This is a genomic window from Acinetobacter lwoffii, assembly GCF_022967985.1.
Lineage (GTDB): Bacteria > Pseudomonadota > Gammaproteobacteria > Pseudomonadales > Moraxellaceae > Acinetobacter.
In genome coordinates this window covers 1-41,573 of record NZ_JALJVC010000029.1, presented here as the reverse complement: position 1 = coordinate 41,573, position 41,573 = coordinate 1, and the positions used below count along the sequence as shown (strand labels likewise).

The following is a 41,573-nucleotide window of genomic DNA, read 5'->3' as shown; positions in this document are numbered from 1 at the left end:
TTTAACAATAAAATTTTCTAAATTTTTAATTAATTATTTTAAATATTCAAACCAAAAAATAAGCCAAATACAATTGTATTTGGCTTATTCTAAGACTTTCCGAAGCAGCGGTTTTGTAATGAAAAAAATGGATTTAGCAAACTAACAATTGGACAAACTTCAGATAGAAATTAATATTGAATAGGCTCTAAAAAAGCAAAGGCCGAGCTAAAAAAACTTGCCAATTTTAAAAACAAAAGTGAAAGTGAAATGCTTGAAGAATTGATTGATGAATCGTATTTACTTGAAATGTGTGATGATAAAGGCAAGGCTCTTTACTGAGCCATCCACCCTTTCACTTGCTCTCCGTACCACTCCATCAACCTTACCCTTTCATCCCAGTACTGTGCTCGGTTATAGGCCGAGCGAATTCTATTCTGGGGCACATGAGCAAGCTGGCGCTCAATGGCATCTGGATTAAACTGATTCGATTCATTTACGACAGTACTGAATAGAGATCTAAAGCCATGTGTGGTCATTCGTCCCGCATAGCCTGAACGTTTGATCACAGCCAAAATAGACTCACTACGCATTGATTCTTTGTTATTCAAACGATGTGGAAATAACAGCTCCTGATTATGAGTAAGCCTCAAAGCCTTTAGCTCAGCAATCATCATGTCCGTCAACGGTACACGATGCGGAAGACGGTTCTTCATACGCTCTTCAGGGATATCCCACTTACGCCCTTCCAGATCAAATTCTTCCCAGCGTGCTTGTAGCAACTCACTAACCCGAACGCCTGTCAGCATGATCAGAATAATGGCATGATGTGTCTGAGCATCACTTGGGTATGCTCTTACCTTTCTTAAAAATTCAGGCATTTCAGAGGCAGTAAGCGAAGCCAGGTTTTTAACTCTTTTGTTCTTGAGAGCATAAACTAGATCACCTGCCGGATTATCATAACGATAATCATGCGCAATTGCATACTTCATGACCATGCCGCAACGAGATAAGGTACGTTTTGCAATTTCAAGCGAACCTCTTGCCTCAATCTTCTTAATGATTTGCAGAATCTCAGGAGCCTGAATCTGGTTAATACGCTTATTAGCAAGAGCAATATAAAGCTCATCTAATGAAGCTCTAACATTACTAATATGTTTGGATGACCAGGTTTCTTTTTGATTATTGAACCAATCTTCTGCAACTTCTTTGAAATATGGCTTTAATTCTTCATGCAGCACTGAACGTGAGAATCGATGCTTAAGCTCATATGCAAGTTCCCTTGCCTTTTTTAAGCTTAAATCTGGATATGGGCCAAGCGATTCAGACTTACGCTCACCATGGACAGTGACACGTACATTCCAATATTTTTGACCTTTGGTGGTAATGATGAGAGATAAACCATGTGAATCCGAAAGACGATACTGTTTGTCTTTCGGCTGTGCTTTTCTGCATTCAGTATCTGTAAGAGGCATGTCGATTACCCATAATTGATGTATTAATTTCTGGGTAAATTTTCCCAATATTTACCCACAAAGAGCAAATATGGGGTCAAATGGGATCAGACCATATCGGACAATACAGCCAATAAAAAAGCCTTTAAACATTGAGTTTAAAGGCTTTTTTAGATTCCGATGGATTACTTCGGAAAGAATTTTGGTGGAGGTGGCGGGAGTTGAACCCGCGTCCGCCAGCACTACGCTCGAGAATACTACATGCTTAGATATCGTCTATTGTTTTAACTCTTTGTGACCCGACGAACAGGGTACAAATCGCGATCCTCTTAATTTAGTACAAAGCCCCGAGGCTTGGCTTTATACGGACTTGTGTGCGTGCGCTTCAGTCGGACTCTCTAACCACAAGTATTCGGAGAGGCGGACAAGCTGCCCTTAGGCAGCTAGAGCGTATGATTCGTCGTTTGCGACTAAAAAATGCAAATTTGATTTACGAGAGAAAATGCGCTCTCGGCATGCATCTATGAGTTTCATCACCAGCGTCGAAGCCAGAAACACCCCCAAAGTACAAGGCAATCATAGCATAAATGTCAAAAATTACGATGTATTTTCTGAACATTTACACAACTTGATGCGCTTAATTACATTATTGCGCTAATATTTTACTTTTCAAGCCAAATAACAGAAAAATTATGAGCTATTTACTGGCACTAGATCAGGGAACTACGTCAAGTCGGGCCATTATTTTTAATGAACATGGACAAGTTCAGGCAACGGCTCAACGTGAAACGCATATCCACACCCCACATTCGGGCTGGGTGGAACAGGATGCTCAAGAAATCTGGAGCTCACAGATTGCCGTGGTACAACAAGCTTTGGCGACTGCAGGTATTCTGGCAAAAGATATTAAAGCCCTTGGCCTGACTAACCAGCGCGAAACGACCGTAGTCTGGGATCGTAGAAACGGCAAACCGCTCGCTCCGGCAATCGTCTGGCAGGACCGTCGTACATCTGACTGGTGTAACCGGCTGATTGAACAAGGCCTGATGTCCAAAATTCAGCAAAAAACCGGCCTACGGATTGATCCTTATTTTAGTGCGGGAAAACTGGTCTGGTTTTTAGAGCATGTCGAGGGGGTACGGGCACTTGCTGAACAGGGCCATGTGGCATTTGGCACTATCGATAGCTGGCTGATCTGGAATCTGACCCAAGGTGCAGAGCACGTCATTGAAGCCAGTAACGCTTCTCGTACCATGTTAATGAATCTGCAGCAACAATCGTGGGATGAAGAGCTACTCGAGCTGTTTAATATCCCGGTTTCGGTCTTACCGAAAATTATCTCTTCTGACTGTTATGTCACTGACACGGCTTCTGGCTTACTGGGGGCCAATATTCCCATTACCGGAATTTTGGGGGATCAGCAGTCTGCACTCTTTGGCCAGTCCTGTTTTGAGGTGGGCAGTGCTAAAAACACCTATGGTACTGGCTGCTTTATGCTGTTCAATACCGGACATAACATTCAGCTTAGCCAGAACAAGCTGCTTTCTACTCTCGCCTGGCAAGCCCAGGGCCAAACTACCTATGCGCTCGAAGGCAGCGTATTTATGGCTGGTGCTGTAGTGCAATGGTTACGCGATGGCCTCGGAATTATTCAAAAAAGCAGTGATGTGGAAAAACTGGCGCATCAGGTCGAGCATAGTGACGGCGTGGTTCTGGTTCCCGCATTTACCGGACTGGGCGCGCCGCATTGGGATAGTGAAGCACGTGCCTTACTCTGTGGCATGTCACGCGGTACGACCAAAGCGCATATCGCTCGTGCCGCATTAGAATCAATCGCCTTTCAGGTATCGGATGTGCTCAGTGCGATGCAATCTGATATTGCACATCCTCTTAAAGAACTGCGGGTTGATGGTGGTGCCAGCAGCAATGACATGCTGATGCAATTTCAGGCCGATATTCTGAATGTACCGGTACTGCGTCCGAAAATGCTGGAAGCTACTGCCTGGGGCGCGGCCGCTATGGCCGGATTGAAAGCTGGCGTATTTTCAAACCTGGATGAAATTTCCCAGTCCTGGCAGCTGGACCGTGCTTTTGAACCCAAAATGCAAAATGACGAAAGAGAAATGCATTTAGCCAAATGGAAAAATGCCTTGAAACGGGCTAAATCTGATCTCTAAATCCTCTAGGTTCATATTTGATCATTATAAAAAAAGCACTGTTAAACAGTGCTTTTTAACTTTCTCAATTCACGATTTCATTAATAGGCATAAGACGCAATCGCTGTTGCAATCGCTTTATCTTCATCATTGACCATGGTCATGCGCATGGTGCAGCCCTTACGCCCCAAACGTAAGGTTTCTGCACGCGCAATGAAATATTTGCCTCGGCCGGGTGCCAGATAATCCACCCGCATATCCACTGTCGCCAGACGCGATACCTTTTTAATAGTCTCGGCAATGGTTTCCGGTTCGGCTTTTTTATATAACTCCCCCATCGCCACAATTCCGCCGACACTGTCGAGCACCGTGGCGGCAAGACCGCCATGCAGAATCTGGAACGCTACATTGCCAATCATGAAGTCCTGCATTTCCACATAAGCCTCAATCTGGCCATCCACCACGCGCATGCTCATGCCATTGTGCTTAAAAAAAGGAGAGCTGTTAAAAGCATGTACCAGTTGATTTAAGACCACATCAATATCCACTTTCGAGCCCAGATGTATATTACCCGTCCAGTTTCTCTCTGTCTTACTCATCACTCTGCCCGAATCCACCACAATAAAAAACCGCTAATTTATGCCCAAAAATTTGAGTTAGGGCTACAATAGAGGCCTAGTTTAATACTGATTACTGAGATTTTTATGACTTATACGTTCAATCGTCCCGCGTTTCCTGCAACTCGCATGCGTCGTATTCGTAAAAATGAACATTTACGTTCGATGGTTCGTGAAACCCATCTCGCGGCAGATCATCTCATTTATCCAGTATTTGTCCTGCCAGGACAAAACCAGACCCAAGATATTCCAAGTATGCCGAATATCCAGCGTCTGTCAGCGGACTTGTTGTTAAAAAAATCAGAACGTCTACTGGAACTCGGTGTCAATAAACTGGCGCTATTTCCGGTCACCCCACAAGAAGATAAAAGCCTGACTGCAGAAGCTGCGTGGCGTGAAGATGGTCTGGTACAAAACACCTTGCGTTTATTGAAAAAAGAACTGCCAGAAATGGTGCTGATTACTGACGGCGCATTAGACCCGTATACCACACATGGTCAGGATGGCATTATTGATGAGAACGGTTATGTCTTAAATGATGAAACGGTCGAGTGCCTGATTAAACAGGGCTTGAGCCATGCCGAAGCCGGTGCAGATGTGTTTGCTCCAAGTGACATGATGGATGGCCGGATCGGTGCGATTCGTCAGGCCTTTGAAAAAAATGGTCATATCTATACCTCCATCATGGCCTATTCAGCCAAATATGCATCAAGTTTCTATGGTCCGTTCCGTGATGCAGTCGGTTCTGCCAGCAATTTAAAAGGCGGCAATAAATACAATTACCAGATGGATGTCGGTAACCGTGCTGAAGCCCTGCATGAAATTGCGCTGGATATTCAGGAAGGTGCAGACATGGTGATTGTTAAACCGGGCATGCCTTATCTGGATATCGTCCGCGAAGTCAAAGACACTTTTGGCGTACCAACCTTTGTCTATCAGGTCAGTGGCGAATACGCGATGCTGGCTGCGGCAATTCAAAATGGCTGGTTATCTGATAGCGTCATTTTAGAATCATTGATGAGCTGTCGTCGTGCCGGTGCAGATGGTATCTGGACCTATTTTGCTGAAGAAGCTGCGCTTAAACTGAAAGACATGAAGTAAAAGGATTTCGGCGCAATGCATATTGCCATTGTCGGCGCTGGCATCACCGGTTTGATTTCGGCGCTGGAACTGCTTGAACAGGGATGTTCTGTTACCCTTTTTGATCAACAGGCCGCCGGACAGGCTGCATCCTGGGCTGGAGGAGGAATCCTTTCCCCGATGTATCCGTGGCGTTATCCCGCTGCTGTAAATGCTCTGGCTCGACATGCCAAACCCATGTATCAGGACTGGAATCAAAAACTGCAACCTTTCACTGGCATCGATTTCCAGATTCATGAAACAGGTATGCTGATTTTTGATGAATCCGATTTTGAAATCGGTTTAAGTTATGCCAAAACACATCAGGATCCGCAGCAACAGGCAGAATTGCTTGATCAGGCTAAACTGCAACAGATCAATCCAAGAATTAATCAGAGCAAATTCAAGCAGGCGATTTATTTCCCTGAGCTGGCGAATATCCGTAATCCACGGTTATTACAGTCGATCATTCACTATTTGAAGCAGCATCCTCGTGTCACCTGGCAAGAAGACTGTAAAATCACTCGGCTCAATATTCAGCAAGGCTGTGTAAAAAGTATCTCAGATGAACATAGCCAGGTTTTTCAGGCAGATCAATATGTGTTCACAACCGGAGCATGGTCGCAACACTGGTCACAGCAACTTGGTTTGGAAATTCCGGTACAGCCGGTTCAGGGCCAGATGCTGCTGTTTAAAACGCCAGAAAACTGGCTGCCGACCATGTGCATGCATAAGGTGATGTACCTGATTCCACGTCAGGATGGACATGTTTTATGTGGTTCCAGTATGCGTCAGGTCGGTTTTGACACCTCGCCTTCTAGCGAAATCCGGCAGGATATTTTACAGGCGTGTATCGAGATGGTACCGGAACTGGCAGATTTTCCGCTGGTCAAGCAATGGGCCGGATTAAGACCCAGCTCACCCGATGGTATTCCCTATATTGGCAAAATTCCCAAGCTACACAATGCCTGGGCCAATTTTGGACATTTCCGGAATGGTTTATGCATGGGGCCGGCATCAGGCAAACTACTCGCTCAACTCATCCTTAAACAAATGCCAATCGTTGATCCAGCTCCTTATGATCCTGTCCGTTTATTAGAGCCCAGTCGTTTAGTGCTTTAGGATATTATCCAGTGCTTCTTTCAGAGTTGGATAATGAAACTGGAATCCAGCCTCCTGCAAGGCTCTGGACTGTACATACTGACCGTTTAAGACCAGTTGTGACTGTTCTCCCAGCATCATTTTCAGACTGCATGCGGGTAGTGGAAGTAAGGGTTTGCGCTTCAGAATCTGGGCCGCAGTTCGTGCAAACTGGGCCTGACTACTTTTTTCTGGCGCGACCACATTAAAGATCTGCTCGGCTGTATCCTCAAGTATCAAGAATTCAATCGCACGCAGCACATCCTCTAGATGCACCCAGGTCACTGGCTGACGTCCATGACCAATCCGCCCGAACAGATTCAATTTAATCGGCAATAGCATCTGCGGAAGAATCCCGCCACCTTTGCCAAACACCACAGCAAAGCGAACAATCTTGGTGTTCTGGTTAGTATAGGATAAGGCCAGTTGCTCCCACTTCGCACAGAGTTCAGACATAAAAATATCTTGTGGCGGGCTTTGTTCCGTGCAGACCTGATCCCAGTGCTCATTGGGGTCAATGCCATAATAACCAACCGCCGATGTTGAAATAATCCGTTTCGGTCTAAGCTGATTTTTTTCTAAATAATCAAATAACTGTCTGGTGGTATCTAAACGGCTATCCAGCAATTTCTTTTTACGCGCTACCGTCCAGCGGCCTTGACCGATGCTTTCGCCAGCCAGATTGACCACATAATCAATCTGATGCTGTTTTAATTCATCCAGCTGGTTAATCCAATGAAAGTCCGGATGTGGTTCACGTTTATTTTTCTGACGAGTCAGACCAATCACCCGATAATCACGTTCTAATAAAAAACGCACGAGATGACTGCCAATAAAACCACTCGCTCCCGTCAACAGCACTACAGGTTTATACATTCGTCATTCTTCGCCTTATTATTTTCTTGATTTAAATTATACGCCACTCATCTTTAGCTTTTTAAACCGAGAAGATCTTTGTAGTGGAGAATTTGTATCTTTCATCATTCAATCAATTTATGAAGATCAGTCGTCACACAATGATTCATCTATACTCACTGAGGTGGATGGCCAAACATTTTCTCTGCCATACGTTGTGACTGCTTGCCATAAAACCAGTAGGTCAGCAGATACAGCGGAATTGCGATCATCAGGAACATTATCAGCACAATGCTCATAAACTGTGGCTGCTGTAGATACAGCAAGAAGTCCTGCCAGGCATTCGGATTGGAACGGGTGGCGATGACAATACCGAGCAAAAGAAATAATAAATTATAGCCCCAGTAAATCAGGCTAAACCCGAGGGTAAATTTCTTACGCTCTGCCTGGGTCGGCGCACGTTTTTGCTGTTTTAAAAATTTAAATAACACCCAAATCATGGCCACCAGATAAGGAACAATCGTCAAAACTGCACCCATGCCCATCGGCAACAAGGCAGCCAGTACACCGCAAATACAGGTAAAAATAAAACATATAACGAAAAACCAGATAAAATAACGACTTAGCGGCAACATATGCATGACTCAGTGATCTTCAACAAGCTAGTATAAAAAAAATCAGGTTTTTTTTCATTTTATTGTCAACCATCCACTACAGGGTGACGTTATATAGGGTACAAGGTACAAAAATTTGGACTGGCATCCACGAATTTTTGCTGACCTTTAGAGCTAAAGCAATAAGTCCAGTGTACAGGGAAATTTTGAATAGCAGCCAAAATCTTCATGTAACACAAATTTGACCGACGATTTCATCATCACTCGAATCGTCGGTTTTTATTTTTTTAAATCTCTATTTTTTAAAAGTCTGATGGATTGCATGACTTTTCTATATCTGATGATTTGGATGCGATCATGCAGTAATTTCCATAATGATCAAAATAAATTCAGCCCCCACATCACAAACAATTCGCTGAAATATCGTTTTCAAGTAGATTTTTACCTGTGCTTTTTCCTATAGTAGCAAGGCAGATATTAGGGGTTCATTACATGGCAGTTCATTTTCTTCACACTTCCGATTGGCATCTGGGACAATTTTTCCATAACCATGACCGTGAATTTGAACATGCACAGTTTTTGACTTGGCTACTTGAGCAAATTAAAACAAAGCAACCGCATGCCCTGCTGATTGCCGGGGATATTTTTGATGTGATCAATCCGGCGTCCAGTGCGCAAAGACAGCTGTACCAGTTTCTGGCAGATGCCCACGACCTGGCGCCACATATGCAGACCCTGATGATTGCAGGCAACCATGATTCCGGTTACCGGATTGAACAGGTTGAACCCTTACTGGCCAAATTCAATGCCAAAGCAGTGGGAATTGTAGGCCGCACGGCAGAAAATTCCCTGAACCTGGATCGTCTGCTTATTCCTATTTATGATCAGGGTAAAAATATCATCGCCTGGTGTCTGACCCTACCCTTTTTACGTAGTGCCGAAATTACCGGACTGAATGAACATACCAGCAATAACCAGAACGCCATTAGCTATCTGCATCAACAACTGATTGCTGAAGCCAAAGCCCGCAAACAGCCACATCAGGCACTGATCTTAATGTCACATGCGCACATGCAAGGTGGTGAGACCTCGGACTCTGAACGTCCGATTATTGTTGGCAATGAAGAGGCGCTGTCGACGGCGCTATTTGATGACGTGATTGATTATGTCGCGCTGGGGCATTTGCATAAACCGCAAAAGGTCGGTCAGCCGCATATTCGCTATAGTGGCTCTCCGATTCCGCTGTCATTTAGTGAGATTAATTATAAGCATCAAATAGTTGAAGTCAGGATTGACCCTCAATTAGAAGATGAGGCACGTTTTCAGTTTGAAGCTTTGCTTATTCCACGCAGTGTCCGCCTGCATCGACTCCGTGGTGAACTCAATGAAATCTTTGAGCAGATTCGAACCCTTGAACATGGGGAAATTGAAGCAATTGATCAACGTGAATATATCGATATTGAATATCATACGGCAACGCCTCCTCCACCCAATTTAAGACAAACTTTTGAAGATGCACTTCCGCCGAACCGCTATCGACTGGTGCGCATTTCACGTCAATATCAAGCTATTAATCTTGATGATGCACAAGCTCAGAAGATCCATTTAGAGCCGCCAACACCCAAAAGACTATTTGAACAGCTTTGGCTCAAACAGGGTTACAGCGCCGATGATTCGGTGCTGAAAGATTTCCTCAGCCTGATTATTGAGGCGGAAAAAAATATTGATGCTAATGAAACACCATAAGGATATGCCATGAAAATTTTATCTATTCGTATAAAAAACTTGGCATCGCTTGCAGGTGAACATTTTATTGATTTTGAAAGCAATCCACTTGCCAGTGCAGGCTTAATTGCAATTGTCGGTAAAACAGGTGCCGGAAAGTCCACGATTCTGGATGCAATGTGTTTGGCACTGTTCAATCGTGTACCTCGTTTAAAAGATAGCGATGGCAAACTGACTGATATCGATGGTTCTGAACTTCTCACCAATTCCCCATTAACTGTTTTGCGTCGCGGTACAGGCATTGGTTTTGCCGAACTAAGTTTTGTTGCACAAGATCAAAAAGTATATTCAGCTCGCTGGGAAATTAAACGTGCACGAGAAAATCCCACAGGCAAATTGCAAAGTGTGCAACGTTCACTGAAATGTCTGAGTGATGGCAATATTCTTGCCGATAAAGCCAAAGCGGTAGAAGCTAAAATTCTGCAAATTACTCAGCTGAGTTTTGAGCAATTTACCCGTGCCGTTTTATTGGCTCAATCTGAAGTGACCGCATTTTTAAAATCACGGGATACTGAACGTGGTGAACTGCTCGAATATCTGACCAACTCCAGTATTTTTGGCAAAATTGGTCAATTGGCATATGAAAAAACCAAGGAAATCGCCAATCAGCGCAAAGCTTTAGAAGTCAGACTCGGTGATATCGAGACTTTGTCGGAAGAAGATTTAGCGACTATAAGCGATCAATTCAATACAATCTGTACTGAATACAAAAAATTAGAACAAGAAAAATCGGCACTCGAAAAAAACCAGCGATGGTTTGAACAAAAGCAAAAGCTGGAAAATGATGTTCAGCAACGACAGCGTCAGCATGTGGAGCAACAACAAAAATTTGATTTACTGAATACAGAACGTGGCCGTCTAAAACAACTCGAAGTTTTTGCATCCATCCGTCCAAGTATGATCCAGCAAGAAAAAACACAAACAGAATTAGCTCGGTTAAAATCTCAAATTCAAAGTACTGAACTACAGTTTCATACCATTCAGCAAGTTTTTGAGCAAAAACAGACTGCATTTAAACAGATTGATGAACAACTCAAAGCGCTACAGCATTTTGAACACACCCATCAGCACCGTATTGACCAAGTCCGTCACTGTATTCAAGAACGTGAATTCATTGGTAAACAGTTTGTTAAAGCAAAATCTGTATTGGACGAGTTTCAAAAAGAGTTACAGCCCTTAATCCTTGTACAAACTCAGCTACACAAGGAATTAGCGCAATTCAAGTCAGATCAGCAAAAACAAACCGAACAGTTGAATCAAACGATGCAACTAAGCAGTTTAGATGATGGACTTTCCGCGCATCTCACACAGTTACAACGATTTATTCAGCATTACCAAAGTTTTGAAAAACAATATGGCGATATTGCTTCTGCTAGAACTGATTTAAGTCAGAAAAAGCAGCAATTGGAATCACTACAACAACAGTATGGCGATGACCAAAAAATTGATCACCAACTATTAGAACTTCGCCGCGATCAGGCAAAAAATTTGGAGCAACAACATCAATTTAGTTTAATTCAAAATCAATTTAAACAATGGCTACAACAACGCTCTGAACAGCATCAACTGCAAACAACGTGCAATGCGCTCGCACAGCAGAGTGCCCAAAGTAAAATCCAAGTTGATTTGCAAGAACAGCAATACCAAACCCATAAACTTGAACGTGAAAACTTACAACGCATGCTGCAACAACAGCGCTTATTACATGCTGAAAATATTGAGAAATTACGCGAGCAATTGATTGATGGAGAAGCATGTTTAGTCTGTGGCAGTTTACATCATCCATTTAAAACTGATCTTTCTGCACTATCGAGTGAACTCGTCAATTTGCAAGAGCAACAAGAGCAGCAAGCGATTCAAATCGAACAAGACAGTTTTAATGCTTGGCAAAAGATTCAGCAATTACACACACAGCAAACAGCATCTTTGAGCGAACAGCAAAAACGTCTCGATGATTTAAATATTCAACATCAACAGCATGAACAGGCGCTTTATCAAAGCTTCAAAAATACCCAAATTCAAATAGACTTAACCCAACAATCTGAACAACAACTGCTTCAAGTCAATCAAATCCTGCAACAAGAAAAAATAACACTTGAGGAAAATATCAAACAACTCGATGAGGTTGAAAAAACACAACGGAATTTAACCCAAAATATTCAGCAAATCTCACAACAACTGTCGATCGTTCAACAAGCTGAACAGAATATTCAATACCTTCTAGACCTGCTCACTGCTGAGCAACGAAATGCTTGGCATAAGCAAACCTTAACTGTTGCACAACACATTGCACAACAATTGCATGAGCGTCAGCATCTGTTGCAGAAGCTTGAGACTTTAAATCAGCAACTGAATGAGAAAGCTCAACTACTCGCTCAAAAAAATAACGAGATTCAAGCCAAAAATAATCAGATTGAACTCGCTGAAAAAGATAAAGTTGAATTTGAGCGTCAAGGACAAGAGAACAAGGAACTTGCCGTTCAGCTTATTTTTGAGATGACGCAAACTTCGGTCGATAAACCACATGAATGGCTGACTCAACACGATGAACAGCGTAAAAATTTACAGCTGCAACATCAGAAAATACAACAAAGTTTCGAAACAGCTCGTCAACAATTTGATAGCCAACAACGGCAGCTTGATCAACTCAGAATTCAGTTGGCTCAACTTGAAACACAGCATCATGCTTGTGTTTTAGAAATCGAACACTGGTTAAATCAAAATTTAGATTTTAATCATGCTTTGATTTCACAATTAAGCCTCATTTCAACTGAAGAAACTCAAAAACTACGTCAACATATTAAAGATATCGAACATGCCTTGGTCGATGCAGCATCCGCCCTGAAAACCACACAACATCTGCTCGCACAACATTTACAAACTCAACCTGAAGTACAAATCTTACAGATTGAGCGTGCCATTGAACTGAACCTTAAAGCTTTAGCAGAGCGACAAGAACAGCGTGACCAACTTAAGACCAAGTTAGATGTTCACTACTCGAACCTAGATAAGCAAAAACAATTTGCTGAACAAATTCAGCAAATTCAAACTGAAGAATATCGCTGGAATAAAATTTCCAGTCTTATGGGGGATGCCACAGGCAAAAAATTCCGTGATTATGCGCAGCAATATAACCTTGATATTTTGCTTGAATTTGCCAATCAGCAACTCGCGATGCTGTCTCAGCGTTACACCTTAAAACGTTTAGACAACTCACTCAGTCTTGCCATTATTGACCATGATATGGATGGTGAAACCCGTTCTGTTTCATCGCTTTCTGGGGGTGAGTCATTCTTGACCGCCCTTGCCTTGTCTTTAGCAATTGCCAATATGGCTTCAGGCTCCATGAAAATAGAATCCCTTTTTATCGATGAAGGTTTTGGCACCCTTGATGCATCTTCATTACATATGGTGATGAATGCACTTGATCAGTTACAAAGTCAGGGACGTAAAGTGGTCGTAATCTCACATATTCAGGAAATGCATGAACGGATTCCAGTACAGATCCAGGTCAAGCCTGTTGGTGCAGGCGCCAGTACCATTCAGATTATAGGTTAGCGATGATTCACCCTGCCCCGAACACGCTCTCGCCCTATTTCAGCTTACAGCTTGAGAGCCTACGGGGTATCAGTGCCATTGTGGTGCTGTTCAGTCACTGCTTTCAGGCATTTATTGCGCCTTTCGATACCAGCATTTATTCATGGATACGCCTGCTTGGACAGGCTGCAGTCATGATTTTCTTTGCCTTAAGTGGCTATCTGATCGGCTATTCGATCCAGCACAACATTCATCAGCATGGTCAGTTCAATCTGCACCGTTATGCTCGACAGCGTTGCAGCAGAATTTTACCACCCTTTCTGTTTGCCATGGGGTTGACCCTGGTTCTCTATCTACTCGCTCCACTATTATTTGCCAGCCATACTCATGCTTTTCAACACAGTTTTGGCATGATGATCCGGACTGACTATAATGTAGACATGATGGAATTTTTTGGTTCGCTGCTATTTTTGAATGGCTTTGTAACACCAACGGTTTCAGCCAATGCTGCACTCTGGAGCCTGAGCTATGAAGTGTGGTTTTATGTGCTGGCCGGATTCCTACCTTTTTTAAAAAATTCGGAAATCGCCAAAATCGGATTTTTTATGGTTCTGGCTATACTGTCATTACTGAACATCCAGTTTTTTATTTATTTTCTGGTCTGGCTTAGTGCCTTTGCCTGTTCATTTCGATATATCCAGCTACGTTTTTTAAACCGCTTACAATCGGTCAAATTAGCCCTAGTCGGCTTGGCATTTCTAATCGCCTGTTTTGATGCTTACCAGTTTCAGCTGATTGATGAGGCCCAGCAATACCGTGCTGCGAATTTTGCCCCTTTTAATTTCTGTGTGGGTTTGGCCTTTAGCTGCTGGCTGGTACAGCTCCAGCATCAACGTAGTCACTACCATCCGGTCTGGGTTCAATCCGCAGACTTTTCCTATACCTTGTATGTGACCCATTTCCCCTTACTTTTATTTATTTTGGGCTGTATTCCGGCAACTTTGGCCTATGGTCTGGGCGGAGCAGTTTTAGCCTTGCTTGCGAGCATGTGCAGCTTAATAGTCTTTGCCTGGTTAATGGCTAAATGGCTCGAACCAGCCAGAAAAAAAGCGTTATCCAATACCCTGCGATAACGCTTTGCTGCAAAAAGCTGACATTAGTAGTTTATACATCTTTTTTAGGCCGTGCGCCAAACAAGGCCGTACCAACACGAACCATGGTAGAACCCGCAGCAATCGCGTCGGTCATATCCGCAGACATGCCCATACTTAAAGTATCCCAATCTTCAGGATGTGCATGCTGAACTTTGACTGCATCAAATAAAACTTTGGCATCAGCAAAGGCTTGAGGATTATTCGGTGCTGGAATCACCATCAAACCACGTAAACGCACATTTGGCAGTTGGCTGATCTGTACGACCAAATCTGCAACCGCATCTGGTCGACAACCATCTTTGGTATCCTGACCATCAATATTCACCTGAATACAGATATTCAGTGCAGGCTGATCATCTCCACGCTGATTGGATAAGCGCTCGGCAATAATCAGTCGATCGACTCCATGCACCCAAGCAAAATTTTCTGCCAGATGCTTGGTTTTGTTACGCTGCACATGTCCAATAAAATGCCATTCAATGTCCAGCTCTTTCAGTGCCGTGATTTTTTCCAGTGCTTCCTGCAAATAGTTTTCACCAAAAGCACGTTGCCCTGCCTGATACATATCTGCCAGCACGCTACTCGGCTGGGTCTTGGAAACGGCAAGCAGTTGCACCGCATCTGCTTCGCGGCCGGCCTGAATACAGGCAGTTTCAATTTGCACTAAGACCTGATTTCGTGACTGTTGCAACATATTCATTGATGGGGTTCTCATTTCATTCATCTTTTTTTCCCTTGCCCATGAACTAAGTGTTGGTTAAGCTGTGGGAAAGCCTTATTATTCTATCAAAATAATTAACATTTTAATGAACTCGGGGACCTTATGGATATCACAGAATTGTTGGCATTTTCTGCTAAAAATGGTGCGTCGGATTTACACTTGTCTGCGGGCTTACCGCCAATGATTCGTGTCGATGGGGAAGTTCGTCGCATCAACCTGCCAGCATTAGAACACAAAGAAGTGCATAAACTCGTTTATGACATCATGAACGATAAACAGCGCCGTGATTTTGAAGAAAATCTGGAAACTGACTTTTCTTTTGAAGTGCCTGGCGTGGCACGTTTCCGTGTCAACGCATTTAACCAGAACCGCGGTGCCGGTGCGGTATTCCGTACCATTCCCTCTAAAGTACTGACCCTTGAAGATCTGGGCATGGGACAGATTTTTAAAGATATCTGTGAATATCCACGTGGTCTGGTACTAGTCACAGGTCCAACCGGTTCGGGTAAATCAACTACCTTGGCGGCGATGCTGGATTATATTAATGACAACCGCTATGACCATATTCTGACCGTCGAAGACCCAATCGAATTTGTGCATCAGTCCAAAAAATGTCTGATTAACCAGCGTGAAGTACATCGTGATACCCATGGCTTTAATGAAGCATTACGTTCTGCATTACGTGAAGACCCGGACATTATTCTGGTCGGTGAGATGCGTGACCTTGAAACCATTCGTCTGGCCTTAACTGCCGCAGAAACCGGTCACTTAGTATTTGGTACCCTGCATACCACCTCAGCGGCCAAAACCATTGACCGTGTGATCGACGTATTCCCTGCTGAAGAAAAAGACATGGTACGCGCCATGTTGTCTGAATCCCTACAAGCCGTAGTTTCACAGGCTCTGCTGAAGAAAAATGGCGGTGGGCGTGTCGCAGCGCATGAAATCATGATTGGTATTCCTGCGATCCGTAACCTGATCCGTGAAAACAAAGTCGCACAAATGTACTCGGCAATCCAGACCGGTGCCAACTATGGCATGACCACACTGGACCAGACTCTGAAAACACTGGTATCCAAAGGTTTGATCAGCCCGCAAGTTGCACGTACTGCAGCCAAACAGCCAGAAGCATTTTTATAAAAAAATTGAATTGTATTGGGGTTTATATACATGGATTTTAACGGCTTACTCGATTATATGGTGGAGAAAAAAGCATCGGATCTGTTCATTACTGCCGATGTCGAACCGTCCATCAAGATTAATGGGCAGATTTTACCGATTGGTTCGGTAAAATTACCCGGTGCGGCAGTAGGACAACTGCTCCATTCCATCATGACCGAAAAGCAGCGTAAAGAATTTGCTGACAGTCGTGAATGTAACTTTGCCATCAGCACGCCGGATAAAAGTGCCCGCTTCCGTGTCAGTGCCTTTCAGCAACGAGATCAACCGGGGATGGTGCTGCGTCGGATTGAAACTGTTATTCCCACGATGGATGAACTCAAGTTACCGCCGATTCTAAAAGAACTGGCGATGACCAAACGTGGCATCATTATTTTTGTCGGGGCAACGGGTACCGGTAAATCAACCTCGCTGGCGTCTTTGGTCGGTTATCGTAATGAAAATTCCAAAGGTCATATCATTACCATTGAAGATCCGATCGAATTTATTCACCAGCATAAGGGCTGTATTATCACCCAGCGTGAAGTCGGCATCGATACTGATTCATTTGAAATTGCCCTGAAAAATACCCTGCGTCAGGCACCAGACGTGATTCTGATCGGTGAGATCCGTTCACGTGAAACCATGGATTATGCGATTGCCTTTGCCGAAACCGGTCATCTGGTCTTTGCTACCCTGCACGCCAACAACGCCAACCAAGCGATTGACCGGATTATCCATTTCTTCGAAGCAGACCGACATAATCAGCTGTTCATGGACTTGTCCCTGAACATGAAAGCCATTGTGGCACAGCAACTGATTCCAACCATCGATGGTAATGGTCGCCGTGCAGCGATTGAGATTCTGATTAACTCACCACTGATTGCCGACTTGATTCGTAAAGGTGATGTGCATGAGATCAAGGATCTGATGAAGCGTTCCCGTGAACTGGGCATGCAGACCTTCGATCAGGCGCTGTATGATCTGTATAAAGCCAAACAGATCAGCTATAAAGATGCACTGAAACATGCAGATTCACCAAACGACCTGCGTCTGCAAATCAAGCTGTCAGAAGAAGGTGGTAGTCACTTATTACGTGCGCATTCCAACATTACCTTTGATGGTCAGTCCTGATCATCTTGAAGGCATAAAAAAACAGGCTTCCCATGAAGCCTGTTTTTTGTTTGAACCAGCACTCAAATTATTTTTTACGGAAAACTTCCTGACAGGCAGGCGCATCGCAGTAGCCATACAGATTCAGTGAGTGACCGGTTAATTCAAAACCAAATTTTTCAGCAACGTCATGCTGCTCTTTTTCAATCGTGTCATTAATAAATTCAACAACTTTGCTGCAATTTAAACATACTAGGTGATCGTGGTGATCTTCCTGCATAATTTCAAAAACTGAATGATTATTTTCAAAATTATGACGTTCGATGATGCCCGCTGCTTCAAACTGCGTTAACACACGATACACAGTTGCTAAACCTACATCTTCGCCCTGATCGAGTAAAGTCTTGTAAATATCTTCCGCACTTAAATGATGTTGTTTTGAATTTTCTAGTAATTCTAATATTTTAATTCGTGGAAGGGTAACTTTCAGCCCAGCTTTTCGTAAATCTTGGTTTGAAATAGTCATGTAAAAAGGTCTCTCAACAAAATCAAAGTTGGAATATGCAACAAAGTTTAGATGCAGTATGATCTATCCTTGGATCAAATGCATCATAATTAATTTGGGATAGTTTAGCAAAATGCAAAAAATCATGTTGACGTTATTCGTCACTTCATTGCTCGTCGGCTGTTCGACATTAGGTGTTTATAAAGTAGATATTCCACAAGGAACCCCTTTAACCCAAGCACAAGCCGCTAAAATTCAGGTGGGAATGAGCCATCAACAGGTGCGTTTCTTACTGGGCAGTCCAACAGTAAGCGATCCACTGAATCCTTTACGTTGGGACTACATCTATAACTATACCCCAGGAACCTACGCTAAAAAAGCCAAGATCCCGGCAGCCCAAGGCCAGCATTTGAAAATCTACTTTAACCAGTCTGGTATCGTAGAACGTGTTGAAGGTCTGGAGACGATTCCAGAATCTCAACCCGGCTTACCAGGATCAAAAGAAGCAATTTTAAATGCTCCTCCACTATAGTCGGTTTCTCATGAAAAAGCCCCTGAATCATCAGGGGCTTTTTTGATTAAGCTGATTGATTGAGCAGATCATTGAGGCTACTGCTCATTCAAGCCGCTTTCTATTCGGAAGACGGTTTCAGCTTTCTTAAAAGATTGCCTCTGGCATAACGACCCACCGGATTTTTCTCGGCGCGTTTACGTCGGATGTCTTTAGGATTGATGGTCAGTGCTCGGTAAATTTCCACCCTGTCACCTGCTGCCAGTGGCTGCTGCTGATCTTGCAAGCGCATGCCAAAGATGCCCAAAGATAATGGTTCAGGCAAGTCGACCTGCTCACGGATTCCACTCTGCTCAATCGCATCCAGTGCCGTCATGCCGGGCTGAAATGGCACGGCTAGATGAAATTGTTTTTCTGACGTCGCATACGCTACCCAGATCATCGCCTCACTCATCAGACGAATTGTCCTAAGACAGCAATGATTGCCAGAATAATCCCGACCGGCAACACCACACGTACTGCAATACGCCAGATGTTATAAAACGCTTCAGAGCTAAAATTCATTGATTTACGCAAATGACTGATCTTCATGATCCAGCCAGCAAACAGTGCATAGATCAAACAAATCAATAGGCCCCAGACTAACAAGACCACATTGAAAATTGGGCTTAGATTTGGAATAGCCCAGATCAGTGTAACCGCCGCCACAATCGCCCATTGAATCGCACGATGAAGCTGGCGTTGCTGTAACTGTTCACGTGCCATTTGCAGAATTAATGCAGCAGCTGCGACCATCGCTACGACCAGAGTAAATGCAGGGATTTGCGCTTGTATAGCAAAGAAAGCAAATGCAATGACAGCAACTAGCTGCGCAATCCAGATCGGCAATACCGTCTTGCTGGCGACATCCTGCTGTTGTACAGCACTCAGGCTAGACTGCCAGTACAAGCCCATGCCCAGACCACTTGCCACCAGCGCTAATACGGTGGCATTGCCCCATTCCGAGAATTCGACTGGTGTGACTTGCCATGCAGGTAGCGCCGTTCCCATCACATTGGCTAGAACCAGAGACGCCAGTACGCCAATCGTGGTAACAGCCAATAAAATTTGACGCGGTAGCAGTGACAGGGCCAACGCTACTATTGCCAATCCGATCAATAGAAGATTCGGTGCAAGATCAATTGCAGCAACCGCCAGAACATTGCTGGCATTGTTCAGCATGGCACCGGCCAAAAACGGAATAAAAATCACACTTAACCAGCCAACAATACGCCATTTCTGTGACGCATCCGCTTCACGGGTCAGCGTCGACAGCGCCTGTAATGGCGTTGTTTTGGAGCGCTTGGCCAAAGCAATTTCCAAGTAGCAGACTGGAAGCGCCAGAATCAGCATGGTGGCTAACCAGAGCATCCAGAAATCCAGCTGACGATCAATCTGTATACCGGTTATCGGTGCGAGCGTCGCGATGATAATAAACGATAAACAGAAAGCCATCAGCGGCGATAACCATTTTGACATAGCATTGTCCTGCATGATGCATTCCTATAAAAATCTAGCGCTATTTTGCCTTGTGAAGCGGTGAAAATCAAAAACAAAAAGCAAACCACCATGACAGTGATTTGCTGCGCAAAAATTATAATTAGATTTTAATTTTTGTTATCTCGTTACGTCTTTTATTATGAGAAGAAACGAGCGAACCAGTTTTTACCTGTTTTCTTTTCTTTTTCCTTGATGATCCCCATCATATTTTCTTTCACGGCACCGACATAATCGGCATCATCGTGCTGAATATGGTTAATCAGCCATTTCGATAATACTTCGTGCAGCTCTGATTCAATGGACTGTCCCAGTTCAAAACGGTCACGATAAGACTCGATTTTTTTAATAAACAGGTCATGCACACGTTTATGCGGCACCCGATATTTATAGCCGGCTTCTTCCTGAAGAGATTCCTCAAAGGTGAAATGCGACTGGGTATAATCAATAATATTGTCGAGAATCTGTTTAATACGGGCACGCTCGGTATTGGCATCAATTCCATCAATTTCGTTGATATAATCGAGAATTCGTTTGTGCTGATCGTCAATCACATCGATACCAGTATTATAATCTGGAACCCATTTCATTTTCATTACGACCACCTATAAATATTAAGGACTTATAACGTGAAAATGAGCATATAGCGTATTGATTCAAATAAAAATGAAGCAAATTAGTCGGCTTTCCGCCTAAATCCGGCTTTTTCATTTTAAGTTTCTGTTATATATAATTAAAAATAATTTATCCTGAGTAAAAGGCTAAGATATTAATTAACCAAAACCTGTAATAAACCTTTATTTATTCTTAGATTTTTTCCTATTTAAAATATAAAAAAACGGAGTTTAAACTCCGTCTTTGATCGCGTTTTAATATTGATCAGCTCGCGTGAAACGTTTTAAGGAAGGATCAAGACGTTCACGTTCCAGACGTTCAACATGCGTCAACTGAGAACGTACTTTCGCCCCATGCTGAAACAGGATCATTTCACCGGGCTGGAAGGCAGTCCATTCTTCATTCTGGGTCAATGGTTCAGTGGTAATCACTGCGACGCGATCTTCAGGGGTCGTGACCTGACTAAAGTCCACTTCGACATCAATATCAATCAGCTGAGCCGGTCTAAACGGGTATTCACGTACCAGCCAGTGGAGTTTGGTAATCGCATAGCTAAACAGCGCCTGACCATTCGACAGGCAGAAATTAAAGGTGCCATGCTCCGCGATTGCAGGTGAAATTTCAGCTAGAAGATCGAAAACCTGATCCAGTTTCGGCTCATGATAGCCAAAGCGTTTCACCAGTTGATCCAGCAGGTAACAGAAGGCACGCTCACTGTCGGTATTTCCGACTGGGGTAAAGCGCCCTGACAGTTCAGGAAAATAATCATATAAATCGCCATTATGGGCAAAAATCCATTGCCGCCCCCAAAGTTCACGGCTAAAAGGATGCGAGTTTTCCAGATTAATTTTGCCTTGGGTCGCTTTACGGATATGGGCAATCACATTGCGTGATTTGATTGGATAATTACGTACCAGCTCGGCAATCGGTGATTCAATCGCGGACTGGTTATCGACGAACAGACGGCAGGCTTTATCTTCAAAGAAAGCAATCCCGAAACCATCCGCATGATCAGAGGTAATGCCCGCCCGCTGGGAAAACCCGCGAAAAGAAAAAGTAATATCCGTCGGGGTGGCACAATTCATTCCGAGCAGTTGGCACATGGTCTGGTTTCAGCTCTCTATTTACTTAGAAGCTTATTGTGCATGACTGTCCCAGTCATTTCAAATAGGTGGCTATAAGAAATCCAAATAAAAAAGAGTCTCTATTGAGACTCTTTTTCGCAAAAATTGGCTTAAGAACGATGCGGATTGGCACGATTGGTAATGAGGGTGCCCACACCATGATCGGTGAAAATTTCTAGTAAGCTGGCATGAGGTACACGGCCATCCACGATATGTGCACTTACGACGCCGCCTTTTACCGCATCCAGCGCACAACCGACCTTTGGAATCATGCCGCCATAAATCACGCCAGTTTCGATCAGACGATCGACTTCTTGAGTGGTCAAACCAGTCAACAGGTTTTTATTTTCATCCAAGACACCGGTGATATTGGTGAGTAGAATCAGTTTTTCTGCACCTAGGGCTTCAGCGACTTTACCAGCGACCAAATCAGCATTGATATTATAGGTATTGCCTTCTTCATCGACACCTAGCGGGGCAATGACTGGAATAAAGTCACTATTGGTAAACATTTCCAGAACATCGGTTTTCACGCCAACGACTTCACCGACCAGACCCAGATCAATTTGCTGAACCGAACCATCTTCAGCCACTTTTTCCATCAACAGTTTTTGTGCACGGATCAGGTTACCATCTTTACCGGTAAGACCAATCGCACGGCCACCATGCTGGTTGATCAGGTTCACGATAGATTTGTTAACGCTACCGCCAAGTACCATCTCGACCACTTCCATGGTCGCAGGATCAGTCACGCGCATGCCGTCAATACGATCTGATTCACGGCCCAGCTGTTTCAGCATGGAATCGACTTGCGGACCACCGCCATGTACCACGATCGGATTAATGCCGACTGTTTTTAATAATACGATATCACGTGCAAATGAACTTTCCAGCTCAGGATCGGTCATCGCATTACCGCCGTATTTTACCACCAGGGTTTTACCCGCAAAGCGTTGAATATACGGCAAAGCTTCTGTCAAAATCTGTGCTTTGTCGATGCCTGTTTGTTGATTTGGCATTCGCCTCTCCTTATTGAGCATCTAAAATGTCTTGAGCGATCTCTGGATAACGGTCACGCAACATGGCTACAAACAGATGACGAATTTCATTCAGACCTTGGGCATTATTGGCATCAAAGCGCACCGTGAAATACTCACCTGTATTGGATGCTCGAATGATGCCAAAACCATCCTCAAAATCAAGACGTATCCCATCAATTTTACTGATTTGCGCATGAATTCTTGCGGATTGCTGTTCAACGAAGTTTAAAAGCTCAACTGGACGCACTTGGCGCGTTGAAATATAAAGATCTTCAGTACCATACCGTTTTGGATAAGCCGCCAAGGCCTGCGCCAAACTTAGACCAGTTTGATCCAGATATTCCATGACTCTGAGCGCTGCATAGAGTCCATCATCATAGCCCCAACCGCGACCATCATTAAAGACATAATGTCCGGCATATTCCCCACCAAAAATCGCCTGATGCTGAGACTGGTTCAGATAAGTTCTGAGAAATGAACTGCCGGTACGAATCATCACCGGCTCTCCACCTAAACGTTGCACCGTATCACGAACTAAGGTTGAACATTTCACATCATAAACAAATTGGCATGGCGCTGAATCATTGAGACAAATTTCAGCAAACAGACATAATAACTGATCGGCTGTGATAATCTGACCCTGTTCATCAACCAGAACCAGGCGATCGCCATCACCGTCCAGGGCAATACCGAGATCAGCCTGCTGTTGCATGACAGTTTGGCGTAAAGTCTCAAGATGTTTGTCCTGCGAAGGATCCGGCGCATGATCCGGAAAATGTCCATTGGCCTCACAACGTAAAGCAGTCACTTCACAGCCCATTTTTCTGAGTACCAAGTCGGCACAACGTCCGGCGGAGCCATGCAGACCATCCAGAATCACTTTAAATGAGCGCTTTAATTGAATATCTTCTAATATTCCCTGCTGATACTGCAGGCAAAACTCTGGAATAATCTGATGCGGCAGTTCGGCTAAACCAAGTAGCTGGCTATCGCAATGCGACTTTGCCAGTTGGGCCACCTGTTGAATCATCTCAGGACAAGGTGGTTCACCATCAATAATCCATTTAATCCCATTATCTTCTTTAGGATTATGACTGGCGGTGACCATAATGCCATTGCCATCAAACTGGCGTGCGGTGAAATACAGCATCGGGCTGGAACAACAGCCTATAATAGTGGCTTCCAGCGAATAGTCTTTAAAAATACGGGCAATGATGTCGGCAAAAGCCGGACTACTGATGCGTGCATCATAACCAATGGCGACACGTGTCTGTCCCGCAGCCTGATACTGTTGGGCTAAACCGTGGGCAATTGCATCAATGATCCCGGCACCTAATAGACTGACTTTACCGCGTATGTCATAGGCACGAAAGATATGCATGGGGAATGGATGATTCATAGATCCCATAAAACTGTCTTTTCACTATTCGTTAAAATAAGGAGATTTAAAATGATGATTTCATCATAATGACTTTAAACATTTGTTTTTGTTTTAAGACCTGCTATTTTTAAACGATTTCAATGTAACAATCAATTATAAAAATATAATCTACAACTTTAGAATTATAGGGTTCTTGTAATTAAACAATGATTATTCAATTATATTTATTTTGAGTTTCATCTAATTAGACATTTGATAATTACATCAATTTTGGATTTAAATAATTCTACTTGGCCGAAAAAATAAGGTTTTATTTTTTAAATATATTTCAACCAACTCATTTTTTTTAATATTTAATCTAATCAACTAAAAATGGCTTACATCCAGTTAATGAATGTAAGCCATTATTAAAACTTAGTTTTTACCCGTATGACCAAAACCGCCAGCACCGCGTTCAGTCGCTTCGAATTCATTCACCAGATCGAATTCAGCTTGTACCACAGGAACCAACACATACTGCGCCAAACGTTCACCTGGCTCTAAGCTGAATGCCGTCTGACTACGGTTCCAAACGGATACCATCAATTCACCCTGATAATCAGAATCAATTAAACCTACCAGGTTACCCAACACGATCCCATGTTTATGGCCCAAACCCGAACGTGGCAAGATCAGACCAGCAAATGCAGGATCTTCAATATAGATTGCTAAACCAGTTTTCACCAAGACCGTTTGGCCTGGTTCAATGATCGTAGTTTCTGTAACACACGCACGCAAATCCAACCCCGCTGAACCTGTCGTAGCATAAGTCGGTAATGGCCATTCCTGACCGAGACGCGAGTCAAGGACTTTCACCTGAACTTTCATGTATTCATTCCTGTTGTTTCATTTAAAATAAGAGAAAGTCTTGTGCCTTATCGTTTGATAAGATTACGCAAATTATCCAGATAATGTTGGGCTTGTAATTTCGGATCGATGTTGCCTGCCAACTTTTTCTTGCGGCCTAACCATTCCAGCTCATCTTCTGGTAATTCATCCAGAAAACGGCTTGGGGTCATCTGCTTCATCTGCCCACCGGCCTTGCGCTGTTCTGCCAGAGTAATGGTCAGTCCCTGACGTGCACGGGTAATCCCCACATACATCAGACGGCGTTCCTCTTCGACCGTTTCTGCAGCGATCGAGTTTTTATGTGGCAGAATTTCTTCTTCCAGCCCGATCAGATAGACATAAGGAAATTCCAGACCTTTAGACGCATGCAAAGTCAATAAATTGACTTTATCGGTGTCCTCTTCTTCCTGCTGCTGCTCGAGCATGTCCAGCAGCACCATTTTACGAATCACACTTTCAATATTTTTTTCATCAACATCTTCAGCGCGGTTAATCAGGCTTTGAATGCTGCTATAGAGCACTTCGATATTGTCGAGCTTGGTCTTTTCCTGCGCTGGTGTGGCTGCAGTTTCCTTGATGTAATCGATATAACCGGCTTCAATCATCATCTGGCGGATAATTGGCACTGGTTCATCATCATCCAGTAAATTGCGGGTAAAACCCTCAATAAAATCGGCAAACTCAGCCAATTGAGTCGTGGCCTTTTTCGGAATCGCCATGGTCAGACGCTGATCCGCAGCCGCAGCCAGAAGCGACAGATTATTTTCCTGAGCAAATAGACCGAGCTTTTCCAGCGTTACCGGACCAATTGCCCGTTTTGGCGTATTGATAATTCGTAAAAATGCACTGTCATCTTCAGGGTTAATGATCAAGCGTAAATAGCTCATCATGTCCTTGATTTCGGCACGTGCGAAGAAGGACTGTCCGCCAGATAATTTATACGGAATCTGCATCTGGCGCAGATGGGTTTCTAAAATACGCGCCTGGAAATTGCCGCGGTACAACACCGCATAATCTTTCCAGCTTTTACCGTTCATCAATTTATGCGTGATCAGGTCTTTAACCACGCGTTCTGCTTCATCATCATCATTGCGGCAGGTAATCACACGGATCACTTCACCATGGCCTTTGTCCGACCAAAGCTTTTTATCAAAAATATGCGGATTATTACCAATCACGGTGTTGGCTGCTTTGAGAATACGACTGGTCGAACGATAGTTCTGTTCCAGTTTAATCACTTTTAAATTAGGAAAATCCTGCTGCAGCAAGGCCATATTTTCCGGTTTAGCACCACGCCAGGCATAAATCGACTGGTCATCATCGCCTACGGCGGTGAACTGTCCCATCACGCCAACCAGTAATTTCACCAGAATATACTGCGCCGTATTGGTATCCTGATATTCATCGACCAGCAAATAACGCACGCGATTTTGCCATTTGTCACGAACTTCTGCATTTTCCTGCAGCAAGCGCGTTGGCATCACAATCAGGTCATCAAAATCCACGGCGTTATAGGCACGCAAATTACGTTCATATAATTGATATAAATGCGCAAACTGCACATCTTCGGCAGTTTCACAGGTAGTATGTGCCTGCTCGGGTGGAATCAGATCATTTTTCCAGTCCGAGATCATTTTCATGGCTTTGGCAATCAGTTCTTTGCTTTCTGCACCGGATAAATTGTCACGCTGCATCAGATCCATCAGAATGCGTTTACAGTCGTCAGCATCCAGAATCGAGAAATTATTTTTCAGTGGGGTATGTTTCAACTCCAGGCGCAGCATATTCAGGCCAAAAGTATGGAAGGTCGAAACTGAAACGCCTTTACTTTCTTCACGCGTCAACAATTTGCTGACACGCTCTTTCATCTCACGTGCTGCCTTGTTGGTAAAAGTCATCGCAGTAATACGATGTGCGGGAATCCCGCAATGCTTGACTAAATACGCGATTTTTCGCGTGATCACTGAAGTCTTGCCTGAACCCGCTCCTGCAAGTACTAACAAGGGTCCTTGAGTGTATTTCATGGCTTCAAGTTGCTTGTCATTTAACTGACTGGCGAGTGACATATGGCTTCCTCTTCTAGATTCGGCTCCGATTATAGTCATCTCTGCGTCAGTTGCCTAATTTAAAATACGATTAATCAGATCAATATTCAGATATAAAAAAACCACCCGAAGGTGGTTTTTTCTTAAGCGTTCAAGAATTATTGAACTGCATATACCGCGATTTCTACACGACGGTTTTGCTCTTTACCTGCGGCAGTTGTATTGTCTGCAATTGGGTTCGCTGAACCTAAACCTTGAGCATTAATACGTGTACGTGAAACACCTTGGCCTGCCAAGTAAGTCGCTACAGAGTTTGCGCGTGCTTGAGACAATGGCAAGTTAATTGAGTCATTACCCGTGCTGTCTGTATAACCAGTTACAAGAATACCGCTCTTGTTATCTTCAGTTAATACTTGCGCTACTTTGTTCAAAGTGCCATAGAAGTTTGGTTTGATATTTGACTTGTTCGTATCAAATGTAATGCTGCCTGGCATTACAAGGTTAATCGAACCATCTGCATTACGGTTAACGTCTACGCCAGTACCGGCCGTTGCTTGACGTAATTTTTTCTCTTTGTTATCCAGATAGACACCCGCTGCACCACCTACAACAGCACCAATTGCTGCTGCACGGTTGTTTTGACGGCTAGTATTTGCATTACTTTTAGAAACGCCGTAGCCAGCTGCAGCACCAATTAAAGTACCTAGAGCCGCTTTATCATATTCCACACCACCGATGTTACTGCCAGTTGATTGACAACCTGTAAGTGCTACGGCCCCTGCTACAGCTGCTGAAATTACTAGTGCACGCATCGCATGACTCCTTGTTGTATGCTTTGTTGTATAAGCGAGATGATGATTTAAATTGAATGGTGTAACCATTGAATTTTTGTTAATAATAAATCGTTTAGTAATATTTTGTAATGTTTATATGTAACTAAATCAAAGTAGTTCATCACAATATCTTCATAGTTTCCTGTTCAGGCTTTTTTATTTGCTTAACTGTCTCTATATTACTCAAAATATGAAAAAAATTAAGCGATTAATCTGTGGGGACTGTTTGGATATGTCATCGAATAGCAATAAGCAACCGACTTTAAAAAAACTGGCACGTGGCCTGACGGTCACTTCAGTCATGACTGGTAGTACTTTTTTTCATGGCCCCCCGGTGCTGGCCTTGGGTTTAACCAAATTTTTTAAAAAATCCGCAAAAGTGGATGAAACCAATATCAAGATTACCAACAGCTGGTTAGGGGTCAATAACTGGCTGATTGAGCATGTTTTAAAAAATACCCAATGGCAAATCAGCGTAGATGAATCACTGGATTTGAATATGCAGGGCCGTTATTTGATGACCTGTAATCATCAAAGCTGGGTCGATACCACCGTCAACCAGTACTTCGGTCTGACCCGTATGCCTCTGACGCGTTTCTTTACCAAATGGGAACTTATTTTTATTCCTTTTGTCGGTCAGGCTTTTAAAATCTTAGGCTTCCCGATGATGAAGCGGCATAGCAAGGAACAGATTGCCAAAAATCCTGCGCTAAAATACCGGGATATGGAAGAAGCACGTAAATCCTGTGAACAGCTGATCAGTCAGCCTTTTACCCTGTTAAATTATCTGGAAGGCACGCGTTTTACCCAAGAAAAGCATGATCAGCAGCAGTCTCCCTATACACATTTACTGAAGCCTAAAGCCGGTGGGCTGGCATTGGCACTCAGTATTCTCGGCGATAAAATTGATGCGCTGGTCGACATGACTATTGTTTATCCTGACGGTATTCCGGGCTATGGTGAATTTTGGTTAGGTGAAGTGCCACGTATTGCGGTAAATTTAAGAAAAATTGATATTCCTGACTGGGTACTGGGCGGCAATTATGAAGATGATGCTGAATATCGTGCACGTTTTCAAAAATGGATTGATCAAATCTGGACTGAAAAAGATCAGCTCATCGCACAAATGCAGCAGAACTTCGTCAAAGCTCCGGTCGGATCTGTAACTGAGTAATTATGAAGAACGACAACCCGGACATTACGTCCAGCTCATTTAAATTTGTTCGTAAAGGAACCTGGGGCTGGAAAATTGCACTGATTTACGACATTTTCATGATGGTTTTAATCATCATCAATCTGTTCTGTCTTAGTGCCAACGCCATTTTAATGAGCGATTTTGGTCAGTGGTTGTTTGACTTCATTCGTTTACCGGAAATCTTGCAGTTTTATAAAAGTGATTTACGCCCTTGGGTCATCATTACCGAGGGCTGGTTTACCACCTTCTTGGTCTGTGAATTACTGGCACGCTGGGTCATCGCGATTGTCCTGCGTCATCATCGACGCTGGTGGTTCTTCCCTTTTGTGCACTGGTATGAAATTTTATCCATTATCCCTCAGCTACGTTTCCTACGTCTGCTGCGTGCGGTTGCGATTGGCTACAACCTGCATAGCCATGGTTATAAAGTAATTCCCAATCGTTGGTATCGCCAAGGCAACTTTTATTACAACATGCTGATGGAAGAGCTTTCCAGCCGGGTGGTACTGACCGTACTGGACAGCATCAAGCGTGAACTGACCACAAGTACATCACATAAACAGTTAATTGATGATTTAGTGGAACATCACCGTAAATTACTGGCCATTGCCTTGGCAGATATCTTGCAGGAGTCTTTAGGTAGGGAATTACAGTCACAACGTTCCATGATCGCTAAAAATGTAGGGCAAGTAGTGAATCAGGCGATTGAAGATACTCCAGAACTGACCCAATTATTACGTTTGATTCCAATCGTAGGTAGCCGGATTGAACAGCAAATTCAAAGTATTGGTCAACGCCTCGGAGAAAATATCACGCAAGGACTGATTGAACCATTTACCCACACAGGTCAAAAAGAAAATCCGACTTTTACCCTAATTTCAGATAAAATCAGCCAGATTCAGATTGAACATAATCCACATATTGATAAATTGGTCGAATCGGCTGTTTTTGAAACACTTGAAGCAATCCGAAAACAGGTAAAAGTCAAACAGTGGCAACAGATTTTAGAAGAACATGAGCAAAATCAGAGCTCAATAGATAAGTAAAGTTTAAAGTACAGAATCAGATCAATCCGTCCGGTTCTGTTCGCATAAAAAAATAACTGAGATCGCTAGAGAATTACTGCAATTTGTTCTAGGATTTGCACTATTTACAACATTGCTTCGACACAAAACCAGCACGTCAGAAGTATTTAAGGAAGAATTATGGCTGATATACGGATAAAAGGCAGAATGGTCAATGCGATACGCATTAGTCTAGATACCAATGATCATGATGCCATCCGCCAGCAACTTAGCCCAAAATTACAAGCTGCATTTCCACCGGGCACTTTGGCCGTCATCGAAAGTTCAGTTGAACAGGAATTGATTGCCCTGATTCAGTTATTAATCGACCTGGATATACAGCCGATGGCTGTCACGGAAGGCTTACTCGGCGAGCAGGCGCGTGCCATTCAGTTCCCGGTTCTGCCGCCCGATCGCCAGCTAGAAGAAATTAAAGCCACAAAAGAGCAAGTGGTGGAAGTCAAGCCAGAACCCGCAGCAGACAATGCCCAGGTAGCGCCAATTGTTGCGCATGTGACTTCATATCATGATGAAATTCTGCGTACCGGCCAATGTATCGTGCAGCATAATGGCGACATTATTATCAATGCCGGTATCAACAGTGGGTCAGAAGTGATTGCTTCAGGCAATATCCATGTCTATGGCAGCGCGCGTGGTCGTGTCATTGCAGGTGTCGGTGGCAATACGGCGGCACGTATTTTCTGTCATAGCCTCGAAGCAGAACTGATTTCGATCGCAGGCACCTATTGCGTAGCGGATGACATTCCTCCGCATGTGGTCAAAAAATCAGTGCATATTTACTTGAATGATCAACAAGAGCTTGTATTTGAAGCTCTACAATTTTAATGTATAAATAAACACCAAAAACCCCATTTTAAACAGGGGATTTGAACCATAACAGGAGTGGATTCGGTGGCGAAAATTGTTGTCGTAACATCAGGCAAAGGTGGTGTAGGTAAAACTACAACAAGTGCATCTTTTGCAACAGGTTTAGCCCTACGTGGTCACAAAACTGTTGTTATTGATTTTGATGTAGGTTTACGTAACCTTGATTTGATTATGGGCTGTGAACGCCGTGTAGTTTATGATTTTGTGAATGTTTTAAATAACGAAGCACGATTACAACAAGCACTGATTCGCGATAAAGATATTGAGAATTTATATATTTTACCTGCTTCCCAAACACGTGATAAAGATGCCTTAACCGATGAGGGTGTAGCACGTGTAATGGATGAGCTTTCGCAGGAATTTGACTATATTATTTGTGATTCACCTGCCGGTATCGAGCGTGGTGCCATTCTGGCCATGTACCATGCGGATGAAGCGATCATTGTGACCAACCCTGAAATTTCTTCAGTCCGTGACTCTGACCGTATCATTGGTATGCTCGATAGCAAAACAAAAAAAGTAGAACAAAACGAAGGTCGCATCCGTAAGCATCTGTGTATTACCCGTTTCAATCCGGAACGTGCCGATAAACAGGAAATGCTGACGATTGACGATATTTCTAAGGATATTTTACGTGTACCGACCCTAGGTGTTATTCCTGAGTGTCCAAGCGTTTTACAAGCATCAAACGAAGGTAAGCCAGTGATTCTTTTCACTGAGGCTTCAGCGGGTCAGGCTTATGATGACCTGGTGGCGCGTTTCCTTGGTGAAGAGCGTCCTTACCGTCATATTGAGGTAAAACCTAAGGGCTGGTTAGCACGACTATTTGGAGCGTAGACATGGCAGGATTCTGGAGTAAACTTTTTAGTGGTGAGGAGAAGCCATCAAGCGCACGGACTGCTAAAGACCGTTTGAAGGTGATCGTTGCATCCGAACAAGGCTTGGGTCGTCGCTTGAGCCAGGACAAAATTGACCAGATGAAAACTGAAATCATGCAGGTGGTCAATCGTTATGTTCGCGGTGTCGATGAACAGCATATTCAAATGCAGGTTCGTTCTGAAGCCAATATTGAAATGCTTGAAATGAATATCAATTTACCTGAAGAACGATAATCTGATTTTTGATTGGTCAAGTAAATTGATTCAAGGCAAAATATGAGGCCGGATTAGTAAAGCATTGCTTTACCCGGCCGCAAGATGAGAAGCTATGCTTCGAGTGGGCTGGTCGTAAAATACTGCTTTACCCAGCCGCAAGACGAGAAGCTAGGCTTCCAATAGGCTAGTAACTCTACGCTACCTAGTCATAAGACGAGTAGCGAGACTTCGCCTAGACAATGTCGTTTTAAGGACATTGTCACTTGCGTACTCATATTTTGCCTTTTTTCATGCCGAAAAAACTACATTAGATCAAGGAAATTGCGATGGCATTATCTCAACCAGCGACCTTTAACGAAGAATGGTCAGATGAGCGTGTATTTGCCTATTTAAATCAGCTTCCTCCTGCAGGTGTTAATGCTGATTTTCACGTGCTCTATCATGCTTTCAAGCATATGCGTCCATTCGATTATGAACGCCTGTTGACGAAATTTGTCGCTGATGGCCGTGATGTCAATGCAACCAATCCGGAAGGACAACGGATTCATGACGTGATTGCCACTTTCCCGCGTCAAAGTGCCGAATTTCTGGATGTATTGGCAAAATTTGCCTGAGTCAAAAATACATAAAAAAGCCTGCTTTGAAAGCAGGCCTTTTTATTGCAAAGATTGTGAAACTAAACCAGAATCTCGCGTTTGCCGTTGGCCCCCATGCCGCTGACAATGCCATTTTCTTCCATCTGGTCAATGATCCGCGCAGCACGGTTGTAGCCCAGACTGAATTTACGCTGTAAGGATGAAGTGGAAGCCTTACGGGTTTCTAGTACAAATGCCACACACTGGTCATATAACGCATCGCGATCTGATCCACCGTCGCCACCATCTTCAAAACCACGACTTGATGGTTCTTCATCAAACGGTGTCAGGATCTCGTCGACATAGTTTGGTGAACCACGTTCACGCCATGCATCACAGATCCGGTTTACTTCATCATCGGCAATAAATGCACCATGCACACGCTCAGGTTCAATTTTACCCGGGCCGAGGAATAGCATGTCACCATGACCAAGTAAGTCTTCAGCACCACCCGCATCCAGAATAGTACGCGAATCGATCTTGGAGTTGACCCGCAATGCAACACGCGTCGGAATATTGGCTTTGATCAAACCGGTGATTACGTCTACTGATGGACGCTGGGTCGCAAGCAACAGGTGAATACCAGCAGCACGTGATTTTTGTGCCAGACGGGTAATCATTTCTTCGGCTTTTTTACCCACCTGCATGATCATATCCGCGAACTCATCCGCAACAATCACAATAGAAGGCAACGGTGTTAAGCGCGGCGCACGCTCACCCACAACAGAATCGCTGGCTTTCCAGGTTGGATCGATCAGGTCTTCACCATTGGCAATCGCCTCTTCCACTTTGCGGTTATAGTCGCTCAGTTTACGGATTTTCAGGAAAGACATCAGTTTATAACGACGTTCCATTTCATTGACACACCAGTTCAATGCGCTGACCGCATCTTTCATATCGGTAACTACAGGCGTCAATAAATGTGGAATATCGTTATAGTTCGCCAGTTCCAGCTGCTTCGGATCGATCAGAATAAGACGCAATTCATCCGGTGTATATTTCAGCAACATCGATAGAATCATCGAGTTGACCGCCACCGATTTACCGGAACCTGTGGTTCCTGCCACCAGCATATGCGGCGCTTTACCCAGATCAGCAATCACCGGATTACCGGAAATATCCTTACCCATTGCCATGGAGAGGATGCTATTCGGATCAGTGAAGGCTGGAATGGTCAAAAGTTCGATCAAACGGACCATTTCACGGGTACTGTTTGGTACTTCAATTCCGATATACGGTTTGCCCGGAATGACTTCAACCACACGCACCGATGCCATCGACATCGAACGTGCCAAATCACGCGAAATATTCGTCACTTTAGAGGCTTTTACCCCTGGCGCCAGATCCAGTTCAAAACGTGTCACGACTGGGCCTGGCTGTGCTTCTACCACTTTGGCTTTGACGTTGAATTCTTGCAACTTGATTTCAAGCAACTCAGATAAACGTGCCAGCTGCTCTTCAGTAAAATTCACTTTTTTATTCGGATCGACTTCATCCAGTAAATCCAGACCTGGAAGCGGTGATAAATCTTTTCGGCGCTCCACCACCTGCATGGCACGTGACATCGGACGGCCTGAAGCATCAGTTAAAGGCGCATCAAAATCAAACTCGTCTTCATCCTGTGGCTTGCCAGCCGTTTCTTGCCAGGCTTCTACAAATTCTTCTTTAGATAAAGCTTCGCGTACTGCTGCATGAGTTGCAGAAGGAGGAGATACTGGTTGCTCTATACCCTGATGCTGAATTGGTGCCTGTACAAATGCAGAAGATTGGGCATAGCTTGATGCACGTACTGGTGGGCTTGGCTTATCTTCTTCAATCAGCAAATCACCCAGGTCATCCAGATCCGCCTGTAATACGCTATTTTTCACGACATGTGCAGTCGCCATAGATGCCATGACAGGTGCAACATTGGTCATGTCTTCCACAATTCTTACTGTCTTTTCGGCTGACGCTGTATTGAATGGACTATGCACATCGGTCGCAGTTTTACCTTGCGGAACTGCAGCCAGAAGTTCATCAAAGATTTCATCATCATCCCAGTCCAGGCCTGTATGTGAAGTCGATGCGGTTCTGGTATGAGCATGAGTCTGTGCTGCAACAGATTGTGGAGCAGCTATATGTGAGACTGGAGAATCAAGCTGTTCTTCTTCGGCTGCTTTGAGTAAGGCATCAATATCCTGTTTATGCCGCTGATCTTCATTTGAATGTAAGGCACGCCATACCTCGCCTGTGGCTACCACACGATCCGGCTGTTGAGGCACTTGCTGTACTTGCTTAAATGTCTCGACTGGCTCAGGAGCCTGCTGCTCAGCTTCAGAAATATCATCAAAAAACTGGGGTTGTCGTGATTCTTTATCGGCAAAATCATCAAATAAGCGTTCAGCCACCTGATCACGCACCACCGGATCTATTTCTACCAGTTGATGCTCAGGCGCAGGTGTTACTGCAACCACTACTTTTTTTGCACTAATGACTGGCTCTTTTTTGGCGACAGGTGCAGTCCGGTCAAAATCAGACATGCCTTCAGGCACATTGCGGTAGAACAGGTCTTGTAAATAAGCAGGGGTTGCTTTGAGGCTGCTCCAGGTCTTGTTCCATTTCACCCCAAACGCCAAGGTAAATAGCACCACCCAAAGCACCAGCAGGAAGAATGCTGCACCGTATACTGTCAGCAATTGTTCAAGACTCTGACCTAATTCATAGCCAATAATACCGCCGGAAGAATTATCCAGCGTATCAGCAGGGACTTGCCAGAATAAAAACAACAGCGCTGAGGTGGTCAGCAACAGGAAGAATTGTGCAGCATAGCGAAATGGCCGGTTCAGGAAGCTACGCGGCCACCAGACCTGAATCGCTTCCATAAACAGATAGACAGGGATCAGCAGACTTGCCCAACCGAGAAAGCCAAACAAAAGGTCTGCAATCCAGGCACCCGCTACCCCACTGGCATTCGAAACCGTCTGCGTATCACTCGAGATATGCATCCACCCCGGATCAAATGGCGTATAGGTCACTGTTGCAAGAAACAGATAAATCCCAAATGAGACTAAAAATAATGTCATTACTAAGCGCTGTGCATAGGCACTCGACACCGCTGTCATATACTGTCCTGTAACCAATTCTTCATGAATATTCTTTTGCTTCAATGCTTGAAAAAAGCGACGCAATAAAATACATATTATGCACCTGTTCTGTGAAAAAAGATGCACTATTGTGCAAGCACAATGTTACTTATGCTATATAGCCCAAATCGATTTCAATGATCAATAATATCGACTTTAATCTCACACCACTGTTATACAGTTTCACGTATAATTCAATAAATTTCTAAATAAAAAAGGATACAGCTGATGAGCGCACGTCACTCACGACTGATTATTTTAGGTTCTGGCCCTGCAGGCTATAGCGCAGCAGTCTATGCAGCGCGTGCAAACTTGAAACCTACCCTGATTGCAGGCTTGCAACTGGGCGGTCAGCTGACCACGACGACTGACGTCGATAACTGGCCGGGTGATCCCGAAGGTTTGACTGGTCCAGCATTGATGGAACGTATGCAGGCACATGCAGAGCGTTTTGGCACTGAAATCGTGTATGACCATATCAATGAAGTGGATCTTAGCCAGCGCCCGTTCGTATTAAAAGGCGATATGGAAGAGTTCACCTGTGATGCCCTGATCATCTGTACCGGTGCAACTGCCCAATACCTCGGTCTGGAATCTGAAGCAGCCTATATGGGTCAAGGTGTCAGTGCTTGCGCGACTTGTGATGGTTTCTTCTATAAAAACCAGAAAGTCATGGTTGTAGGTGGTGGTAATACCGCTGTTGAAGAAGCGTTGTACTTATCCAATATTGCGTCTCACGTGACTCTGGTTCACCGTCGTGATTCATTACGTTCTGAAAAAATCTTGCAAGATCATTTATTTGCCAAAGAAAAAGAAGGCAAGATCAGCATTATCTGGAACCATCAAGTCGATGAAGTATTAGGTGATGCACAATCTGGCGTGACCTCGGTTCGTCTTAAATCAACTCAAGATGACTCTACTCAAAACGTTGATGTGACGGGTATGTTTGTGGCGATTGGTCACAAGCCAAATAGCAGCATGTTCGAAGGCCAGTTAGAGCTTCGTGACGGCTATATCCAGGTACAAAGCGGTACTGCTGGTAATGCAACCCAAACATCGGTACCGGGTGTATTTGCAGCAGGTGATATTGCGGACAGCATTTATCGTCAAGCCATTACTTCTGCGGGTTCAGGCTGTATGGCTGCGCTGGATGCAGAAAAATATCTTGATGCGATGGGTAAACTAGACTAAGCAGCAAGAATAAAAAAGCCGTCCATTATGGGCGGCTTTTTTATTGCTAGAATGAGATGATGATTTATCTATAGATTTATGTTGGGTCTGCCATGTCTTTACTTCCTCCCTCAGAATTCATTTTTCCCAATCCGGTCGAGATTGATCCTGAAGGTGAAGGACTGATTTGTATTGGTGCAGACCTCTCCCCTTCCACACTTTTTGAAGCTTATACGCATGGATTATTTCCCTGGTTTTCAGAAGGTGATCCGATTTGCTGGTGGAGTCCGGAACCACGCTGCATTATTCGCCCCGAAGATTATCATCCGAGCAAATCCCTGCTACGTAATATGAAAAAGCAGGATTATAAAATTACGGTCAATCATGCTTTTGAAAGAGTGATTCGTTCCTGTTCATTGCCTCGTGCTTATGCAGACGACACCTGGATCAGTGAAGATATTATCGCAGGCTATTGTGACATGTTCGACGCAGGATATGGTTATAGCATTGAGGTCTGGGATGAAGATCGCGTCGTCGGTGGACTTTATGGTGTGACCATCGGTCAAGGCTGTTTTGGTGAATCCATGTTTAGTACGCAAACCGATGTTTCTAAAATGGCTTTCTATACTTTAATGCTGATTGGACAGGAAAATAAACTACCCTGGATCGACTGCCAACTGGTCAACGATCATCTTTTAAGCCTAGGTGCCTGCACACTTTCTCGCCAAGCCTATCTTAATTCTTTACAAGATATTGTAAAAAAGCCTGCGATTGATTGGAAAAAGTATCAGGAAGGTGTATTTTCAAGTAAAACAATAGCGCAAAACGCGCGCTTAAGTGAATGAAAATAACAGAGGGTAGTTGTTATGAACTCTTATCAGCCAAAGGCCCTACTGAACGATTTACAGTATTATATTACGCCGCCGCATGATTGCAGCTATCTGCCCAACAAGTCGGCGCGCATGGTTTTTCTGGATCCCGCACATCGAATTGATGTAGTCACTTTATCGGAACTGTCACGTACCGGTTTCCGTCGCAGTGGTGATTTCGTGTATCGACCCGAATGTCATTTGTGTCGTCAATGTCTGTCTTCGCGTGTGCCTGTTGCTGAATTCCGCATGAACAGTTCACAAAAAAAAGCCTGGAAACGTAATCAGGATCTGGTGATAAAAATTACCAGTCCAGAGCACGCCGGGGACCTACATTATGCGCTGTATGAACGCTATATCAATGAACGCCACGCAGATGGCGATATGTTCCCACCCACCCGGGATCAGTTCGAAAAATTTTTATTGCAAAGCTGCACCGACAGCTTCTTTCTAGAATTATGGCAAGGTGAGCGTCTAATCAGCGTTTCCACTTGCGACCTGCTGGATGATGGCATCTCTGCCGTTTATACCTTCTTTGATCCGGATGAAAATCGTCGTTCACTCGGTGCTTTTGCAATCTTGAAACAGATTGAACATGCACAAAAGCTGGGCTTACAATTTATCTATCTGGGTTATTGGGTGCCACATTCCAACAAGATGAATTACAAATCTCAGTATCTGCCACTGGAACTCTTGATCGATGGACAATGGCGACGTTTAAATCATGCATTGAGTGCCACGGAGATTCAGCAATTGGGAAACTCATTAATGACGACCTTACCCAGCGGATGGAATCACCAGATTATTAAATAAGGTCGTCAGTTTGTATTATTTAAATAGACTAGCAAAATCATCCGTACATGCTTTTACCATAATGATGGCATGTTCACGGCTTCCGTTACTGTTAGGATAATAATTCTTGCGCAGATCAATCTGATGAAAGCCTGATTTTTCATACAGCTTGATCGCAGCCAGATTACTCTCGCGCACTTCCAGGAAAATCTGCACCGGATTATTTTTTAGCATCGCCACTGAAGCCTCCAGCAACTGATAGCCCAAGCCCTGACCTTGCTGTGCCGGATCAATTGCCATGAGCAATAAATTGGCTTCATCCAGCACTGGTTGTAAAATACAAAATCCGGCCACCTGCCCTTGCACTTCAATCACGGTACTTTGATAAGCCGTTACAGCATCTTCGAACTGTTTTAAAGTCCAGGGATGTGATTGAACTGATTTTTCAATCTTTGCAACGACTTCTACATCCGCTGCTTGCATTAAACGAATCATCTTCGTTCATCTTATATAGAATCAACCTCCGCATTATAGAAACTTCATCCAAAAAATCGAGCAAAAAAAAGAGCGATTTTAGTCGCTCTCCAATCTTCAGTTCTGTCACAGACCCAATTTGGCTTTCCAGGTCGCCAACAGTTGATCTGTATAATGATCATTCGGATGGAATCCCGGTTTAAAATACATCAGCATTTCTTTCGCCATACCCGTAATGACACCTTTAGAAGGACTATAGGCATAGGTATAAATGGCTTTTAAGGACTCAAGATTAAACTGCTGATCCTGTTTAAGCAAACGGGCGAGGAAATAGCTTTGCACCACAAATAAGGTTGCCATTGCGATGACCAAGGATGAAGTACGCAGTGCATAAGCTTTTAGGCCTTTGCCAAAAACTCCTTCAAAAACATCATGTGCAACTGCCTTATGTTCATTTTCCTCGATAGCATGCCATAACCACATGGTTTTCATGGTTTCATCTGTCATCAATTCCTGAATGTGGCTATTGGTCAAAAGCTGTGAGGCAATGGTTGCAGTGAAATGCTCAAGTGCCGTAGTTGCAGTCAAATCTACCATTTCTTGGGTAATTCCCACAGGCTTACCCAGTTTAGCCATGACTTTACGTGTCGTTTGAATGACTTTATCGGTATAACGATCAAGCGTCTCGACATCATGCCCATGTTTTTGCGCAGAAGCATTAAAGCCGATATGCTCGTGAGTATGCATGGCTTCCTGACCAATAAAAGCAGAAATTTCTTTTTGTAATGCTTCATTATTGGCAATTGCAGGATGGTTACGTACCGCGCGGACTGAATCTATAAAAAACTTTTCACCTGCTGGAAATAGCGCAGATAATGCGGTCATAAAATGAGTGAGACCTGCTGAACCATTCATCCAATATTCCGGTACAGCATCAAAATCAAAGTTCATGCGACGAACTGGAAAACTTGCACCCGCACGATTTGTAATATTTACTTTCGCATTCATGTGACCACTCCCATCAGGCCAATCCAGACCCGAAAATGTAATATTCATTTTCTTATCTGTATATTACGTGGTAATTTTTTTTACATAAGTGCAGTTTAGGTCAAGCCAATATCAGATAAGGACAGCTTTTAAAATCATTGTCCGACAATCTATTTTTAGTTTTATAAAAAGTTTGAATCAAAAAAAGCGCCTCAAAGAGGCGCTTTTCTTACACAATCAGCGATTATGCAGTTACTTTAGCAACTACACCAGCACCAACTGTACGACCGCCTTCACGGATCGCAAAACGTAGACCTGGGTCCATTGCGATCGGGTGGATTAGCTCTACTGACATCTCAACGTTGTCACCAGGCATTACCATTTCCACGCCTTCTTTAAGCGCGATCGCACCAGTTACGTCCGTAGTACGGAAGTAGAACTGTGGACGGTAACCGTTAAGGAATGGAGTGTGACGACCACCTTCTTCTTTAGAAAGTACGTATACTTCTGCATCGAATTTAGTGTGTGGCTTGATCGCACCTGGTTTAGTCAATACTTGACCACGTTGTACGTCTTCACGCTTAGTACCACGAAGAAGAACACCACAGTTCTCGCCCGCACGACCTTCGTCAAGAAGTTTACGGAACATTTCTACGCCAGTTACTGTAGTAGTTTGAGTATCACGGATACCAACGATTTCTACAGACTCACCTACTTTAACGATACCAGTCTCTACACGGCCAGTTACTACTGTACCACGACCAGAGATTGAGAATACGTCTTCAATTGGCATAAGGAATGGAAGGTCAATTGCACGCTCTGGCTCTGGAATGTAAGAGTCAAGTGCTTCAACAAGCGCAACTACCGCTGGCTCGCCGTATTGGCTGTCATCACCGTTAAGCGCAAGAAGAGCAGAACCACGGATCACTGGAGTGTCATCACCCGGGAAGTCGTAAGTAGAAAGAAGTTCACGAACTTCCATTTCAACTAGCTCAAGAAGCTCTTCATCGTCTACAAGGTCGCATTTGTTCAAGAATACAACGATGTAAGGTACACCTACCTGACGAGAAAGAAGGATGTGTTCACGAGTCTGTGGCATAGGACCATCAGTCGCAGCACACACAAGGATCGCGCCGTCCATCTGAGCAGCACCAGTAATCATGTTTTTAACATAATCGGCGTGGCCCGGGCAGTCTACGTGAGCGTAGTGACGAGTTGGAGAATCGTATTCTACGTGTGAAGTATTAATTGTAATACCACGTGCTTTTTCTTCTGGTGCAGAGTCGATTGCAGCGTAGTCTTTCGCTTCGCCACCGAATTTCTTCGCACATACAGTTGCAATTGCAGCTGTTAAAGTTGTTTTACCATGGTCAACGTGACCAATTGTGCCCACGTTAACGTGT

General features: G+C 43.9%; 37 protein-coding genes and 1 other RNA gene. 18 read left to right on the top strand and 20 right to left on the bottom strand.

The genetic code is table 11. The annotated features are described in order from the left end of the window. Window positions 1-314: 314 nt before the first annotated feature. Both MWG72_RS14365 and ssrA read right to left on the bottom strand, forming a co-directional pair. Window positions 315-1,454 (bottom strand): tyrosine-type recombinase/integrase, encoded by a 1,140-nt coding sequence (locus tag MWG72_RS14365; RefSeq protein WP_247144335.1) that lies wholly within the window; start codon window positions 1,452-1,454, stop codon window positions 315-317. Window positions 1,455-1,636: 182 nt separating this feature from the next. Beyond that, window positions 1,637-1,995: a transfer-messenger RNA gene (ssrA, locus tag MWG72_RS14360) on the bottom strand. 130 nt (window positions 1,996-2,125) lie between these two features. Here ssrA and glpK point away from each other — a divergent pair. Beyond that, complete coding sequence (gene glpK, locus MWG72_RS14355; protein WP_247144334.1) at window positions 2,126-3,610, top strand: glycerol kinase GlpK; 1,485 nt, start codon at window positions 2,126-2,128, stop codon at window positions 3,608-3,610. Window positions 3,611-3,690: 80 nt separating this feature from the next. On the opposite strand, the gene MWG72_RS14350 is transcribed toward glpK, so the two are convergent. Continuing rightward, window positions 3,691-4,188 (bottom strand): thioesterase family protein, encoded by a 498-nt coding sequence (locus MWG72_RS14350; RefSeq protein ID WP_005107693.1) that lies wholly within the window; start codon window positions 4,186-4,188, stop codon window positions 3,691-3,693. A 105-nt stretch (window positions 4,189-4,293) separates the two neighbouring features. Here MWG72_RS14350 and hemB point away from each other — a divergent pair, with 105 nt between their 5' ends. After that, entirely contained in the window at window positions 4,294-5,307 is a 1,014-nt protein-coding gene (gene hemB / locus MWG72_RS14345) for a porphobilinogen synthase (RefSeq protein ID WP_004279288.1), read from the top strand. Between the two features lie 15 nt (window positions 5,308-5,322). After that, a complete protein-coding gene (thiO, locus tag MWG72_RS14340; RefSeq protein ID WP_005107695.1) occupies window positions 5,323-6,447 on the top strand; it encodes a glycine oxidase ThiO in 1,125 nt (374 codons plus the stop codon). Here thiO and MWG72_RS14335 read toward each other — a convergent pair. Beyond that, window positions 6,436-7,341 carry a TIGR01777 family oxidoreductase gene (locus tag MWG72_RS14335; protein ID WP_247144333.1) on the bottom strand — a complete coding sequence of 302 codons (906 nt, stop codon included), beginning with the start codon at window positions 7,339-7,341 and terminating at the stop codon, window positions 6,436-6,438. The genes thiO and MWG72_RS14335 overlap by 12 nt on opposite strands. 155 nt (window positions 7,342-7,496) lie before the next feature. After that, on the bottom strand, window positions 7,497-7,955 hold the full coding sequence (locus MWG72_RS14330; protein ID WP_005104780.1) for an ABZJ_00895 family protein: 459 nt from the start codon (window positions 7,953-7,955) through the stop codon (window positions 7,497-7,499). A gap of 471 nt (window positions 7,956-8,426) precedes the next feature. On the opposite strand from MWG72_RS14330, the gene MWG72_RS14325 reads away from it, so the two are divergent. Genes MWG72_RS14325 through MWG72_RS14315 form a run of 3 tightly spaced genes read left to right on the top strand, consistent with a single transcriptional unit; the run spans window position 8,427 to window position 14,389 of the window. After that, window positions 8,427-9,680: an exonuclease SbcCD subunit D gene (locus MWG72_RS14325; RefSeq protein WP_247144332.1), complete on the top strand. Its 1,254-nt coding sequence runs from the start codon at window positions 8,427-8,429 to the stop codon at window positions 9,678-9,680. A 9-nt stretch (window positions 9,681-9,689) separates the two neighbouring features. Further along, complete coding sequence (locus tag MWG72_RS14320; protein WP_247144331.1) at window positions 9,690-13,277, top strand: SbcC/MukB-like Walker B domain-containing protein; 3,588 nt, start codon at window positions 9,690-9,692, stop codon at window positions 13,275-13,277. A gap of 2 nt (window positions 13,278-13,279) precedes the next feature. Beyond that, entirely contained in the window at window positions 13,280-14,389 is a 1,110-nt protein-coding gene (locus tag MWG72_RS14315) for an acyltransferase family protein (protein ID WP_247144330.1), read from the top strand. Between the two features lie 31 nt (window positions 14,390-14,420). On the opposite strand, the gene MWG72_RS14310 is transcribed toward MWG72_RS14315, so the two are convergent. Next, window positions 14,421-15,110 carry a YggS family pyridoxal phosphate-dependent enzyme gene (locus MWG72_RS14310; RefSeq protein ID WP_247144336.1) on the bottom strand — a complete coding sequence of 230 codons (690 nt, stop codon included), beginning with the start codon at window positions 15,108-15,110 and terminating at the stop codon, window positions 14,421-14,423. 123 nt (window positions 15,111-15,233) lie between these two features. On the opposite strand from MWG72_RS14310, the gene MWG72_RS14305 reads away from it, so the two are divergent. Both MWG72_RS14305 and MWG72_RS14300 read left to right on the top strand, forming a co-directional pair. Continuing rightward, the gene (locus tag MWG72_RS14305) at window positions 15,234-16,271 is read left to right on the top strand and encodes a type IV pilus twitching motility protein PilT (RefSeq protein ID WP_004279279.1); all 1,038 of its coding nucleotides are present in this window, start codon (window positions 15,234-15,236) and stop codon (window positions 16,269-16,271) included. A gap of 30 nt (window positions 16,272-16,301) precedes the next feature. After that, complete coding sequence (locus MWG72_RS14300; RefSeq protein WP_004279277.1) at window positions 16,302-17,423, top strand: PilT/PilU family type 4a pilus ATPase; 1,122 nt, start codon at window positions 16,302-16,304, stop codon at window positions 17,421-17,423. Window positions 17,424-17,490: 67 nt separating this feature from the next. Here MWG72_RS14300 and fur read toward each other — a convergent pair whose 3' ends face one another. Next, the gene (gene fur / locus MWG72_RS14295; RefSeq protein WP_004279276.1) at window positions 17,491-17,928 is read right to left on the bottom strand and encodes a ferric iron uptake transcriptional regulator; all 438 of its coding nucleotides are present in this window, start codon (window positions 17,926-17,928) and stop codon (window positions 17,491-17,493) included. Window positions 17,929-18,040: 112 nt separating this feature from the next. On the opposite strand from fur, the gene MWG72_RS14290 reads away from it, so the two are divergent. Further along, complete coding sequence (locus tag MWG72_RS14290) at window positions 18,041-18,439, top strand: outer membrane protein assembly factor BamE (RefSeq protein ID WP_004279275.1); 399 nt, start codon at window positions 18,041-18,043, stop codon at window positions 18,437-18,439. 100 nt (window positions 18,440-18,539) lie between these two features. On the opposite strand, the gene MWG72_RS14285 is transcribed toward MWG72_RS14290, so the two are convergent. From MWG72_RS14285 to MWG72_RS14245, 9 genes are all read right to left on the bottom strand, one after another. Then, on the bottom strand, window positions 18,540-18,872 hold the full coding sequence (locus MWG72_RS14285) for an RnfH family protein (RefSeq protein ID WP_247144329.1): 333 nt from the start codon (window positions 18,870-18,872) through the stop codon (window positions 18,540-18,542). Further along, window positions 18,872-19,951, bottom strand: coding sequence for a hypothetical protein (locus MWG72_RS14280; protein WP_247144328.1), 1,080 nt, complete (start codon window positions 19,949-19,951; stop codon window positions 18,872-18,874). Before MWG72_RS14280 ends, MWG72_RS14285 begins: the two co-directional genes overlap by 1 nt. Window positions 19,952-20,094: 143 nt before the next feature. Continuing rightward, the gene (locus MWG72_RS14275; RefSeq protein ID WP_005247102.1) at window positions 20,095-20,550 is read right to left on the bottom strand and encodes a bacteriohemerythrin; all 456 of its coding nucleotides are present in this window, start codon (window positions 20,548-20,550) and stop codon (window positions 20,095-20,097) included. A 273-nt stretch (window positions 20,551-20,823) separates the two neighbouring features. Next, window positions 20,824-21,672 carry a class II glutamine amidotransferase gene (locus MWG72_RS14270; protein WP_247144327.1) on the bottom strand — a complete coding sequence of 283 codons (849 nt, stop codon included), beginning with the start codon at window positions 21,670-21,672 and terminating at the stop codon, window positions 20,824-20,826. A 131-nt stretch (window positions 21,673-21,803) separates the two neighbouring features. Further along, window positions 21,804-22,712 (bottom strand): acetylglutamate kinase, encoded by a 909-nt coding sequence (gene argB / locus MWG72_RS14265; protein WP_005104791.1) that lies wholly within the window; start codon window positions 22,710-22,712, stop codon window positions 21,804-21,806. A 10-nt stretch (window positions 22,713-22,722) separates the two neighbouring features. Then, window positions 22,723-24,141 (bottom strand): phosphomannomutase/phosphoglucomutase, encoded by a 1,419-nt coding sequence (locus MWG72_RS14260; protein ID WP_247144326.1) that lies wholly within the window; start codon window positions 24,139-24,141, stop codon window positions 22,723-22,725. Between the two features lie 387 nt (window positions 24,142-24,528). Then, window positions 24,529-24,981, bottom strand: coding sequence for a dUTP diphosphatase (dut, locus tag MWG72_RS14255; RefSeq protein ID WP_005247107.1), 453 nt, complete (start codon window positions 24,979-24,981; stop codon window positions 24,529-24,531). Window positions 24,982-25,028: 47 nt separating this feature from the next. Further along, window positions 25,029-27,068 carry a UvrD-helicase domain-containing protein gene (locus MWG72_RS14250; RefSeq protein WP_004730583.1) on the bottom strand — a complete coding sequence of 680 codons (2,040 nt, stop codon included), beginning with the start codon at window positions 27,066-27,068 and terminating at the stop codon, window positions 25,029-25,031. Window positions 27,069-27,205: 137 nt separating this feature from the next. Beyond that, window positions 27,206-27,859, bottom strand: coding sequence for a YiaD family glycine zipper/OmpA-like lipoprotein (locus tag MWG72_RS14245; protein WP_247144325.1), 654 nt, complete (start codon window positions 27,857-27,859; stop codon window positions 27,206-27,208). Window positions 27,860-28,112: 253 nt separating this feature from the next. Here MWG72_RS14245 and MWG72_RS14240 point away from each other — a divergent pair, with 253 nt between their 5' ends. The 6 genes from MWG72_RS14240 (at window position 28,113) to MWG72_RS14215 (ending at window position 32,735) form a co-directional block, all read left to right on the top strand. Next, the gene (locus tag MWG72_RS14240; protein WP_247144324.1) at window positions 28,113-29,054 is read left to right on the top strand and encodes an acyltransferase; all 942 of its coding nucleotides are present in this window, start codon (window positions 28,113-28,115) and stop codon (window positions 29,052-29,054) included. A 2-nt stretch (window positions 29,055-29,056) separates the two neighbouring features. Then, complete coding sequence (locus MWG72_RS14235; RefSeq protein WP_247144323.1) at window positions 29,057-30,121, top strand: preprotein translocase subunit SecA; 1,065 nt, start codon at window positions 29,057-29,059, stop codon at window positions 30,119-30,121. 159 nt (window positions 30,122-30,280) lie between these two features. After that, window positions 30,281-30,985 (top strand): septum site-determining protein MinC, encoded by a 705-nt coding sequence (gene minC / locus MWG72_RS14230; protein ID WP_005104802.1) that lies wholly within the window; start codon window positions 30,281-30,283, stop codon window positions 30,983-30,985. A 66-nt stretch (window positions 30,986-31,051) separates the two neighbouring features. Further along, window positions 31,052-31,864: a septum site-determining protein MinD gene (gene minD, locus MWG72_RS14225; RefSeq protein ID WP_004646120.1), complete on the top strand. Its 813-nt coding sequence runs from the start codon at window positions 31,052-31,054 to the stop codon at window positions 31,862-31,864. Between the two features lie 2 nt (window positions 31,865-31,866). Next, window positions 31,867-32,139: a cell division topological specificity factor MinE gene (gene minE / locus MWG72_RS14220; RefSeq protein ID WP_005104804.1), complete on the top strand. Its 273-nt coding sequence runs from the start codon at window positions 31,867-31,869 to the stop codon at window positions 32,137-32,139. A 308-nt stretch (window positions 32,140-32,447) separates the two neighbouring features. Then, window positions 32,448-32,735 (top strand): PA4642 family protein, encoded by a 288-nt coding sequence (locus tag MWG72_RS14215; protein ID WP_004279254.1) that lies wholly within the window; start codon window positions 32,448-32,450, stop codon window positions 32,733-32,735. Between the two features lie 62 nt (window positions 32,736-32,797). Here MWG72_RS14215 and MWG72_RS14210 read toward each other — a convergent pair whose 3' ends face one another. Beyond that, window positions 32,798-35,857, bottom strand: coding sequence for a DNA translocase FtsK (locus tag MWG72_RS14210; protein WP_247144322.1), 3,060 nt, complete (start codon window positions 35,855-35,857; stop codon window positions 32,798-32,800). Window positions 35,858-36,106: 249 nt separating this feature from the next. On the opposite strand from MWG72_RS14210, the gene trxB reads away from it, so the two are divergent. The 3 genes from trxB to MWG72_RS14195 all read left to right on the top strand — a co-directional run bounded on the left by trxB (window position 36,107) and on the right by MWG72_RS14195 (window position 38,730). Further along, window positions 36,107-37,069 carry a thioredoxin-disulfide reductase gene (gene trxB, locus MWG72_RS14205; protein WP_071850219.1) on the top strand — a complete coding sequence of 321 codons (963 nt, stop codon included), beginning with the start codon at window positions 36,107-36,109 and terminating at the stop codon, window positions 37,067-37,069. 92 nt (window positions 37,070-37,161) lie between these two features. Further along, the gene (gene aat / locus MWG72_RS14200) at window positions 37,162-37,893 is read left to right on the top strand and encodes a leucyl/phenylalanyl-tRNA--protein transferase (protein ID WP_247144321.1); all 732 of its coding nucleotides are present in this window, start codon (window positions 37,162-37,164) and stop codon (window positions 37,891-37,893) included. 21 nt (window positions 37,894-37,914) lie between these two features. After that, a complete protein-coding gene (locus MWG72_RS14195; RefSeq protein WP_071850221.1) occupies window positions 37,915-38,730 on the top strand; it encodes an arginyltransferase in 816 nt (271 codons plus the stop codon). Between the two features lie 15 nt (window positions 38,731-38,745). On the opposite strand, the gene rimI is transcribed toward MWG72_RS14195, so the two are convergent. The 3 genes from rimI to tuf form a co-directional block, all read right to left on the bottom strand. Next, complete coding sequence (gene rimI, locus MWG72_RS14190; RefSeq protein ID WP_005104810.1) at window positions 38,746-39,204, bottom strand: ribosomal protein S18-alanine N-acetyltransferase; 459 nt, start codon at window positions 39,202-39,204, stop codon at window positions 38,746-38,748. A 105-nt stretch (window positions 39,205-39,309) separates the two neighbouring features. Further along, entirely contained in the window at window positions 39,310-40,191 is an 882-nt protein-coding gene (locus tag MWG72_RS14185; protein WP_004646113.1) for a metal-dependent hydrolase, read from the bottom strand. 223 nt (window positions 40,192-40,414) lie between these two features. Beyond that, window positions 40,415-41,573: elongation factor Tu (tuf, locus tag MWG72_RS14180; protein ID WP_247144320.1), on the bottom strand; the 1,159-nt coding region annotated here is incomplete at its 5' end.

Coding starts and splice junctions, on each gene's coding strand:
- hemB (WP_004279288.1), top strand. CDS start 4,294: ATGACTTATACGTTCAATCGTCCCGCGTTTCCTGCAACTCGCATGCGT.
- fur (WP_004279276.1), bottom strand. CDS start 17,928: ATGACTATTTCAAACCAAGATTTACGAAAAGCTGGGCTGAAAGTTACC.
- MWG72_RS14185 (WP_004646113.1), bottom strand. CDS start 40,191: ATGAATGCGAAAGTAAATATTACAAATCGTGCGGGTGCAAGTTTTCCA.
- thiO (WP_005107695.1), top strand. CDS start 5,323: ATGCATATTGCCATTGTCGGCGCTGGCATCACCGGTTTGATTTCGGCG.
- trxB (WP_071850219.1), top strand. CDS start 36,107: ATGAGCGCACGTCACTCACGACTGATTATTTTAGGTTCTGGCCCTGCA.
- glpK (WP_247144334.1), top strand. CDS start 2,126: ATGAGCTATTTACTGGCACTAGATCAGGGAACTACGTCAAGTCGGGCC.
- MWG72_RS14325 (WP_247144332.1), top strand. CDS start 8,427: ATGGCAGTTCATTTTCTTCACACTTCCGATTGGCATCTGGGACAATTT.
- MWG72_RS14310 (WP_247144336.1), bottom strand. CDS start 15,110: ATGAATATGTTGCAACAGTCACGAAATCAGGTCTTAGTGCAAATTGAA.
- MWG72_RS14260 (WP_247144326.1), bottom strand. CDS start 24,141: ATGGGATCTATGAATCATCCATTCCCCATGCATATCTTTCGTGCCTAT.
- aat (WP_247144321.1), top strand. CDS start 37,162: ATGTCTTTACTTCCTCCCTCAGAATTCATTTTTCCCAATCCGGTCGAG.
- MWG72_RS14290 (WP_004279275.1), top strand. CDS start 18,041: ATGCAAAAAATCATGTTGACGTTATTCGTCACTTCATTGCTCGTCGGC.
- MWG72_RS14245 (WP_247144325.1), bottom strand. CDS start 27,859: ATGCGTGCACTAGTAATTTCAGCAGCTGTAGCAGGGGCCGTAGCACTT.
- MWG72_RS14250 (WP_004730583.1), bottom strand. CDS start 27,068: ATGTCACTCGCCAGTCAGTTAAATGACAAGCAACTTGAAGCCATGAAA.
- MWG72_RS14305 (WP_004279279.1), top strand. CDS start 15,234: ATGGATATCACAGAATTGTTGGCATTTTCTGCTAAAAATGGTGCGTCG.
- MWG72_RS14365 (WP_247144335.1), bottom strand. CDS start 1,454: ATGCCTCTTACAGATACTGAATGCAGAAAAGCACAGCCGAAAGACAAA.
- MWG72_RS14350 (WP_005107693.1), bottom strand. CDS start 4,188: ATGAGTAAGACAGAGAGAAACTGGACGGGTAATATACATCTGGGCTCG.
- MWG72_RS14330 (WP_005104780.1), bottom strand. CDS start 7,955: ATGTTGCCGCTAAGTCGTTATTTTATCTGGTTTTTCGTTATATGTTTT.
- MWG72_RS14275 (WP_005247102.1), bottom strand. CDS start 20,550: ATGAAAATGAAATGGGTTCCAGATTATAATACTGGTATCGATGTGATT.
- MWG72_RS14240 (WP_247144324.1), top strand. CDS start 28,113: ATGTCATCGAATAGCAATAAGCAACCGACTTTAAAAAAACTGGCACGT.
- MWG72_RS14210 (WP_247144322.1), bottom strand. CDS start 35,857: ATGACAGCGGTGTCGAGTGCCTATGCACAGCGCTTAGTAATGACATTA.
- argB (WP_005104791.1), bottom strand. CDS start 22,712: ATGCCAAATCAACAAACAGGCATCGACAAAGCACAGATTTTGACAGAA.
- MWG72_RS14285 (WP_247144329.1), bottom strand. CDS start 18,872: ATGAGTGAGGCGATGATCTGGGTAGCGTATGCGACGTCAGAAAAACAA.
- MWG72_RS14270 (WP_247144327.1), bottom strand. CDS start 21,672: ATGTGCCAACTGCTCGGAATGAATTGTGCCACCCCGACGGATATTACT.
- minE (WP_005104804.1), top strand. CDS start 31,867: ATGGCAGGATTCTGGAGTAAACTTTTTAGTGGTGAGGAGAAGCCATCA.
- dut (WP_005247107.1), bottom strand. CDS start 24,981: ATGAAAGTTCAGGTGAAAGTCCTTGACTCGCGTCTCGGTCAGGAATGG.
- MWG72_RS14335 (WP_247144333.1), bottom strand. CDS start 7,341: ATGTATAAACCTGTAGTGCTGTTGACGGGAGCGAGTGGTTTTATTGGC.
- minC (WP_005104802.1), top strand. CDS start 30,281: ATGGCTGATATACGGATAAAAGGCAGAATGGTCAATGCGATACGCATT.
- MWG72_RS14215 (WP_004279254.1), top strand. CDS start 32,448: ATGGCATTATCTCAACCAGCGACCTTTAACGAAGAATGGTCAGATGAG.
- MWG72_RS14195 (WP_071850221.1), top strand. CDS start 37,915: ATGAACTCTTATCAGCCAAAGGCCCTACTGAACGATTTACAGTATTAT.
- MWG72_RS14300 (WP_004279277.1), top strand. CDS start 16,302: ATGGATTTTAACGGCTTACTCGATTATATGGTGGAGAAAAAAGCATCG.
- MWG72_RS14280 (WP_247144328.1), bottom strand. CDS start 19,951: ATGCAGGACAATGCTATGTCAAAATGGTTATCGCCGCTGATGGCTTTC.
- MWG72_RS14235 (WP_247144323.1), top strand. CDS start 29,057: ATGAAGAACGACAACCCGGACATTACGTCCAGCTCATTTAAATTTGTT.
- rimI (WP_005104810.1), bottom strand. CDS start 39,204: ATGATTCGTTTAATGCAAGCAGCGGATGTAGAAGTCGTTGCAAAGATT.
- MWG72_RS14320 (WP_247144331.1), top strand. CDS start 9,690: ATGAAAATTTTATCTATTCGTATAAAAAACTTGGCATCGCTTGCAGGT.
- MWG72_RS14315 (WP_247144330.1), top strand. CDS start 13,280: ATGATTCACCCTGCCCCGAACACGCTCTCGCCCTATTTCAGCTTACAG.